The sequence below is a fragment of the Crossiella sp. SN42 genome, from assembly GCF_023897065.1.
Lineage (GTDB): Bacteria > Actinomycetota > Actinomycetes > Mycobacteriales > Pseudonocardiaceae > Crossiella.
In genome coordinates this window covers 1-55970 of record NZ_JAMHIV010000047.1, presented here as the reverse complement: position 1 = coordinate 55970, position 55970 = coordinate 1, and the positions used below count along the sequence as shown (strand labels likewise).

Annotated in this window: 45 protein-coding genes and 1 pseudogene; 28 read left to right on the top strand and 18 right to left on the bottom strand. The window is 71.0% G+C overall.

Annotated features, from left to right (window positions below; translation table 11 throughout):
* The 3 genes from M8C13_RS39875 to M8C13_RS39865 all read left to right on the top strand — a co-directional run.
* Window positions 1-2613 (top strand): type I polyketide synthase (locus M8C13_RS39875; RefSeq protein ID WP_252486013.1); only part of this gene is annotated, 2613 nt, incomplete at its 5' end.
* An 18-nt stretch (window positions 2614-2631) separates the two neighbouring features.
* Window positions 2632-3816: a cytochrome P450 gene (locus M8C13_RS39870; RefSeq protein ID WP_252486012.1), complete on the top strand. Its 1185-nt coding sequence runs from the start codon at window positions 2632-2634 to the stop codon at window positions 3814-3816.
* 47 nt (window positions 3817-3863) lie between these two features.
* The gene (locus M8C13_RS39865) at window positions 3864-4340 is read left to right on the top strand and encodes a hypothetical protein (RefSeq protein ID WP_252486011.1); all 477 of its coding nucleotides are present in this window, start codon (window positions 3864-3866) and stop codon (window positions 4338-4340) included.
* 74 nt (window positions 4341-4414) lie between these two features.
* On the opposite strand, the gene M8C13_RS39860 is transcribed toward M8C13_RS39865, so the two are convergent.
* From M8C13_RS39860 to M8C13_RS39845, 4 genes are all read right to left on the bottom strand, one after another.
* On the bottom strand, window positions 4415-5185 hold the full coding sequence (locus M8C13_RS39860) for an AfsR/SARP family transcriptional regulator (protein ID WP_252486010.1): 771 nt from the start codon (window positions 5183-5185) through the stop codon (window positions 4415-4417).
* Between the two features lie 815 nt (window positions 5186-6000).
* The gene (locus M8C13_RS39855) at window positions 6001-6150 is read right to left on the bottom strand and encodes a hypothetical protein (RefSeq protein ID WP_252486009.1); all 150 of its coding nucleotides are present in this window, start codon (window positions 6148-6150) and stop codon (window positions 6001-6003) included.
* Window positions 6151-6359: 209 nt separating this feature from the next.
* The gene (locus M8C13_RS39850) at window positions 6360-9020 is read right to left on the bottom strand and encodes a glycoside hydrolase family 78 protein (RefSeq protein ID WP_252486008.1); all 2661 of its coding nucleotides are present in this window, start codon (window positions 9018-9020) and stop codon (window positions 6360-6362) included.
* Window positions 9021-9176: 156 nt separating this feature from the next.
* Window positions 9177-11711, bottom strand: a complete 2535-nt coding sequence (locus M8C13_RS39845) for a sugar-binding domain-containing protein (RefSeq protein WP_252486007.1) — start codon at window positions 11709-11711, stop codon at window positions 9177-9179.
* Between the two features lie 608 nt (window positions 11712-12319).
* Here M8C13_RS39845 and M8C13_RS39840 point away from each other — a divergent pair.
* The 5 genes from M8C13_RS39840 to M8C13_RS39820 all read left to right on the top strand — a co-directional run bounded on the left by M8C13_RS39840 (window position 12320) and on the right by M8C13_RS39820 (window position 20036).
* The gene (locus tag M8C13_RS39840; protein ID WP_252486006.1) at window positions 12320-13564 is read left to right on the top strand and encodes a ricin-type beta-trefoil lectin domain protein; all 1245 of its coding nucleotides are present in this window, start codon (window positions 12320-12322) and stop codon (window positions 13562-13564) included.
* Between the two features lie 47 nt (window positions 13565-13611).
* Window positions 13612-14988 carry an alpha-L-fucosidase gene (locus M8C13_RS39835; protein WP_252486005.1) on the top strand — a complete coding sequence of 459 codons (1377 nt, stop codon included), beginning with the start codon at window positions 13612-13614 and terminating at the stop codon, window positions 14986-14988.
* Window positions 14989-15087: 99 nt separating this feature from the next.
* Window positions 15088-17763 (top strand): family 78 glycoside hydrolase catalytic domain, encoded by a 2676-nt coding sequence (locus M8C13_RS39830; RefSeq protein ID WP_252486004.1) that lies wholly within the window; start codon window positions 15088-15090, stop codon window positions 17761-17763.
* 71 nt (window positions 17764-17834) lie between these two features.
* A complete protein-coding gene (locus M8C13_RS45680; protein WP_252486003.1) occupies window positions 17835-19205 on the top strand; it encodes an SGNH/GDSL hydrolase family protein in 1371 nt (456 codons plus the stop codon).
* A gap of 177 nt (window positions 19206-19382) precedes the next feature.
* Entirely contained in the window at window positions 19383-20036 is a 654-nt protein-coding gene (locus tag M8C13_RS39820; protein WP_252486002.1) for an RICIN domain-containing protein, read from the top strand.
* A 148-nt stretch (window positions 20037-20184) separates the two neighbouring features.
* On the opposite strand, the gene M8C13_RS39815 is transcribed toward M8C13_RS39820, so the two are convergent.
* Window positions 20185-21012: a hypothetical protein gene (locus tag M8C13_RS39815; RefSeq protein WP_252486001.1), complete on the bottom strand. Its 828-nt coding sequence runs from the start codon at window positions 21010-21012 to the stop codon at window positions 20185-20187.
* Between the two features lie 734 nt (window positions 21013-21746).
* On the opposite strand from M8C13_RS39815, the pseudogene M8C13_RS39810 reads away from it, so the two are divergent.
* Window positions 21747-21980 (top strand): annotated as a pseudogene (locus M8C13_RS39810) (VOC family protein); the annotation flags it as partial.
* A gap of 44 nt (window positions 21981-22024) precedes the next feature.
* Window positions 22025-22681: an NAD(P)H-binding protein gene (locus tag M8C13_RS39805; protein ID WP_252485999.1), complete on the top strand. Its 657-nt coding sequence runs from the start codon at window positions 22025-22027 to the stop codon at window positions 22679-22681.
* Window positions 22682-22953: 272 nt separating this feature from the next.
* On the opposite strand, the gene M8C13_RS39800 is transcribed toward M8C13_RS39805, so the two are convergent.
* Entirely contained in the window at window positions 22954-24357 is a 1404-nt protein-coding gene (locus tag M8C13_RS39800; protein WP_252485998.1) for a KamA family radical SAM protein, read from the bottom strand.
* Between the two features lie 79 nt (window positions 24358-24436).
* Here M8C13_RS39800 and M8C13_RS39795 point away from each other — a divergent pair, with 79 nt between their 5' ends.
* The 6 genes from M8C13_RS39795 (at window position 24437) to M8C13_RS39770 (ending at window position 30419) form a co-directional block, all read left to right on the top strand.
* Entirely contained in the window at window positions 24437-25492 is a 1056-nt protein-coding gene (locus tag M8C13_RS39795; RefSeq protein WP_252485997.1) for an L-erythro-3,5-diaminohexanoate dehydrogenase, read from the top strand.
* A gap of 5 nt (window positions 25493-25497) precedes the next feature.
* Complete coding sequence (locus M8C13_RS39790) at window positions 25498-27126, top strand: amidohydrolase (RefSeq protein WP_252486015.1); 1629 nt, start codon at window positions 25498-25500, stop codon at window positions 27124-27126.
* A complete protein-coding gene (locus tag M8C13_RS39785) occupies window positions 27123-28739 on the top strand; it encodes a lysine 5,6-aminomutase subunit alpha (protein ID WP_252485996.1) in 1617 nt (538 codons plus the stop codon). Before M8C13_RS39790 ends, M8C13_RS39785 begins: the two co-directional genes overlap by 4 nt.
* Window positions 28736-29485, top strand: a complete 750-nt coding sequence (locus M8C13_RS39780; protein WP_252485995.1) for an OAM dimerization domain-containing protein — start codon at window positions 28736-28738, stop codon at window positions 29483-29485. The genes M8C13_RS39785 and M8C13_RS39780 overlap by 4 nt, the downstream gene beginning before the upstream one ends.
* On the top strand, window positions 29482-29880 hold the full coding sequence (locus tag M8C13_RS39775; protein WP_252485994.1) for a hotdog domain-containing protein: 399 nt from the start codon (window positions 29482-29484) through the stop codon (window positions 29878-29880). Before M8C13_RS39780 ends, M8C13_RS39775 begins: the two co-directional genes overlap by 4 nt.
* Window positions 29881-30077: 197 nt before the next feature.
* On the top strand, window positions 30078-30419 hold the full coding sequence (locus tag M8C13_RS39770) for a hypothetical protein (protein WP_252485993.1): 342 nt from the start codon (window positions 30078-30080) through the stop codon (window positions 30417-30419).
* A gap of 102 nt (window positions 30420-30521) precedes the next feature.
* Here M8C13_RS39770 and M8C13_RS39765 read toward each other — a convergent pair whose 3' ends face one another.
* The gene (locus M8C13_RS39765) at window positions 30522-31304 is read right to left on the bottom strand and encodes an arylamine N-acetyltransferase (RefSeq protein WP_252485992.1); all 783 of its coding nucleotides are present in this window, start codon (window positions 31302-31304) and stop codon (window positions 30522-30524) included.
* Between the two features lie 250 nt (window positions 31305-31554).
* Between M8C13_RS39765 and M8C13_RS39760 the strand changes: the two genes are divergently transcribed.
* Window positions 31555-32349, top strand: a complete 795-nt coding sequence (locus M8C13_RS39760; protein ID WP_252485991.1) for a polyprenol monophosphomannose synthase — start codon at window positions 31555-31557, stop codon at window positions 32347-32349.
* Between the two features lie 89 nt (window positions 32350-32438).
* Here M8C13_RS39760 and M8C13_RS39755 read toward each other — a convergent pair whose 3' ends face one another.
* The 4 genes from M8C13_RS39755 to M8C13_RS39740 form a co-directional block, all read right to left on the bottom strand.
* A complete protein-coding gene (locus M8C13_RS39755) occupies window positions 32439-32786 on the bottom strand; it encodes an RNA polymerase-binding protein RbpA (RefSeq protein WP_185004641.1) in 348 nt (115 codons plus the stop codon).
* Between the two features lie 249 nt (window positions 32787-33035).
* The gene (locus M8C13_RS39750; protein ID WP_252485990.1) at window positions 33036-33809 is read right to left on the bottom strand and encodes a thymidine kinase; all 774 of its coding nucleotides are present in this window, start codon (window positions 33807-33809) and stop codon (window positions 33036-33038) included.
* Between the two features lie 32 nt (window positions 33810-33841).
* On the bottom strand, window positions 33842-35254 hold the full coding sequence (locus tag M8C13_RS39745; protein WP_252485989.1) for an MFS transporter: 1413 nt from the start codon (window positions 35252-35254) through the stop codon (window positions 33842-33844).
* Between the two features lie 136 nt (window positions 35255-35390).
* Window positions 35391-36152 carry an MBL fold metallo-hydrolase gene (locus M8C13_RS39740; protein ID WP_252485988.1) on the bottom strand — a complete coding sequence of 254 codons (762 nt, stop codon included), beginning with the start codon at window positions 36150-36152 and terminating at the stop codon, window positions 35391-35393.
* 153 nt (window positions 36153-36305) lie between these two features.
* Here M8C13_RS39740 and M8C13_RS39735 point away from each other — a divergent pair, with 153 nt between their 5' ends.
* Window positions 36306-36875, top strand: coding sequence for a transglycosylase family protein (locus M8C13_RS39735; protein ID WP_252486014.1), 570 nt, complete (start codon window positions 36306-36308; stop codon window positions 36873-36875).
* 1 nt (window position 36876) lies between these two features.
* Here M8C13_RS39735 and M8C13_RS39730 read toward each other — a convergent pair whose 3' ends face one another.
* Window positions 36877-37662 carry a glycerophosphodiester phosphodiesterase family protein gene (locus M8C13_RS39730; RefSeq protein ID WP_252485987.1) on the bottom strand — a complete coding sequence of 262 codons (786 nt, stop codon included), beginning with the start codon at window positions 37660-37662 and terminating at the stop codon, window positions 36877-36879.
* A gap of 69 nt (window positions 37663-37731) precedes the next feature.
* Here M8C13_RS39730 and M8C13_RS39725 point away from each other — a divergent pair, with 69 nt between their 5' ends.
* On the top strand, window positions 37732-38088 hold the full coding sequence (locus M8C13_RS39725; RefSeq protein WP_252485986.1) for a hypothetical protein: 357 nt from the start codon (window positions 37732-37734) through the stop codon (window positions 38086-38088).
* 56 nt (window positions 38089-38144) lie between these two features.
* Complete coding sequence (locus M8C13_RS39720; RefSeq protein ID WP_252485985.1) at window positions 38145-40223, top strand: bifunctional diguanylate cyclase/phosphodiesterase; 2079 nt, start codon at window positions 38145-38147, stop codon at window positions 40221-40223.
* Here M8C13_RS39720 and M8C13_RS39715 read toward each other — a convergent pair.
* Window positions 40220-40579 carry a GntR family transcriptional regulator gene (locus tag M8C13_RS39715; protein WP_252485984.1) on the bottom strand — a complete coding sequence of 120 codons (360 nt, stop codon included), beginning with the start codon at window positions 40577-40579 and terminating at the stop codon, window positions 40220-40222. The genes M8C13_RS39720 and M8C13_RS39715 overlap by 4 nt on opposite strands.
* A complete protein-coding gene (locus M8C13_RS39710) occupies window positions 40573-41013 on the bottom strand; it encodes a hypothetical protein (RefSeq protein WP_252485983.1) in 441 nt (146 codons plus the stop codon). Before M8C13_RS39710 ends, M8C13_RS39715 begins: the two co-directional genes overlap by 7 nt.
* Before the next feature lie 44 nt (window positions 41014-41057).
* Between M8C13_RS39710 and M8C13_RS39705 the strand changes: the two genes are divergently transcribed.
* Window positions 41058-41297, top strand: a complete 240-nt coding sequence (locus M8C13_RS39705) for a hypothetical protein (protein WP_252485982.1) — start codon at window positions 41058-41060, stop codon at window positions 41295-41297.
* Window positions 41298-41599: 302 nt separating this feature from the next.
* Here M8C13_RS39705 and M8C13_RS39700 read toward each other — a convergent pair whose 3' ends face one another.
* From M8C13_RS39700 to M8C13_RS39690, 3 genes are all read right to left on the bottom strand, one after another.
* Window positions 41600-42478 carry a trypsin-like serine protease gene (locus M8C13_RS39700; protein ID WP_252485981.1) on the bottom strand — a complete coding sequence of 293 codons (879 nt, stop codon included), beginning with the start codon at window positions 42476-42478 and terminating at the stop codon, window positions 41600-41602.
* A gap of 65 nt (window positions 42479-42543) precedes the next feature.
* Window positions 42544-43407 (bottom strand): NAD(P)H-binding protein, encoded by an 864-nt coding sequence (locus M8C13_RS39695; protein ID WP_252485980.1) that lies wholly within the window; start codon window positions 43405-43407, stop codon window positions 42544-42546.
* A 92-nt stretch (window positions 43408-43499) separates the two neighbouring features.
* Window positions 43500-46175, bottom strand: coding sequence for a hypothetical protein (locus M8C13_RS39690; RefSeq protein WP_252485979.1), 2676 nt, complete (start codon window positions 46173-46175; stop codon window positions 43500-43502).
* Window positions 46176-46333: 158 nt separating this feature from the next.
* On the opposite strand from M8C13_RS39690, the gene M8C13_RS39685 reads away from it, so the two are divergent.
* The 7 genes from M8C13_RS39685 to M8C13_RS39655 all read left to right on the top strand — a co-directional run bounded on the left by M8C13_RS39685 (window position 46334) and on the right by M8C13_RS39655 (window position 54397).
* Window positions 46334-46816: a PaaI family thioesterase gene (locus M8C13_RS39685; protein ID WP_252485978.1), complete on the top strand. Its 483-nt coding sequence runs from the start codon at window positions 46334-46336 to the stop codon at window positions 46814-46816.
* A 103-nt stretch (window positions 46817-46919) separates the two neighbouring features.
* Window positions 46920-47627, top strand: a complete 708-nt coding sequence (locus M8C13_RS39680) for an SDR family oxidoreductase (RefSeq protein ID WP_252485977.1) — start codon at window positions 46920-46922, stop codon at window positions 47625-47627.
* Window positions 47628-47713: 86 nt separating this feature from the next.
* Window positions 47714-48214: a YbaB/EbfC family nucleoid-associated protein gene (locus tag M8C13_RS39675; RefSeq protein WP_252485976.1), complete on the top strand. Its 501-nt coding sequence runs from the start codon at window positions 47714-47716 to the stop codon at window positions 48212-48214.
* 11 nt (window positions 48215-48225) lie between these two features.
* Window positions 48226-48573, top strand: a complete 348-nt coding sequence (locus M8C13_RS39670; RefSeq protein WP_252485975.1) for a hypothetical protein — start codon at window positions 48226-48228, stop codon at window positions 48571-48573.
* Window positions 48570-49706: a hypothetical protein gene (locus M8C13_RS39665; protein WP_252485974.1), complete on the top strand. Its 1137-nt coding sequence runs from the start codon at window positions 48570-48572 to the stop codon at window positions 49704-49706. Before M8C13_RS39670 ends, M8C13_RS39665 begins: the two co-directional genes overlap by 4 nt.
* 10 nt (window positions 49707-49716) lie before the next feature.
* Window positions 49717-50265: a hypothetical protein gene (locus tag M8C13_RS39660; protein WP_252485973.1), complete on the top strand. Its 549-nt coding sequence runs from the start codon at window positions 49717-49719 to the stop codon at window positions 50263-50265.
* Window positions 50266-50413: 148 nt separating this feature from the next.
* The gene (locus M8C13_RS39655; protein ID WP_252485972.1) at window positions 50414-54397 is read left to right on the top strand and encodes a hypothetical protein; all 3984 of its coding nucleotides are present in this window, start codon (window positions 50414-50416) and stop codon (window positions 54395-54397) included.
* On the opposite strand, the gene M8C13_RS39650 is transcribed toward M8C13_RS39655, so the two are convergent.
* Window positions 54398-55870: an MFS transporter gene (locus M8C13_RS39650; protein ID WP_252485971.1), complete on the bottom strand. Its 1473-nt coding sequence runs from the start codon at window positions 55868-55870 to the stop codon at window positions 54398-54400. It lies immediately after the preceding gene.
* Between the last annotated feature and the right edge of the window lie 100 nt (window positions 55871-55970).

Genomic DNA, 55970 nt, shown 5'->3' with positions numbered 1-55970 from the left:
GCACCGATCCACCTGCCCACCTACCCCTTCCAGCGTGAACGCTTCTGGCTGGAGGCCGCCCCGGCGACCGTGCACCCGCTCGCCGGTGACCCGGTGCTGCTGGCCGATGGTTCCGGGCTGGTGCTCTCCGCCCGGCTGCACCGGGGCAGCGCGGACTGGCTGGCACAGCACGTCATCGACGGCGAGGCCATCCTGCCCGGCGCGGCGATCCTGGAGCTGGCGCTGCACGCGGGCCGGCAGCTGGACTGCGCCCAGGTCGAGGAGCTGGTGCTGCGCAGCCCGCTGGTCATCCCGGGCACCGGCGCGGTGGAGACGCAGTTCGTGGTGCACGAGCCGGACGAGTCCGGGCGGCGGCGCTGCACGCTGTACGCCCGCTCCGCCCCCGAGCAGCCCTGGACTGCGCACGCCACCGGTGTGCTGCGCCCGGCAGGCGCCGTGGCGCCGTCCCCGGACTGGCCGGCCGACGCGGAACCGGTGGACGTGTCCGGACTGTACGACCGGCTGGCCGGACTGGGTTACGGCTACGGTGAGACCTTCCGCGGCCTGCGCGCGATGTGGCGCTCTGGCGGCGATCTGCTCGCCGAGGTGGAACTGCCGCCGGGCGCTGAGATCGGGCCGCACGCGCTGCACCCGGCCCTGCTGGACGCGGCCCTGCACCCGCTGACCGTGGACCTGGTGGCAGGGGACCTGTTGCTGCCCTTCGCCTGGCACGGCGTCACTCTCGGCGCGGCCGGGGCCCGCGCGGTGCGGGTGCGGCTGTCCCGGACCGGGGCGGACTCGGTCGCGATCACCGCCACCGATCCGGCCGGGAACCTGGTGCTGCGGGTGGGCACCCTGACCACCCGCCGGATGCGGCGGCGTGGCGACGGGGAGCGACGGGTGCCGGGGCTGCTGCACGCGGTCGACTGGGCGCCGGTCCCTGCGGTGGCACCGACCCTGGTGTCGGTGCTCGGCGCTGCGGAGGATGTCGTGGCCAGGCTGCGCGCGGACGGGATCCCGGTGGCCGAACACCTGGACCTGGACGCCCTGAACTGGACCGGCGAACCCGTGCTGCTGCCGTGGACCCCCGGCGACAGCCTGGAAACCGCGGTGAACGAGCTGCTGGCGGTGCTGCGCCGCTGGACCGCTGAACCGCGCTGGGACGGGGCCACGCTCACCGTGCTGGCCACCGGCGGCGCGGAGGTGGCCCGCGCGGTGGTCCGCTCGGCGCTGCTGGAGCACCCCGGGCGGTTCGCGGTGCTGGAGTGGGACGGCTCCCCGGGCCTGGCCGCCGCGCTCGGGTCCGAAGTGGACACTCGCGTGCGCGGCGGGGTCGTGCAGGCCCCGCGGCTGGTGCGGTTGCCCGAGGAACTGCCCGAGGTGGTCTGGCCGGGCGGTGCGCTGGTGATCACCGGCGGCACCGGCGGGATGGGCCGGGTGGCCGCGCGGCACGCCGTGCACGCCTGGGGCGTGCGGGAGCTGGTGCTGCTCGGGCGGCGGGGGCCGGCCGCGCCCGGAGCCGCCGAGCTGGTCGCCGAGCTGACCGAGGCCGGGGCCTCGGTGCTGGTCAAGGCCTGTGACGTGGCGGTGCGCGCCGAGCTGGCCGCGGCCCTGGACGGGGTGGCGGTGCGGGGCGTGATCCACACCGCCGGGGTGCTGGCGGACGCCCTGCTGGCCGATCAGACCCCGGAGCGGGTGGCCGCGGTGTTCGCGCCCAAGGTCGCCGCCGCCTGGCACCTGCACGAGCTGGCCCCCGAGGCGGAGCTGTTCGTGCTGTTCTCCTCCCTGGCCGCGGTCCTCGGTGGCGCGGGCCAGGTCAACTACGCCGCCGCCAACGGCGCGCTGACCGAACTGGTGCGGTTGCGCCGGTCCCAGGGACGCCAGGGGGTCGCGCTGGCCTGGGGGCTGTGGGGCGAGGGCGGCATGGGCGCGGGACTGGCCGAGGCCGACCGGACCCGGCTCGCCGCCCGCGGCATCGAACTGTTGTCCACTGTGGACATCCAGCAGGCACTGGACCGGGCGGTGGGCACGGACCGGGCCGAGCTGGTCCCGGCCAGGTTCGCGCTGCGGCAGCTCGACGTGGTGCCGCCGATCCTCCGGTCGCTGGCACCCCGGCCGACGCAACCGGCGGCCGTGGCGAGTGCGCAGAACCGGCTGGACCGGCTGGCCGGGCTGCCCGCGGCGGAGCAGCGGGCCGAGGTGCTCGCGCTGGTGTGCCGCCGGATCGCCGCGGCGCTGGCCTACCCGGCAGGCCGGGAGGTCGAGGTGGAGCAGGAACTGGGCAAGCTCGGTTTCGACTCGCTCACCGCGGTGGAACTGCGCAACGCGCTGGCCGCGGAGACCGGGCTGGCCCTGCCGGTCACCCTGGTCTTCGACCACCCGACCCCGGCCGCGCTGGCCGCGCACCTGCACGCCCGGCTGGTGCCTGCGGCCGATCCCGGCGCGGCGCTGGAGCAGGCGCTGGCCGCGCTGGAAACGGCGCTGGCCGCCGAGGGCCTCACCGCCGCGCAGCGGGAACAGGCGCGCAGGCGGCTGCTCGGGCCGCACCCCCAGGACGAGACGTCACCGGCGGTCGTGGACACCGCCTCCGACGACGAACTCTTCGATTTCATCGACAACCAGCTCGGCGCCTGAGCCCGGAAGGACCGCACCATGACCACCCAGAACTTCCAGTTCACCCCGTTCGAGGGGCTGACCGTCGACCCGCGCTACGCCGAGCTGCGCGAGCGCTGCCCGGTGGCCAGGATGACCCCGCCCTACGGCGAGGACGCCTGGCTGCTGACCCGGCACGAGGACATCCGCGCGGCGCTGAGCGATCCGCGGTTCAGCCGGGTCGTGCCGGAAGGTCACGACGAGGCCAGGGTCGCGCCGATCCCGCTGGGCTCCAGCTTCGTCAACCTGGACGGCGCCGAGCACGCCCGGCTGCGCAAGCTGGTGGCCGCGCCGTTCAGCAGCCGCAACATCGCCCGGATGCGGCCGATCGCCCGCGGCTTCGCCGAGGAGCTGCTGGATGAGATGGCCGCGGGCGGCGGGCCCGCCGACCTGATCGGCGAGTTCACCGTGCCGTACGCGGGCAAGGTGATCTGCGAGCTGCTCGGCGTGCCGTATGAGGACCGGATCAGCTTCCACCGGTGGATCCAGGCCTTCTTCCACCGCGCCGACTCGCCGGAGGAGGTGCCGGTGCTGCTGGGTCAGCTCAACGACTACCTCGCCGGGCTGGTGCGCTCCCGTCGCGGCCAGGAGGCGGGCAACGACCTGGTCACCGCGATGCTGCAGGCCGCCGACCGGGCGGGCAGCTACACCGAGGAGGAACTGGTCGGCCTGATCTACCTGCTGCTCATCGGCGGCTACGAGACCCCGGGCTCGCAGCTGGGCTCGGCCACCTTCCTGCTGCTGCAGTCACCGGAGCAGCTGCGGCTGCTGCGCGAGCGTCCCGAGTTGATGCCCGCCGCGGTGGAGGAGCTGCTGCGGTTCGTGCCGCTGATCGCGCACGCCGGCTTCGCCCGCTACGCCACCGAGGACGTGAGCCTGCACGACACCACCATCCGCGCCGGGGACGCCATCCTGCCCGGCTTCGCCGCCGCCAACCGCGACCCCGCGGTCTTCGACAACCCGGAGGTCCTGGACATCACCCGCACACACAACCCGCACCTGTCCTTCGGGCACGGCACCCACTTCTGCACCGGCGCCGCGCTGGCCCGGATGGAGATGCAGGAAGCGCTTTCGGCGCTGCTGACCCGATTCCCGGACCTGCGGATCGCGGGCGACCCCTCGGCGCTGCCCTGGGTGCCCGGCACGCAGATCCGCAGCCTGGAAGCGCTGCCCGTCCAGTGGTGACCCGCCGGGACGAGCGCACAACGTTGACAACAGAGGAGAGGAACACGATGTCGATCGCCGACCCCGTGCCCGGCTTCGCCGGCGCAGTGTCCACCGTGATCACCCCGGCCGAGACCGAGTCCCTGGTGCTGCTGGACCTCACCGAGGACGTCGACCTGCGCTACCACGCGGTCAACCCGCCCGGCCCCGGCCTCGGCGACCACAACACCTACGACAGCGTGGTCACCGACGCCGAGGGCACCGCGGTGTGCACCATCGCCGGCGCGGGCTGGAAGGTGCTGGAGCGCAGCAGCGACGGGCACCTGATGGCCTACTACCAGGAGACGATCACCTTCCCCGATGGCGGCGAGGTGCGCACCAGCGGCTGGATCGACGTGCAGGCCATCCTGGAGGGGCGCTGGCAGTCGCTGTACGCGGTGGGCACCCGCGGCTCGCTGATGGGCCTGGTCGGCACCCGCGAGCTGCGCGGTGAGATCCCGCGCAAGCGGTTCCGGGCCAACCTGCGGCTGAGCCGCCAGGGCTGAGCGCCGCGCGGCTCCGGCCGACCGGGTCCTGCCCCGGCCGGCCGGAGCCGCGCACCACGGTTCCGCTCAGCGGATCAGCCCGTGCAGAAGCTGGACACCCGTTCGTCGGCGGTGAGGATCGCGCGGTGCAGGTCGCTCAGCGCCCGGCACGGCTCCAGCCCCAGCTCGCGGCGCAGCACCGCGCGCGCGTTCTGGTAGACCTGCAACGCCTCGGCCCGCCGGTCGCACCGGTACAGGGTCAGCATCAGCAGCCGGCAGAAACCCTCGTGCAGCGGGTCCTCCCGCACCAGGCTGTGCAGGTGGCTGACCAGTTCCCGGTGCCAGCCCAGCGCCAGCTTGGACTCGACGAGCAGCTCCAGGCACTCCAGCCGCACCTCCTCCAGCCAGGACAGGAAGGAGGTGATGATGCTGCCGCCGTTGATCTCGTTCAGCGCGGGTTCGCGGAGCATCGCGAGCGCGGTGTGGAACACCGCCACCGCCTCCTCGTGCCTGCCGCCGCGCACCAGCTCCCGGCCGCGCGCCACCTCGGCCTGGAAGACGTCCAGGTCGAGCTCGCCCGGACCGACCCGGATGAGGTAGCCGGGGGAGCAGGTGAGGATGCGGTTGTCCAGCCCGCAGGACTCGGCCAGGTACTTCCGCAGCTGGGAGACGTGCACGTGCAGCGCGGCGGTGGCCGTGCGCGGCGGCACCTGCCCCCACACCTCGGTGACCAACTTCTCCACCGAGACCACCTGGTTCGCGCGGAGGAGCAAGGTGGCGAGTACCACCTCCCGTTTGGGTGCGGTCAGGAACTGAGGCCCGGCCTGACTTGCCACCCGCAGTCGGCCGAGAATTTCGAACCTCATCGAGTCCCTTTCAAGAATTCGATCAAGGCCAGTCCGCCCGGAGGCCTCGGAAAGTCCGATGATCTGGTGAAATCCCCAGTCAGGTCCTACTAAGTGCGGTTCAGAGTCATTTCTGTTGTTGCCCCAACAATACACCCGACTGGGTCTAATGAAAACCTTTGCCGTGTGGCAGGGGGGGCTCGTACGCCGTTTCTTGCGATCCCTTGCTCTGCGTTATTGGCAACGGACGCACGGTGGTGGGCCAGTGCGTCAAAGTGGCGGATATCCGACAATCCGCCGGAGGCTGACGCGCAGCCGGGTATCGACTGCTTGTGGTCGCTGTCGCGGTTCTTGTTCGGGGCGTCTCAAACGCCCTGAGCAGCGGAAAACGTGCTCTGCCCGGGTGGCCGGGGTTAGCCGGAATTGGGCGGTTTTGTGGGATTTTCCGGGCCGGCAGTGCAGTGGAATGGCTGGTTCACTATATTTGACGGCCGGTCGCGGCCCGGCGGCACGCGAAGATTCCACGCCGGGATGGGCACGGCGTGGTAGCAGGCAGTGGAATGCGGCCGGGTTCACCGGCCCTGCGGCCGGATCGAGCCAGGCGGATTCCCGGTCTTCGGTTGTGCGCTCCTTCGCGTTCGGCACGGATCGGGCTACAAGCATCAACCTCCCACGACGGAAGCATTGTTAACACTGCGAAACGACTACGAGAACAGACCGATCGGTCTGCTCCGTGCTGACAGCTTCCTGGTGGCAGGCTGTTCGGTCAAGAGGTCACGAAGGATCGTCAACTGTGGATAGCCACGTTGACGTGCGCGCGGTGAGTTCGCCCGCGCTCACACGATGGGTGCGGCCAGCGCGGGTTCGTCCACGGTGAGGTTCTCCGGCAGCCGTTGCGCCGCGTGCAGGGGCACGAGCTCGGACTTGCCGCACCATGGCGGCGGCGCCGGGTTGCTCTCGCCCGGTGACGCCGTCTTTCCCTGCACGCTCCGGCCTGGGACGTACCCACCGAGGATCTGGTCGACCAGCGCCTAATCGTCCATTCCGGACACTTCCTGGGGACATTGCTGGACTGCCTGCGTGGACGAGCTGTTCGTGGCGGTGTTCTACCGCGACCGTTGCCTTGACCACGCAGCCGGCCATCGGCAGATGCGGGCGCGTGCCGTGGGCGCGGCCCACGGCACGCTCGCCGGCCTCAGGTCGCTGGTACGGCAGTCACCGCCGCCGCGCTATCGCCTCCGGTGAAGCTCCACTTCCCGTGTGGCACGGACACGACCTTGAAGCCGGCCTTGGCCGGCACGTGCACCTCCGCCGTCGAACCGACCGGCACCTCGACGGTCAGCCTCAGCACGCCGTCGACCTTCTCCCACGCCACGGAGATGGGTCCCCGCACGCTCATGAACTCCAGCCGCGCCCACGACACCCTGGTGGCGTCCGGTCGCACGGTGAACGTCCGGTAGCCCGCGTCCCCCGGCCGCAACCCGGCGACATGCTCGTACAGCCATTGCACGACGGTGCCTTTGAAGTAGTGGTTACGCGAACGGGTGCCGGTGTCCCACTTCTCCCACATGGTGTCGGCGCCGTTGTTGAACCAGTGCCCCCAGCTGGGGTAGGTCCGCTCGGTCGCCACCGCGTGCGCGACGTCGGCGTGCCCGTTGTCGGTCAACGCTTTCAGCAACACACTGGCGCCGAGACAGCCGACGTTGACGTGGTTGCCGTTCGACCTGACCTCGGCGGCGAGCCGGTCTGCCACTGCCCGCACCGAGCCGGAAGGCACCATTCCGAACGCGAGCGGGACCGCGTTGGACGTCTGCCGGTAGCCGGGATCCTTTGCCGTGCGGTAGTAGCCGCCGCGGTCGAGGAACGTCCGGTTGAAGGCCGAGAGCAGGCTCGCGGCGACCTGGCGGTAGCGCGGAACCGGTTTGCCGATCACCTCTCCGAGCTCGGCGGCGTGCACGAGCGCGCGGTACAGGTACGCGGTCGCGGTGAGGCGGGTGTCCTCCGGCGGTAGACCATCCGAGCCGGGTGGCACCCAGTCGCCGAGCTCGGTGACCGCGAGCCCGTCGCGCAGCCTGCCGATCTCCCAGTCCAGGTAGCGGGTGAGCACCGGCCAGTGCTGTGCCGCCAGCCGGTCGTCGCCGTAGACCCGGTACATCTCGCGCAGCAGGAACGGATAGACCGTCGTCCACTCCGGGGCTGGTGCGAGCTCACGGTAGCCCCAGCCACCGCTCGGCACGATCACCGGCAGCTGTCCCACCGAGTTCTGGCTGTCCGCCAGGTCGTCCACCCACTTGGTGAAGAACTTCGCCATGCCGAACTCGGCGAGCATCGACGGCGCGCCGACCTGCACGTCGCCGGTCCAGCCGTTCTTCTCATAGGTCGGCGTGTCGGTGGGGATGCCGTGCAGGTTGTTCAGCACCGTGCGGCGCATCGCGGCGTCGTAGCGCTCGAACAGCGGCTCCGAGCACCGGAACGTGCTCACCGACGGAACGTCCGAGTGCACCACCCGGCCCTGCAACCGCGGCGCCGCGGCGAGACCCGTCACCTCGACGTAACGGAAACCCTTGTACGAGAACCTCGGTTCCCACGTCTCCTCGCCGCCGCCCGCGCAGACGTACTCGTCGACCTGGTCGCGGTTGCCCGCCACGTGGCCGTTGACCATGCGTACGGTGCCGTCGGAGTTCAGCGTCTCGCCGTGCTTGAGCCGCACGACGGTGCCCGCGGACGCCCGGACGGACAGCCGCGTCCAACCGGACATCGTGCGCCCCATGTCGGCCACGAACACGCCCGGCCTCGGCCGGGTGATCGTGACCGGGATGACCGACTCGATCACGCGGATCGGTTCGTGCTCCTGGGCTTTCAGCGTGCCCCTGGGAGCGGGCCGGATGGGCGTGCGCTGCCATGCGCTGTCGTCGAAGCCCGGTTTCGTCCAGTCCCTCGGCGCGCGCCGGGCGTCGTAGGTCTCGCCGAGGTAGAGGCAGTTCACCAGCGTCGGTCCGGAGGTCATGCGCCACGACTCGTCGGAGGCGATGGTGGTGCGGGTGCCATCCGGGTGGTCGATCTCGAGCTGTGCCAGCAGCTTCGGCTCGTCGTGCCACGACGGGCGCTCCCACTGCCACGTGTTCGGCGTCTTCATCCCGTAGAAGCCGCGGCCCAGGGTCACCCCGATGGCGTTGCGGCCGGTGCGAACCTGCCCGGTCACGTCGTGCACCGCGTACAGGACGGTGATGTCGTAGTCGGTGAAGCCGGGATCGAGCACCCGATCGCCGACACGGCTGCCGTTGATCTCGGTCTCGTGGTAGGCGAGGCCGCTCACGTACAGCCGGGCGCGCGAGACGGGCTTGCTGAGCGTGAACTCCTTGCGCAGCAACGGCGCGGGCTGCTCTCTGGTGGCGGCTTGCGCGCCGATCCAGCGCGCCTGCCATCGGGTGCCGAGCAGCGCCGTCTCCCACCAGCTGTTCGTGCTCCACTCGGACGGCCGGTTGTCGCCGTCCCACACCCTGACTCGCCAGTGGTAACGCGTGCGCGGCCGCAACTCCCCACCGCCGTAGGGAATTCCTGTTGTGCGGTCTGACTCCACCCGGCCGGACTGCCACACGTCCGAGCCCCCGGAGACCGTGCCGACCTGGATCTCGTAGGCGCTCTGCCGAGCTCCGGTGCCGTCCGCGGCAAGCACCCAGGCGAGCCGCGGTGCCGTGACATCGGTGCCCAGCAACGTTTCCGCGTACTCCACGGTGGTGCGCACGACGCGCAACCCGCTCGCCTGCGAGGCTGGCTCGGCCCGCGCCAAGCCGATGGGCAACACCGTCGCCGACAGCCCGGCCGCTGATGTTTTCAGGAACTGCCGTCTGCGCACGCGCTCCACCTTCTTCGCTGGATGAAACGTTTGAATTTTGAGAGGCGAAACCAGCGCGGAACGGCGGACGACGCGCGATTCCGGCCGCACCACCGTCACCATTCGCGGCAACGGGAACCGCGACGTCACGAGCAGGAAGGACAGACCCCGCCGTTCCTACCGCGCTCCTCTGGCCGGCGGCAGGGTGGTCAGGCCGCCGGTGGTGGTGAACGGAATCGAGTCGATGCCGGCGGTGGCGGCGGTCAGGCCGCTCGCGGTGGCGCGCAGGATGAGCGTGCCCGCGGTCCGCGAAGCGCGGACGAAGACCCGGTTGACGCCCGCCTCGGTGTCCACAGAGGACTTGTGGACGCTTCCAGGCTTGCCGGGGTTGAAGCCACCGAGGAAACGGCCGGGTCCGGCCAGCGTGAAGTCGACGCGGGCCTGATGGGTCGGCATCCGGCGGCCCTGCGCGTCGACCGCCTCGACCTCGAAGAACGCGATGTCGCTGCCATCCGCGCGCAGTCCGCCGGGGGCCGTGTACGGGGTCAGCCGGAGCGCGGTGGCGGCTCCGGTGGTCGTCTTCTCGGTGCGGACGACCTCTCGGCCGCCCGCGTCGTACCCGATCGCGGTGATCGTGCCGGGCTGCCAGCGGACGGCGGAGAACGAGTACAGGAAGTCGTTCGTGGCCGAGGTGTCGTTGCCCACCTCGGCGCCGTTCACCAGCAACCGCACCCGCCGGACGTGGGCGGAGGCCATGACGTACATGGTCTTGGTCGTGTTCGCCGGATAGGTCCAGTGCCCGATGATGTGGATGTCCGGGGTGTCGCTCTGCATGACCCGGTAGGTGTGCGCCGACTCCTTGGGAATGCGCACCGCGTCCACCCGGCCGGACAGGCGGCAGCACTCCCAGTTGTACTGGCGGCCGTGCTGGTTGGAGTCCGCCCAGATCAGGGCGGCGGCGCCGGCGTAGCGGCGCGGTCCAGGGCCCTGGATGCGCTGTCCCCAGAACTCGTGGCGGGTGGCGGCGGCGTGCGGGCCGGCGAAGTCTTCGGAGGTGTGGTGGTACGTGACGTCCGGCCCGGTCTGGTAGCCGAAGTCCGGCGGTGAGTACTTGTCCCAGACCCGCCTCGGCGCCTCGTCCCGGGTGTACTCGCACTCGATGATCGGTTTGCGGTCACGGGAGTAGTCCGAGTAGTGCCGGTTGAGCATCGTGCCGACGTACTCGGCGGCATCCACCGCGGCCCTGCCTCCGTACGCGGGGTTGTCGGAGATCGCCCGGCAGCCCATCACCCGTCCGCCGTGCGGGTCCCAGGTCTTGCGCAGGTTGGTCATCTGGGTCATGTGGGCAGCGGTGATCCAGTTGTTGCCGGCCTCCCAGAACAGGATGCTCGGGTTGTTGCGGAAGTAGATGATCACGTCCCGCATGAGCTCGACCCGCTGGTCCCACTGCCGGCCGGTCTTGTCGGCCTCCTTGTCCCCGGCCGGCTGAATCGAGACGATGCCGCAGCTGTCGGTCATCCGGATGTTGGCCGGGGTGGCGGCGATGTGCATCCAGCGGATCAGGTTTGCCTTGCTGTCCCGGATCAGCTTCCCGTCCAGATCGGTCATCCAGTCGGGCACCGCGCCGCCGATGACGGCCCACTCGTTGGTGGCGCGGATCGCGTACCCGGTGAGGAAGACGTGCTTGTCGTTGAGGTAGACGCCGCCACTGGTCGCGCCGCCGCGGAACTCCGTCTTGCGGAACCCGGTGATGACCGGGAACGAGTCCTGTGCCACACCGCCTTCGGAGAGCACCAGCTCCACGGTGTAGAGGTGGGGCCGACCCGGTTCCCAGAAGACGAGCCCACTGATCTGCTGGGAGAGCTTGACCACCTGGGTCGCGCCGGCGGCCAGGCTCACCGGCGAACCGGTGATGGTCGCGTGCACCGTGCCGTCCGGCCTGATGACGTTCGCGGCGACGGTGATGGTGCGCGCGGCCGGCTGTTCGTTGCGGACCTGGGCCTCGACGGTGACGGTCGCGGTTCCCGCCGAGACGTTGATCGCGCTCGCGTAGACGTAGGAGCCGGTCGTGCGCAGGTTTGTGTAGAGCGGCAGCGTGAAGTACGTCTTCGGCACCACGTACATCCGCACGTTGCGGGTGAGCCCGCCGTAGGTGGGGTTGAAGTCGCGGCTGTCCCACTGGAACGGCGTGCCGGTGGCTTCCTCCGGCCGCCACTTGGTGTTGTCGGCCTTCACCGCGATCAGGTTCTCCGCGCCGAAGCGCACCTGATCGGTGATGTCGAAGCCGAACGGCGCCACGCCGTTCTCGTAGAGCCCGGCCTTGGTGCCGTTGACGTAGACCGTGGCCGCCTGCCGGACCCCCTCGAACTCCAGCAGCACCTTCTGCCCGGCGTGTTCGGCGGGCAGCGTGAACCGCTTGCGGTACCACACCGGCTGCATCGCGACAGCCGACTCACCGGAGCTGCCGATGTGGTTGTCGAAGGAGTCCACGTCGTTGAACGTGTGCGGGACACTCACGGTGGCCCACGCCGAGTCGTTGAACGACGGCACGTGCGCGTCTGCGATGTCCTGCTTGATGAACCGCCAGTCCGGGTTCATGTTGTAGACCACCCGCCTGCTGGCTGTCGCCGCGTGCGCCGCCGTCAGCCTGGCGGGAACCGCCATACCGAGCACGAGCGCGCCCGCTCCGGTCAGCACGGTCCTTCTGGACAAGCCCGGAGTCTCGGGATCGGTCGCCTGGCTCATTGCGCGCGCCACCTCTCGGTCGGGTCCAATCAGTTTTCGGCACAACTGAGAACGCTGTCAAGAAAGCGCTTTCCGAGCGTTGATCGTTTGTCGGAATACCGGCGGTGACCCGGTTTCGTCGATTCGACTGCGCATTCGACGAAAGTTTCGGCAGTCGACGCGTAAACCGGTCGGTGGCCGGCGTGCCGGGTTGTGCACGTTCACGGAGTTGGGCCTACCTGCCTCTTGAAACCGGCGTAAGAATACGCTTTCATCGGAGGTGTTCGCCGCGCGGAGCGGCTGTGTACGTTCACGGCGGCGGGATCGTCCCTACTTCGGTCACAGGAGATCGGATGACCACGGATGGCGTGCCGGGCCCGCCACCGCGGTGAACTCGCGCACCGCCAGGTGGGTGACTCCGACACCCGGTGACAATCCAGGACTCAAGCCTGGAAAACGTTCTCCAGCGTCCAGCTGACCTTTCTCGGTAAACGTTGCCTACGAAGAGGTAGTGCTTCATGACCCAAATCCCGGCGTCCCCTGCGAATACGCCCATCCGGCAAGCCACCGGCTCCTCTCGCGGCATGGTGCGAAGAGTGGCTGTCGCGTGCACGGCCGCGCTCGGCTTCCTGGCCTCCATCGTGGTCCCAGGATCGGCGGCCGCCGCCGACAACCCCTACCAGCGCGGGCCGAATCCCACCCAGGCAAGCGTCGCGGCGAACCGCGGCACCTTCGCCACCGCGGAGACGAGTGTGGGCGGTGGGAACGGCTTCGGTGGCGCGAAGATCTACTACCCGACGGACACCAGCCAGGGCACGTTCGGCGCGATCGCGGTCGTGCCCGGCTACACCGCCACCTGGGCGGCCGAAGGCGCCTGGATGGGCCACTGGCTGTCCTCGTTCGGGTTCGTCGTCATCGGGATCGACACCAACAGCCGCAACGACAACGACACCGCGCGCGGCACCCAGCTGCTGGCCGCGCTGGACTACCTGACCCAGCGCAGCTCGGTGCGCGCCAGGGTCGACCCGAACCGCCTGGCGGTGATGGGTCACTCGATGGGTGGCGGCGGCGCCATCTCGGCGGCCCTGCGCCGGCCGACGCTGAAGGCCGCGATCGGAAACGCGCCGTTCAGCCCCTCGCAGAACCTGAGCACCATGCGGGTCCCCACCGCGCTGCTGGCCGGCCAGCGGGACGGGACGGTCACCCCGTCGTTGGTCTCGGGCTACTACAACCAGATCCCGGCCTCGACGGAGAAGATGTACCTGGAGCTCACCGGCGCCGGGCACGGCTTCCCGACCTCGAACAACTCGGTGGCGACCCGCAAGTGGGTCCCGTGGATGAAGATCTTCCTCGACCAGGACACCCGGTACCAGCAGTTCCTGTGCCCGTTGCTGGACAACACCGGCATCTCGGCGTACCGCAGCACCTGCCCGCTCATCCCTGGTGACCCGGCGCCCGGTACCACCTTCAGCCTGGCGGGCTCCGCCTCCGGCAAGTGCGTGGACGTGCCGGGCGGGACCCAGACCAACGGCGCCGGGCTCATCATCTGGCCCTGCCGCGGCGTGACCAACCAGCGGTGGGCCCAGACGGCCGCGGGTGAGCTGCGGATCTATGACAACGCGAAGTGCATGGACGCCAACGCTTCCGGGCAGGGTGCCAGGGTGACGATCAACTCGTGCCATGGCGGCGCGAGTCAGAAGTGGACGGTCAACACCAACGGCACGGTCACCAACTCGGCGTCCGGACGCTGCCTCGAAGCCGTTGGCACCGCTGACGATGCGCCGGTCGTGGTGAACACCTGCAACGGCGGCTCCGGCCAGACCTGGGCCAAGCGAGCATGAAGCAGGCACTGCCCCGGCCACGCAGCTGACCCACGAGGGAGCGAAGCATGCCAATGCGTCTGAACCGCCGCCAGTTGATCAAAGCGGGCGCCGTGGGCGCGGCCGCCGTCGCCCTGCCGTTCGCCTTGCCCGCCTTGCCCGCGGCCGCCAAGTACCCCGTCCCGCCCAAGATGGACTGGTGGTACGCGGCCCGGTTCGGCATGTTCATCCACTTCGGGTCGTACTCCTACCGCGGCCTTGGCGAGTGGAACATGTACAACGAGAAGTGGTCGAAGGCCAACTGGCAGACCCAGGTCTCGGCCAGGTTCAACCCGGTCGGCTTCAACGCGGCCAGCATCGTCGGGTTGGCGAAGAGAGCCGGGATGAAGTACCTAGTGATCACCGCGAAGCACCACGAGGGGTTCGCGATGTGGGACTCCAAGGTGGCCGGCTGCACCGACACCACGGGCAGGCGGCTGTACACCCTGCCCGCCTACACCGGCTTCCAGCGTGACCTGCTCGCGGAGTTGAAAGCCGAATGCGACCGGCAGGGCATCGTCTTCTCGCTGTACTACTCGATCGTCGACTGGAGCCACCCGTCCCAGACCGCCCGCAGCACCGGCTTGACCACGATGGCGTCGATGACCGCGCGCGCCGGCTACATCCGGGACATGAAAGAACATTTGCGGGAGCTGGTGACCCGCTACGACCCGGCGCTGCTGTGGTTCGACGGAGACTGGTTCCCCGAGCGGAAACCCCAGACCCTGACCGACTGGTGGAACGCCGACGACGGCCGCGACCTGTACGACTACTGCGTCAGCCTCAAGCCCAGCCTTGTCATCAACGAGCGGGTCAAGCGCGACTCGGGGCTGGGGGACTACCTCTGCCCGGAGCAGACCGTTCCGGCAAGACCGCTGCCCCGGCCATGGGAGACCTGCCAGACGCTGAACGGCGCGTGGGGCTACGACTCCCGTAAGGAGAACCAGTACAAGTCGGTCCGGACCCTGGTGCGGGAACTGGTGCGGGTGGTCTCCCGGGACGGCAACTACCTGCTCAACATCGGCCCGCGCGGCGACGGTGTGGTGACCACCGGGTCGGTCAACGCGCTGACCGGCATGGGCGCCTGGATGAGCACTTACCGCGACAGCGTCTACGGCACCACCGGCAGTCCTTACCCGTCCGAGCCGTCCTGGGGTTACTACACCAAGAAGCCCGGCAAGCTGTTCGCCCACGTCTTCTCCTGGCCCACCAGTCGCCAGCTGGTGATCGGCTCGCTGACGAACGCCATCCGCCGGGTCTACCTGCTCGACAACCCCGGAAACTCGTTGCGCTACACCAGAACCAGCAGTGGCATCACCGTCTCCCTGCCCGCCTCGGCGCCCAATGCGGACGTGTCCGTGGTCGTGGTCGAGGTCGTCGGCGACCCCACTGCTCAGCGGCAGTGAAACGATGCCACGATTGGAGTGGGTCCAGTGAGATTTCCGCGTCTCACCAGCACGTCCGCGGCAACCGCACTACTCGTCGCCCTGGTCACCCTGACGGCGATGCCGTCGGCGGCGGCTCCACCTGCCGACCCCATATCGTCGCTCGTGTCACCGCTCGTGGCCGCCCGGGGCACCACCCAGGGGCTGAACGCCCCGCTGGCGATCGACAACCCCAGGCCTGAGTTCGCGTGGAGCGTGACCTCCAGCCGGTCTGGCGCTGCCGTCACGGCGGCCGAGGTCGAGGTGCGTGACGCGGAACGGACCGCCGAGCCGATCTGGACCCACCGTGCCGAGGCCAGTGGTGTCGCCGCCGTGACCTATGGCGGACCGTCGCTGGCGGCGAAGCACCGCTACACCTGGCGCGTGCGGGTCAGGGACGCCGCCGGTGAGTGGAGCAGTTGGAGCACGGACTTCCGGTTCGGCACCGGGATGCTGCGCGAGCAGGACTGGAACGGGGCGACCTGGATCTCCCAGCGAGACTGGGTGGCGGGTCGAGGAGAACCCGCACCTGGCGGCGTGCTGCTCGGCCTTCCCCTGCTGCGCACGAACTTCTCGGTCACCAAGCCGGTCGCCAACGCGACCCTCTACGTCTCGGGTCTGGGCGCGTACGCGGCGTCGGTCAATGGCAGACCGGCCGGCAACATCGTGCTCGGCTCCGGCATGAGCAAGTACGACAAGGTCAGCTTCTACGACGGCATCGACGTCACCTCCGCGGTCCAGGGAGGCCAGAACGCCGTCGGCATCGCGCTCGGCCAAGGAACACTCAACGGCCTGCACACCTGGGCCAAGCCCGAGAACCGCGGCGCCTGGGACGGCATCCTCCGGACAAAGGCACTGCTCCAGGTGAGCTACGCCGACGGCACAACGCAGTCCGTCCCCACCAGCACCAGCTGGGCCGCCACCCAGGGGCCATCCCTGCCCTTTCTCACCAGCACCACCAGACTGCCGGAAATGGAGGGCTACGACGCCCGGAAGGAGCAGCCCGGCTGGAACACTCCGTCATTCGACGCCGGCCGATGGGCGCCGGCCGTGGCCGTCAGCAACGGCACAGCCCGCCTGCAGGCGAGCCCGATGGAGCCCTCACGCGTCGTCAGCGAAATCAACCTCGGGAGCCCGGCCACGCCGGCCGCGGGGGTGTTCGTCTACAACGTCCGCCAGAACATCTCCGGCAACGCACGCATCACGCTCGACGTGCCGGCCGGCACCACGGTCAGAATCCGGTACGCGGAGTCGCTCAGCAACGGACGAGCAGTGGTCGCGGGCAAACGCCCGCAGGACGACACCTTCATCAGCAAGGGCTCAGGGCCGGCCACCTGGGCGGCGTCGTTCACCCACAAGGGCTTCCAGTACATCGAAGTCAGCGGCTTGCCCAGCGGCGCACCGGCACCCCGGGTCACGGCCCTGCGCATCCACAACGACATCCAGAGCGCAGGGACCTTCGACTCGTCCAACGACGTGCTGAACTTCGTCCACAAAGCCGGCCGGGAAACCGTCCTGAACAACTTCGTGCTCGCAGCGCCCACCGATGGGTCCTACCTCGAGAAGCTGCCCTGGCTCGGCGACGGCGCGCTCATGGCCGAGGCGGTGATGCGCAACTTCGACGCCAAGAACCTCTACATCAAGTGGTACCACGACATCGCCGACAGCGTACGCAGCAACGGCGACCTGCCAGCCGAGGCTCCCGTCCCGACCACGGGGGCCGATCTGTCCAGCGCCGCATGGGGCAACGCCTTCTCCGAACTGGCGACACTTCTCCTGCGCGAGCACGACGCCAAGCAGGTCGTCACCGCCCGTTACGGGCAACTCAAGACCTACGCCGAGTTCGTGTCGTCCCAAACCACCAACCCGGTCGAGCTCTGGGGCGACTGGGTGTGCCCCGGTGGAGACAGCGTGTGCAACACCGCAGCCGACAAGAAGCTGGCGGCGCGTGCCTACGTGATCCGCACACTCGACCAGTTCGCCGGCGTTGCCCAGCAGCTCGGCCGTACCGACGACGCCGCGACGTTCGCACGCCGCGCCGCCACCGCACGGACGGCTTTCAACAACGACTACTTCAGGTCAGGCACCTACCGGACCGCGAGCGGGGCCAGGTTCCTGCAGACCAACAACGTGCTCCCGGTGGCGTTCGGGATCACGCCCGCGGCGAACCGCCAGGCCGTGGTCAACGCCGTGGCCGCCGACGTCGCGGCCCGCGGCAACCACCTCGGCACTGGCGTGCTGGGCACCAAGTGGCTGTTCCGCGTGCTCACCCAGTACGGACACCTCGACACCGCCTACAAAGCCGCCACGCAACGCACCGCTCCCGGCTACGGCGCGTGGATGGCCGCCGGTGCCAACACCCTGTGGGAGCACTGGACGAACACTCGATCGAAGGGACACCCCTTCCTCGGCACAGCCGAGGACTGGATGCTCGCCGACGTCGCCGGACTCGCGCAAACCGGAAGCGCGTCAACCAAGGTTGTGGTGAAGCCGCACCTGCCGGCGAGTCTGCAACGAGCCGCCACCTCGTTGCAGACCAACGGCGGCACCGCCTCATCCAGCTGGAAGCTCGAGAACGGCCGGCTCACGCTCACCGTCGAGGTGCCGGTCAACCGGACCGGCACAATCCACGTGCCCGTCACAGGTAGCCAGAAGGTGATCGCGCCGCCCGAAGCCGTCCCGGCAGGCTCGGAAGGCAACTACCGGCTCTACACAGTCCCAAGTGGACGCTACGTCTTCACCACGGCAAACGCCTGACCGGAAACGTAGCCAGGCAGCACACCGTCACCCCGGCACCGCGCGCCGGGGTGACGGGCTGACAAGCCCCAGTGACGAACGAGACGGGCAGGGCAACCTCCATGCACGCCACCCAACGGCGAACCCGCCGATTCCTCCGGCCCACGGCCGTCGCCGCCATAGTGGCGGCAGCGGTCCTCGCCGCACCCACGGCACAGGCCGCGGCTGGCGTTCTCATCAACGAGACGTTCAGCGCCCAGACGACTCCGGCGAACTTCGGTTTTCCCACCGGTGCCGCGGTGAGCGACGGCGTTCTGAACGTCACCAAGGGGATGAGCGACTACACCACCTCGGTCAAGGCGTTTGATGGCGCCGTCGTGGGGGAGCGCACCCTCGACCTGACGTTCGACTGGAAGACGGCGGTCGCCGGCAGCGGGCAGAAGACGGGCATCGAACTGCGTGACAGCCAGGGAAATCTCGTGTTCGCGCTCGCCGGCACCACCGCCGAGCTCCGGTACGGCCTGACCGGCCCCGTGTCCGACTCGGCGTCCGCACCGGACTCGCTCAACCCGGCGTGGACCAGGATCGCCTACGACCGCGCCAAGTGGTACACGGTGAACCTGCACCTCGACTTCACGCTGCGGCGAGTGCAGTACCTGATCGCCACCAAGGAGACCGCGGCAACGGTCATGGCCTCCGGCACGGCGAGTGTCACCGGGACGAACCTCGCGAAGCTCGTCGCCGCCAACTACTACGGAACCGGCGTGCAGTCCATCGACAACTTCCGCCTCACCGTGCCGGCCACCGCCGCGAGCGGACGGCTGAAGGGCAAGACGATGTACGCCTTCGGCGACAGCATCGTCCACGGCCACACCTACGCACGCAGCTTCGTGAACCTCGCGGCCGAACGCGAACTCATGAACCTGACCAAGTACGCCGTGAACGGCGCGGCGATCGGCCCCGGCGGCAAGCAGATCCTCACACAGGTGCGGAACGCCACCGCGCAGGCACCCGACTACGTGGTGTTCAACGGCGGCACCAACGACGCCGAGCTCATCTACAACAACCGGTACCGGGTCGGCACGATGGCGGCGGGCTTTGACCCCGCCACGTTCGACAGGTCTACCTACGCGGGCTCGCTGGAGACCACGATCCAGGCCATGCGGACCAGGTGGCCGGCCGCGCGGATCGTCCACGTCGCCGTCCACAAGCTCGGCTCCCGCGACTGGAACACCCAGCTCGCGATCCGCTCGGTCACGCTGCGGATCTGCGCCAAGTGGGGAGTCGCGGTCGCAGACGTCTTCGGTAGCTCCACTTTGGACACACGCAATGACGGCCATCGGGTGGCGTACACGTTCAACGGCCTGGCCAACGGCTATCCCGGAACCGGTGGCACCGGCACACATCCGAACCTCGCCGGAATGGGCTTCTACGTCCCGGTGCTCACCGCCGCGCTGACCTGAGCCCACAAGGGGAACCGCCATCTGGAGCGACTTCCGCGGCCGAGGTGAGCGGTGCTCACGGCGAACAGGCCGGGAACGTGTCCAGGATGCCGTCTGATGTCGCCCTGACGCGAAGGGAACGCTGTGTCCGGTCAACTTCTGCAGTAGATTGTCAACGCTGGCAACCGGTCGTCGGTCTTGCGTGTCCGGATCACCGGCGTGCTGGCGGTCGCCTGCATGCTCCTGGCGGGAATGACCGCGGTGATCGCGCCGCGGCCGGCGCAGGCGCTGGAGGACGGGGTGGCCCGCACGCCACCGATGGGATGGAACACCTGGAACACGTTCGGCTGCGACATCTCCGAGACGTTGATCCGGCAGACCGTCGACGCGCTGGCCGGACTGCCCGATCTCTGGACTGGAGCGACGTCCAGCACCACAGGCTCCATCTCCGCCGTCGTGCCCGCGCACGGCACCGCGGTCTTCCGGGTCAGTGGCGGCGGCTTGGCGCTGGCGCCGGCCACCTTCCCGCTGCGCAGCGAGTCGGCGGACCGCTGCCTGGACTCTCCGAAGGGCGGTGGGGCCCAGCAACAGATCACCCGCAACAGCAACACGTTGCAACTACTCGGCATGTGCCTGGAGACAGCTCCCAACGCCGCGGCCGGCGCGAAGGTTCAGCTGCGGTACTGCAACGGCGGCACGAACCAGCAGTGGAACCTGAACGGCAACGGCACGATCAGCAACGTGCGGACCGGGCTGTGCCTGGACGTGGACAACAACGGCACGCTGAACGGGACCCCGGTGATCGGGTGGCACTGCCATGACGCGGCCAACCAGCGCTGGACTCGCCGCTGACTGACCGCCCACATCGCCTGGCGCAGCTCGCTGACGGCGGTTCCCGCGGTGGAATCGGTGGTACAGCTCGCGTTCGCCGGCGCTCCGCCGAAACCCACCTGCCGCCCAGGAGGCCCCGGTGTGCCCGGCCAGGACGGGCTGGCCCGCGTCATCGCCGGCACGGGCTCGGCGGTAAGGCGCGGAGGGCGAGGCGCGCGGTGATCGTGGGACGTGGGAGCCACGGTTGCCGGTCCTCGGCGGGCCACGCGTAGCAGGGCACGTCGCCGTCGAGCAGCTTGGCCAGACGTGGCTCGCCAAGCTCGCACGCTGACCAGTCGAACAGCTGCCGGAGCCGGGGCTGGATGATCCCGATGTCGATCAGGCGGCCGAGGCCGTGTTCGCGGGAGACGTACCGTTCGACGTCGTCACCGAGCGGATAGGTCGCGGGCAGGATCCGCGAGATCGACAGGAAGATCCCGGTCATGCCCACCCGCGGGTCGCCCAGGGCGGGCGCGAGTGGTGACAGCCAGCGCAGCGCGAGACGCGGTGCGGCCACCAGTGCGTGTGCGTACAGGACGCGACTCAGCACCAGGTTGAGGAAGAACCGTTCGGTCCGGCTCTCGAGCTGGGCGAGCTCGATGTTGTCCAGGTACCCGGCCACGACGCTGCTGTTGTGCGCTCGATACCAGTTCCGGGAGGTCGGACGGCGAATGAAGTCCAACGACGGCACGGCACTCGGCGCTGAACCAGCGGTGTCCATCCCGATGGCAAGGCCGAGGGCTTCCCAGCCATCGCGAAGCAGCCGCTCATTGACAGCCCGCCACCACCGGCTGCCGGGCACCGCGGCGTCCTCGGCCGCCAACAGCCCGCGGCGCAGTTGCCAGGTCATGAACGCCGTCGCCGCGCGCCGATACGGCAGGTGGGTGGTGCCATCCCCGTCGGGCATTTCGTACAGACGACGAAGCAGCGCCAGACGACCCTGTGGGTCATCGCGCACCGCACAGACCTTCCCACGGGCAAACTCAGCAGCACTCGGCACGGCGCAAGTCTCATTGCGAGGCAACGCGAAGACAAGGCGGCGGCGCTGGGGACCGGGTCACTGCCCAGTCGGCACCAGAGTGCTGCGATTGTCCGATCTGGACACACAGGTGTTGCCCGACGGGGTCACCGACACGCAGGGATCGACCACCACATCCACATCCGACGGTGCTCCTGTCGCCGCACTCGAAGTGCGCATTCCACAGTGGACACTCCGCCGCGAGGGCGCCGGCGCGGCGGCGAACAGTTCGAGGGCCGCCTCGGTGTCGCGGGCGCACAGCGCGGCGACAAGTTCATGGTGCTCACGTGGGATGCGGTCAAGACAACCCTCAGTGGTGAGGCCGATCCGGTCAACAGGAACAGGTGGACCTGGCACCGTATGCCGACCTACGCTGCGGCGAGGCGCTGATGGCCCGCGGCGGCGAACACCGCGTCGTGGAAGGCGATGTCGCAGCGCGCCATTTCGTGCGTGTCCACGGCCCGCTCCATCAGCGGTCCGCGACCTCATTGGCCAAGCCCCGACGCCGTGCCGGGGACATCTTGTGCTGATCGCTCGCATCCGGATTGCACCTCCTCTCACAATGTCCTAATGTTAACATTCAGACAATGGGTCGGGTCCAGTCCGGCCTGCTCCTCTCCCTCTGACCGGAAGGCAGTGCCATGACCGTCCTCGACTCCCCGATCCCGCGGTTCCCGGTCGACGGTCACGACGTCCCGGTGCCGCACTTCGGGCTGGTCCTGACGGTCCCGGAGTTCCACAAGCTCACCGAGCGACTACGCGCCGCGGGCAGCGAGTTCGTCATCGAGCCCTACGTGCGATTCGAAGGCCAGCAGGGCGAGCAGTGGACCATGTTCCTGCTCGACCCGGCCGGTAACGCCCTCGAGTTCAAGGCCTTCGCCGACGACTCCCAGGTGTTCGCCGCCTGACCGGCGGAGATCTCCCTTTCCACGCACACGAAAGACGGGACGAGATGATGAAGGTGTTCCAGATCGGCGCCGCCGGAGGGGTCGGTCGCCGCCTCACCCAGCTGCTCACCGCCCGCGGGGACTCGGTGACCGGCATGCACCGGGCGCCCACTCAGCGCGAGACGGTGCGGGAGGCCGGCGGGCTGCCGGTGATCGGTGATCTCATCGCCGACTCGGTCGACGAGCTGGCCCAGAAGATGCGCGGCCATGACGCGGTGGTCTTCTCGGCCGGCGCGCATGGCACCGGCATGGACAAGACGACCCTCATCGATGGCAAGGGTCTGCAGAAGGCCGCCGGCGCGGCCGCACTCGCCGGGGTGCCGCGGTTCGTGCTCGTCTCGGTGTTCCCCGACGCACTGCGCGGCGGCCAGGGCGGCGAGGGCTTCGAGCACTACGCCAAGGTCAAGAAGAGCGCCGATGTGTACCTGGCGCGGACGGACCTCGACTGGCTGATCGTCCGCCCCGGCACACTCCTGGACACCCCCGGCGCCGGTCGCGTTACCGCGGGCCCGGCCGTCGAGTACGGCGATGTGCCCCGCGACGACGTCGCCGCGTTCATCGACGCCGCCCTCCACGAGCCGCGCCTCAGCCGCGTGATCGTCGAGCTCACCTCCGGCGACACACCGATCGCGGACGCCGTCGGCCGCCTCGTAGCCGCCTGACCTGTCACCCCGTTCAGCAACCGCGGCAGCGGCAAGGAGCAACACCATGACTGCCATCGATTCCTACCGCCACAACGTCTCCGGCGAGAAGGAGTTCGGGTTCGCCCAGGCCATCAAGGTCGGCGACGCTGCCGAGGTGACGAGCCCGGCACCGACCGGGTAGCACTCGCCGAGCAGACCGGCTCGGGACCCACTCCCCGGGCCGACGTCGCCGCAGATGCTGGACCGATCGGTTCGGAACCCGGTTTCCGGGCTCCGAACCGTCGTGTCGATCAGTCGTTCTGGTGCTCGCTCCACCACTGCCGCCCGGTCTCCGGCAGCGAGGTGATCGGGTCGTAGTACGGGTACCGGCGGTCCAATGCCTCAGGGTCTTCCAGCTCGATCCCGGTCCGGTAGTTCTTAGTCCAGTAGGAAATCCCGCGCTCCCGGTCGTACTCCGACACCTGGTGCACCCACCGCTTCCCGACATACGGCACATCGCACACGATCCGCGGCGTGGCATACCCCGGCAGATACCCCATGATCGCGTGCTGGAGCTCCTGCGCCTCCCACACCGCCACCCGCCAGTGCTCGGCGTTCGGGATCATGTCGCACATATAAAAGTAGTACGGCAGGATGTTCGCCTCGCCCTGCAACGCGAAACACAGGTCCAGCAAGGCGTCCGGGGTCGCGTTCACGCCGCGCATGAGGACGCCCTGGTTGCGGACGTCGCGGACGCCGACCTCCATGGCGGTGCGGGCGGCTTCGGCGACCAGGGGGGTGACTGACTGGGCGTGGTTGACGTGGGTGTGGATGGCCAGGTTGACGCCGCGGCGGCGGGCGGTGCGGGCCACGCGTTCCAGGCCTTCGACGACCTTGGGCTGGAGCCAGTGCTGGGGGAGACCGGCCAGGGCTTTGGTGGCCAGGCGGATGTCGCGCACGGTGGCGATCTCCAGCAGGCGCATCAGGAACGACTCCAGCTGCGGCCAGGGCACGTTGGCCACGTCGCCGCCGCTGACCACCACGTCGCGCACGCCGGGGGTGCGCTTGAGGTAGTCGATCATCTGGTCCTGGCGGTCGACCGGTTTGAGGGACAGCTTGTGCTTGTCCACCAACGGGGTTGAGTTGCCGACCAGGTCCATCCGGGTGCAGTGGCCGCAGTACTGCGGACAGGTGGACAGCATCTCCGCGAGCACCTTGGTGGGGTAGCGGTGGGTCAGTCCCTCGACGACCCACATCTCCGCCTCGTGCAGGGAGTCCCTGGACGAGTGCGGGTGGCTGGTCCACTCCAGCAGGCGGTCGCTGGCCACCGGCATCATGTAGTTGCGCACCGGGTCGGCCAGGAAGGCCTTGGTGAACTCCTCACCCGCGGCCGCGCCCTCGGGGACCATGGTGTTGATCATCTGCGGCGGGATGAGCATCGACATGGTCGCCATCCGCTGCTGGTCGGCGTCCAGGTCCTCATAGAAGGACTCGGTGAGCAGCTCGCCCATCACCTTGCGCAGCTGCTTGGCGTTCTTCACGCAGTTCACCCGCTGCCACTGCGCGTCCCGCCACTGCGCCTCGGTCACCTCGCGCCATCCTGGGAAGCGTCGCCAGTCGGGCTCGACCAGCTCCTTCCGGACATAGGTGTACGGCTGCCGAGCAGCGTGTTCCAGCGCCTCGGAGACGGACGCCAGGTCGTGAACCGCAGTCATAAACTACTCCTCGCCCTCAAGAAGACGTAAAGATATGCTGCCAGAGCGCAAGCCTGACGTAAATCTTTCGGAGGTGGGTGTGACGGAGCGTGTTGGTTCGTCGCCGTACGGTCTGCACCGCGTGATCGAGCCCGCCGGGGTGCTGCCGCAGCAGGCCTGGCGGCTGGACGCCTCGGCCACGCCGGGGGCGGACGAGGTGGTCATCGACGTCGAGCGGCTGAACCTGGACGCCGCCTCCTACCGCCAGCTGCGCGAGACCCACCCCACCGCCGCTGAGCTGCGTGCCGCGGTGCTGGCCATCGTGGCCGAGCGCGGCAAGATGCAGAACCCGGTCACCGGCTCCGGCGGCATGCTGATGGGCACCGTCCGCGAGGCCGGCCCGGAGTCCACGCTGGGCCTGCGGGCCGGCGACCGGGTGGCCACGCTGGTCTCGCTCAGCCTGACCCCGCTGACCATCACCGACGGCCTGGCCGACTGGGACGGGGCGGGGGAGCAGGTGCCGTGCCGGGGCACCGCGATCCTGTTCGGCCGCTCGATCGCCGCGGTGCTGCCACCGGACCTGCCGGAGAACCTGGCCCTGTCCGTGCTGGACGTCTGCGGCGCGCCCGCGCTGACCGACCGGATCGTGCGGCGCAAGAACCTCGAACGCGGCCGCCCGGCCACCGTGTGCGTGCTCGGCGGGGGCGGCAAGTCCGGCTCGCTGTCCCTGGTCGCCGCCCGCCGCGCCGGAGCGGGCAGGCTGGTCGCGCTGGTGCCGACCCAGGCTGAGGCCGAGGCGGTGCGCGCGGCCGGGATCGCCGACGAGGTGGTCATCGCCGACGCCCGCAACCCGGTCGCGGTGGGCGAGGCGGTCGGCGCGCAGGTCGACGTGACCGTGGTCTGCGTGGACGTGCCCGGCTGCGAGCACGGCGCGGTCCTGGCCACCGCCGACGGCGGCACGGTGATCTTCTTCTCCATGGCCACCTCCTTCAGCGCGGCCGCGCTGGGCGCGGAAGGCCTGGCCGCGGACGTGGAGATGCTGGTCGGCAACGGGTACGTGCCGGGGCACGCGGAGTTCGCACTGGACCTGCTGCGCGCCGAGCCGGGGGTCCGGGCGATGTTCGAGGCCCGCGAACGGCAGACTTCGCCGGTGTGACGACCATGAACCTCCCGAACCCCGCCACCACCACGACGCTGCTGCTGGGCGGCCGCGTGCACTCACCGGCCGCGCCGGATGCCACCGCCATGGCCGTCGCCGACGGCACCGTGGTCTGGGTCGGGCAGGACTCGGTCGGCCGCGCCCTGCACCCGGACGCCCAGGTCATCGACCTGGACGGGGCCTTCGTCGCGCCCGCCTTCGTGGACGCGCACGTGCACGCCACCTCCGCCGGGCTCCAGTACAGCGGCCTTGACCTCACCGGCTGCCGCACCCTCGGCCAGTGCCTCGACCTGGTCCGCGACTACGCCGCCGCGCACCCCGGCGTGGTCATCTGGGGCCACGGCTGGGAGGAGGTCAACTGGGCCGAGGGCCGCCCGCCGACCCGCGCCGAGCTGGACCGGGCCGCCGGTGGCGCGCCGGTCTACCTCTCCCGGATCGACGTGCACTCCGCGCTGGTCTCCACCGCGCTGCTCAACCTGGCCCCGGCCGCCCGCGACGCCGACGGCTGGTCTGAGCAGGGACCCCTCGCGCGGGCGGCGCACCACCACGTGCGCCGGGCGGCCAGGGAGTCGCTGGGCACCCAACAGCGGCGGGAAGCCCAGCTGCTGTTCCTGCGGCACGCGGCCAAGCTCGGCGTGGCCTCGGTGCACGAGTGCGCCGGGCCGGACATCTCCAGCCCCGAGGACCTGGCCGACCTGCTCGCACTCTCCGCCACCGGCACCGTGCCGGAGGTCTTCGGCTACTGGGGCGAGGCCGGCGGACTGGCCACCGCCAAGGAGCTCGGCGCGGCCGGGGTGGCCGGGGACCTGTTCGTCGACGGCGCGCTCGGCTCCCGCACCGCCGCGCTGTGCGAGCCCTACACCGACGACCCCAGCACCTCCGGCGCGCTCTACCTGGACGCCGACGCCATCGCCGAGCACCTCATCGCCTGCACCAGGGCGGGTGTGCAGGGCGGCTTCCACGTCATCGGCGACCGCGCGGTGGCCCAGGTCGTGGCCGGCTTCGCCAAGGCGGAGACCGTGGTCGGCGCGCCCGCGCTGGCCGCCCGGCACCACCGGCTGGAACACCTGGAGATGGTCACCGCGGAACAGGCCGCGCGGCTGGCCGGCTGGGGCGTGATCGCCTCCATGCAGCCGCTGTTCGACCACGCCTGGGGCGGCACCGAGCGGGCCTACGCCCAGCGCCTGGGCCTGCCGCGCGGCGAGCGGCTCAACCCGTTCGCCACCGTGGCCGCGGCCGGCATGGTGCTGGCCTTCGGCTCCGACGTGCCGGTCACCCCGGTGGACCCGTGGGCGAGCGTGCGGGCCGCCGTCTACCACCGCACCGAGGGCCTGGGCATCTCGCCGAGGGCCGCCTTCACCGCGCACACCCGCGGCGGCTGGCGGGCCGCCGGGGTCCTGGACGGGCTCAGCGGCACCCTGCAGCCCGGCGCGCCCGCCACCTACGCGGTGTGGGAGGCCGACGAGCTGGTGGTGGCCGCGCCGGATGAGAAGGTGCAGCGCTGGTCCACCGACCCGCGGTCCAGGGTGCCCGCGCTGCCCCGCCTCGACGAGGGCGCGCGAGCGCCGCGCTGCCTGCGCACCGTGTTGCGCGGGCGCACCATCTACGACATGGAGGAGGATCGCGGGTGAGCCGGGAGAGCATGCTCGACCTCGACGCGGAGGTCGTCGCACGGGCGCGGCGGCTGGCCGCCGAGGCCGCGAAACCGGTGGTGCGCCTGGCCAAGGCGCACACCACGGTCGCGGTGGAACGGGCCACCCTGCGCCTGGCCGGCATCACCGGCGCGGACACCACGCACCGCGCGGGCGACGTGCCCTGGGTGAACCGGGTGGTGGACACCATCCGCGAGCAGTGCGGCCTGGCCCACGGCGCGGTGCTGCCCGCCTTCCACGCGCTCAAGCAACACGGTTTCGCCGACCTGACCGAGCTGGCCGAGGCCACCGCGGCCGGTCAGGTCGAGTTCACCGTGCCCGAGGGCAAGGCCGCCGAGCGGGCCGCGAAGACCGCGCGGGTGGCCGTGGCCAAGGGCATGCGGCGGATCGACCGCAACCGCGCCCAGCGCGCCAAGCTGGTGGACAAGATCGGCGACCCCGCGCAGCGGCCCTGGATCTACCTGATCGTGGCCACCGGCGACATCGACGAGGACGTGGTGCAGGCCTGCAACGCCGCCCGCGCCGGGGCCGACGTGATCGCGGTGATCCGCTCCACCGGACAGTCCCTTTTGGACTACGTCCCGGAGGGCGCGACTCACCACGGTTTCGCCGGAACCTATGCCACGCAGGAGAACTTCCGCATCATGCGGGCCGCGCTGGACGAGGTGAGCAAGGAGGTCGGCCGGTACGTGCGGCTGACCAACTACGCCTCCGGCCTGTGCATGCCCGAGATCGCGGTGCTGGGCGGGCTGGAACGCCTGGACATGATGCTCAACGACTGCATGTACGGCATCCTGTTCCGCGACATCAACCCGATCAGAACCTTTGTGGACCAACGGTTCTCCCGCCAGGTGCACGCGCGGGCCGGGATCATCATCAACACCGGCGAGGACAACTACCTGACCACCGCCGACGCGGTGGAGGCCGCGCACACGGTCACGGTGTCCCAGCTGCTCAACGAGCACTTCGCGCACGAGGCCGGACTGCCCGACGAGCTGCTCGGCCTCGGCCACGCCTTCGAGATCAACCCGGAGCTGCCGGACTCCTTCCGGATGGAGCTCTCGCACGCGCTGCTGGCCCGCGAGCTGTTCCCGGACGCGCCGCTGAAGTGGATGCCGCCGACCAAGCACATGACCGGCGACGTCTTCCGCGGCCACCTGCTGGACGGCTTCTTCAACCTGGCCGGGGTGCTGACCGGGCAGAGCATCCTGTTGGTGGGCATGATGACCGAGGCCGTGGTCACCCCGTGGCTGTCCGACCGGGACCTGGCGCTGGCCAACGTGCGCTACGTGCTGGGCGCGGCAGGCAAGCTGGCCGAGGACTTCCGGCCCGCGCCGGACGGCTTCATCGTCAAGCGCGCGCACCAGGTGCTCGGCGAGGCGGTGGACCTGTTGGAGCGCATCGTGGACGACGGCCTGCTCACCGCGATCGCCCAGGGCACCTTCGGGTTGATGAAGCGGCCGCCGGACGGGGGCAAGGGCGCCGACGGCGTGATCGAGAAGGCGGAGGGTTACGTGAACCCGGCGAGCGACCTCCTGGACGAAGACCTGCTCGCAGGGTCGAGCGTGGGCACCGAGGGGAGCGACCGATGAGCGAGAAGCGGTACGTGCGCCCCTACGGCGACACCACCGGCGACGGCATGGTGCAGATGTCGTTCACCCTGCCCGTCCCGCACGGCCCGCGCGCCGAGGGCGCCGCGCAGCAGCTGGCGAACAAGATGGGCATGGACCCGGCGATGGTGGTGCACTCCCACGCCATCGGCGCCGACTTCACCTTCGTGGTGGTCTACGGCTCGGTCCAGCACATCGTGGACCTGGACGCGGTGCAGGTGGTGGAGCGCGAGTACCCGCTGCTGAGCCCGGCCGATGTGAACGCGGCGGTGAAGAAGCGGTTGCGCCGCAAGCTGACCGTGGTCGGCGCCTGCATCGGCACCGACGCGCACACCGTGGGCATCGACGCCATCCTCAACATCAAGGGCTTCGCCGGGGAGAAGGGCCTGGAGTACTACCGGGAGCTGCGGGTGATCAACCTGGGCGCCCAGGTCACCGTGCCGGACCTGGTCAAGCGGGCCCGCGCGGAGAAGGCGGACGCGGTGCTGGTCTCCCAGGTGGTCACCCAGCGGGACGCGCACATCCTCAACACCCAGGAGATGTCCGCGGCCTTCCGCGAGGCCATGGGCGAACGCCGCCCGCTGCTGGTCGCAGGCGGCCCTCGCTTCGACCCGCTGATGGCCGAGGAGCTCGGCGTCGACCGCGTCTTCGGCCGCGGCACCACCCCCGGCGAGGTGGCCAGCTTCCTGGTCCACGCCATGGCCGATCGAAAGGTGACAGCAGCGTGAGCGACTCCCTGGTCGAGGGCTTCTCGGTCACCCACTCCCGCTACGTGCCCTACGCGCACGCCCACTACGGCGGCAACCTGGTCGACGGCGCCTACAGCCTGGGCCTGTTCGGCGACGTGGCCACCGAGCTGTGCATCCGCACCGACGGCGACGAGGGCCTGTTCGCCGGGTACGGCAACGTGGAGTTCCTGGCCCCGGTGCACGCCGGTGACGTGGTGGAGGTGACCGCGACGCTGACCCGCATCGGCAACCGCTCCCGCACGGTGGCCTTCGAGGCCAGGGTGACCTGCCGGGCCAACCCGGACCGGGGACCGTCCTCGGCCGACGTGCTCGCCGAGCCGCTGGTGGTCACCAGGGCCACCGGCACCGTCGTGGTGCCGATCCCCACCACCTGACCGCGGGCCGCGAACCCGCCCTGCCGCCCGTTCGGGTGGCACGGCCTCCGCGCCTGGGCGGGTTCGCGCTGGTCAGCGAGCTGGTACCCGCCCCGCCGACCGGTCGGGTGGGTGAGCGCGGCCGGGGGATCGTGCCGGGGAACCGGGGTGCGGTGGGTAGGCGAGAAGCCCAGTCCGCACCTCGAAGGAGGGTTCCCATGCGTTACCGAGCACTGTTCCTGGCCGCGGCGAGCGCCTGTGCCGTCGGCCTGGCCGCGCCGCCCGCCGCCTCCGCCGCGGAGGGCGAGTTCAGCTTCCAGTACCGCGACGCCGACGGTGTGCTGCTGGAGACCAAGGTGGCCAACCCGGCCAGCTACGAGTGCCACGAGGTCACCGACATCGCCACCACCATCGCCGGGTACGCCTTCACACCGGTCAACCGCACCGGCTCCGCGGTGGTGCTGTTCAAGGACCCGAACTGCGCCGGCGCCGCCTACCGCCTCAACGCGGGCAGCCAGGCCACCGAGAGCCTGAAGTTCCGCTCCGCGCGGTTCAGCTGACCACCCCGCTACCGGCCGGTCGGTAGGGCCTGGGGTCGGGCGGGGGTTCCTCGCCGACCTGACCGCCGCCCTGCTGACCGGCGGGCGCGTCGAACGGTCCGGTCAGTCCGCCTGAGGCTGGGTGGGCAGCTGGTCCAGCTCGATGCCGAACCACTCCCGATAGGCCGCGAGCAGCGCCGAGGGCTCGATCCGCTGCTCGGTCCGCCTGCCGCCCACGGACCGGATCAGGGTGTGGCCGGAGAGCGTGATCCGGTCCGCGCCGTCGCCGAGGGGCAGGGAGCAGGTCACGTTGCGGGTGAAGTGGGACTTGGGGGAGCTCTGGTGCCACCAGCACATCGGCTCGAAGTCGCTCAGCGCCAGCGGCCTCGGGTCGACCCGGTAGGCGCCCGTCTCGCCGTGCCAGACCTCGACCTCGCCGTCCGGGGTGTCCACCAGGCGGAAGGTGCCGGTGGCGTCCTGTTGCGGCTCGCGGGCGGTCCAGCGCAGCGGGGAGAGCGCGAAGCGGCCGAAGCCGACGTCGGAGAGCCACACCACCCCTTCCTCGTCGGTCACCAGCAGCGCCAGGTGGTCCTGCGGCGGGCCGACGCCCGCGTTGTGGAAGACCCGCGCGCCGGCCAGCGTCACCTGGAAGCCCACCCCGCGCAGCAGCTCGGCGAACAGGCCGTTGAGCTCGAAGCAGAAGCCGCCGCGCCGCCGGGTGATGATCTTCTCCGCCAGTGCGGCCGGGTCCAGGGTCAGGGTGCCGGGCAGGTGGACCCCCAGGTTCTCGAACGGGACCGTGTGCAGGTGGCGTCGTTGCAGGTCAGCGAGGGCGGCGGCGGTGGGGGCGGCGGGGTGTGGTGCGCCGATGCGGGCCAGGTAGGCGTGCCGGGTCGTGGTGTCCACCAGGGCAGTCTGCAACCTCGGGCGCGGTGGAGGTCCAGGCGTTCTTCGTCACCCGGAAGACTCAGTTGTGCCGGTCGCGGGGCCCGCTGGTCCAGGCTCCGCTACGGTCTGCGACTACGCTGGTTAGCGTATCCCGGTCGATGGCCCGAATGGATCATGGCCGCGACCACACCGGCGCCCTGACGACGTAGGACGAACACCGACCGGTGGTGGCACTTTGCGCCGCCCACCGCCGGCGAGGAGGACACGGATGGCGGACCAGCGCGACAGCCACGCGGAGACCCCGAGCCCCAGCGGGCCGCCCAGCCCGGTGCTGGTGGTGATCCCGACCTACAACGAGCGGGAGAACGTCCAGCTCATCGTGGGCAGGCTGCACGCGACGTTGCCCGAGGCCCACGTCCTGGTCGTCGACGACGGCAGCCCGGACGGCACCGGCGAGGTCGCCGACCAGATGGCAGCCGACGACGAGCGCGGCCGCATCCACGTCATGCACCGCACCGAGAAGGCCGGCCTCGGCGCCGCCTACATCGCCGGGTTCAAGTGGGCCCTGGAGCGGGACTACGCGGCCGTGGTGGAGATGGACGCCGACGGCTCGCACGCCCCGGAGGACCTGCCCCGCCTGCTCAACGCGTTGATCGACTCCGACCTGGTGCTGGGCTCCCGTTACGTCACCGGCGGCAAGGTGGTCAACTGGCCCTGGCACCGCCAGTTCCTCTCCCGTGGCGGCAACATCTACTCCAAGCTCGCCCTCGGGGTGCGGCTCAACGACATCACCGGCGGCTACCGGGCCTTCCGCCGCGAGGTGCTGGACAAGATCATCCAGGACGGCGTGCAGTCCCAGGGTTACTGCTTCCAGGTCGACCTGGCCTGGCGCACCATCCTCGGCGGCTACCGCGTGGTCGAGGTGCCGATCACCTTCACCGAGCGCGCCATCGGCGTGTCCAAGATGAGCGGCAACATCGTCACCGAGGCGCTGTGGCGGGTGACCCAGTGGGGCGCCAAGCACCGGGTGAACCAGGTCAAGAAGGTCTTCCGCAAGCGCTGAGCCTGCCGTAGACGCACGAAGGCCGCCTGGGCGGGAGAACCAGGCGGCCTTCGTGTTTTTCCTGTGCGCGGGAGGTGCGGTGGTGCGGGTCAGGCGGAGGTGGCGCTCCGGCGACCCCGAAGCTCCTCGAGCCGCTCGGTGAGCAGCTCCTCCAGTTCGGGAATGGAGCGACGCTCGAGCAGCATGTCCCAGTGGGTGCGCGGCGGCTTGACCTTCTTCGCCTCCGGCTGGCTGCCGTCGATCATCTCCGACTCGGTCCCGTGCAGACGACACTCCCAGGTCGAGGGGAGTTCCGCGTCGTCGGCGAACGGGACGTCGAACTCGTGCCCCTTCGGGCAGGCGTACCGCACCGACCGGCGCGGTGCGAGGTCGTGGTTACGGTCGGTCTCGTAGCTGACAGCTCCGAGCCGGCTGCCACGCAAAACGCGGTCGGCCATGACGGTGTCCTTTCGCTCGGCTCAAGACCGCCCGCCTTGAGCTCACGGCGTACTGCTTACAGAGTGCAACAACGAGGGCGTCGTTGTCGTTCCCGGTTTGGCCTAGTTGGTCGCCCTCGGTGACCTATTTCACCTATCAACGAGGACGTCCTCCATAGGGATGCCATCGCCGCAGCGTCATGACGCGTTATCAGCGCATGCTACGGCTAGTTCACCCAGTTGGGGGTAGGTTTTGGGTGTTGGAGCAGATCAAGCCAGGCTGAGCTGGCCTACCGGCGTCGAGGTGGGACCAAGCTCACCTAGACGAAAGTGCCGCCGGCAGAGCACCTGATAACGGACCGTAGCGCTTGGGTCGCTCTCGTGCTGTGCACGGTCCGTATCCGGCGCTGGCGGGTCCGTATCGGCCACCGTGTCCGCCACGAAGACCGTGTCACCCGCACGGACTATCTGGTTACCCAGAATCCGGGCGTTGAACCGCCCCTGCAGCCCGCACCAGCACAGCACCTCCACCTGCACCGCCTGCAGCTCGTCGGCGAGCTCGAACAGCCGCCGCGAGCCCGGGAACAGCTCGCTGCGGAAGTCGGTGGCGATACCGAAGCAGTACACGTCGACCTGCACCTCGTCGGCCAGCTCGGCGAGCTGTTCGACCTGCGCGGCGCTGAGGAACTGCGCCTCGTCGACGATCACGTAGTCGACCCGGCGGCCCTCGGCCCAGCACTGCCGGACCAGGAGCACCAGGTCGGTGTCCTCGTGGACCTCCACCGCGTGCCGGGACACCCCGATCCGGCTGGAGATCTGCGGCTGCCCCGACCGGTCGTGCCGGACCAGCAGCAGGCCGCCCCGGCCCTGCCGGGCCAGGTTGTGGTCGATCTGCAAGGCAAGGGTGGACTTGCCGCAGTCCATGGGTCCGTAGAAGAACCGCAGCCGGCCCGAGACGGGCAGGGCCCGCCGCGCTCCGGCCGCGGGAACCGCGGACAGGGCGTCGGTGGGGTCCGGTTGGTTGGCTACCGCTAGTACGTCCACGGGCCGTGACCCTAACGGGAAGCCGTTGTTGATCACAGCACCGCCGGTTCCGAGTTGCCCACAGCGCGGATCGCGCGCCGCACGGGAACCAGCCAGACCAGGACAAAGCCGACGATGAAAAAGATCATCATGCTCAGGATGGCCAGCCGGAACGAGCCGGTGGCCTGGCCGATCCCGGCGTAGACCAGCGGGCCGAGCCAGGAGGTGGAGCGCTCGCCGATCTCGTAGACGGCGAAGTACTGGCCCTCCTTGCCCGCCGGGACCATCTGGCTGAACAGCGAGCGGGCCAGCGCGTTGGTGCCGCCGAGCACCAGGCCGATGCCCGCGGCGATGCCGAAGAACTGCAGCTGCTCCCCGGCCTGCACGAAGTAGGCCAGCACGAGCATCACCAGCCACACCACCAGGCTGCCCAGGATGGTCTTCTTCGCCCCGACCCGCCGGGCCACCTGCCCGTGCAGCACACCGCCGATGAAGGCCACGAACTGGGTCATCAGGATCGCGGTGATCAGCGTGGACTGCGGCAGCTTCAGCTCCAGGCTGCCGTACTGGCCCGCCACGTTGGCCACCGTGGAGATGCCGTCGGTGAAGATCAGGTAGGAGCCGAGGAAGGCCAGCGTGAGCGGGAACTTCCGCGCGTAGCGCATGGTGTCACCCAGCTCGCGGAAGCCGCCGGTGATCTTGCCGCCGCCCAGGTCGGTCCGGTCCTGCCGGGGCCGGTCCCGCAGCACCCGCAGCGGCACCAGGGTGAACACGGCCCACCAGATCCCGGTGAGGATGAAGCAGGCCCGCACCGCCTCGCTCTGCGCCAGCCCCAGCGACTCGTGCCCGAGGAACAGCGCCAGCTGCAAGGCCAGGCACACCCCGCCGCCGAGGTAGCCGAAGGCCCAGCCCCGCGAGGACAGCGCGTCCCGCTCGTCGGCGGTGGAGATCTCCGGGATGAACGCGTAGTAGATCACCACCGAGGTGCCCCAGCAGATGTTGCCGATGGTGAACAGCAACACCCCGATCTGCCAGTTCTGCCCCTCCACCAGCGCGAGCAGGCAGGTGGCCACCGCGCCGGTGAAGGCGAACCCGGCCAGCATCCGCCGCTTGTTCGCGCTGCGGTCGGCGATCGCCCCCGCCACCGGCAGCACCAGCACCTGGATCACGGTGGCGAAGGAGAGCAGGTAGCCCCACAGCGATCCGGCCGGGAACTGCAGGCCGAGGAAGGTCACATCGCACCGCACCAGCGTGTTGTCGCCTGCACACGGCGCGGGCCCGTTGAGCGCGGTGTCCGCCTCGGCCGCGGCGCGCGCGATCGAGGTCAGGTACAGCGAGAGGAAGACGGTGACCACGGAGGTCGGGAAGACCGAGTTCGCCCAGTCGTACCAACACCATCCGCGCTGTATCCGCCGCCGGTCCTCCGGCGTGCCGACCGCGGTGTGCACAGTGCCTGCTCCACTCATCCCCGACCTCCCGGCGCGGGGTGCTGGGCCCGCGCAGTGGGGGGACTGTACTGGCCGTGGACGACGTTGCGGCGCGCCCGCGAGCGAGTCGTGACGAAGTCAGGTATTTCCACCCAGGTCGTCACTGTGGATCACCTCAGACCGTGATCCGCGACCCCGGCTCGGCGTAGGCCACCGGCCCGTCGTACCGGGTCGCGGCGCGGGCCACCGCGTCGGCGGGGGAGAGGGATCGGCCGAGGTGGGTCAGCGCCAGCCCGCGCGCGCCCGCGGCCCGCGCGGTGTCCCCGGCGTCCTCCGGGGTGTGGTGCACCGGGGTCTCGCCCTCGGGGTGGCGGTCGCTCTCGGCCTCGCACAGCAGGAGGTCGCAGTCGCGGGCCAGCTCGGTCAGCGCGGGACAGGCCGCGGTGTCGCCGGAGAAGACCAGCGACCGGGTGGCAGAGTCGATGCGGACCGCGAAGGCCGGGATGCCGTGCTCGACCGCGCGGGTGGTCAGGGTCAGCTCGCCGAGGCGGAGCCGCTGGCCGTCGCGCAGTTCGTGGCAGGCGAAGGCCTCCTCCACCGGGCTGCGCGCCGGTCCGTTGGTGAGGAAGGCGGCCAGGCGGTCGGCCAGGCCGGGCGGGCCGTGCAGGGGCAGCGGGGCCGGGCGGGCGAAGTCGGCGTAGCGCAGGGCGTAGAACGCGGTGAGCAGGTCGGCGGAGTGGTCGGCGTGGGCGTGCGAGATCCAGACCGCGGTGAGCTCGTCCAGGCGGGTGTGCCGTTGCAGCGGGCCGAGGGTGCCGGTGCCGGCGTCCAGCCAGATCCGGGTGTCGCCGCTGGTGACCAGGTAGCCGGAGCAGGGGTTCCCGGCGGTGGGGTAGGGCGTGGCGTTGCCCAGGACGGTCAGCTGGAGCGGGCTCATCGGCGGAGCGTAGGACAGGGCTGGTGCGTCGCGCGCGGCATGTTGTGACGTGTGGTGCGGTTGTGACGGGTGGGACCTGGTCCTACGGTGTCCACTATGGACAGACCACGTCTCGTTCGGGCGGTGGCCGTGCTGTTCGCCGCGGGCGCTGCCATGGTTGCCTTGGGCGGGGTCGCGGCGGCTGATCCGTCCACAGTGGACTGGCAGCGGTTACGGATGTGCGAGTCCACTGACCGCTACCACGCCAACACCGGCAACGGCTACTACGGCGCCTACCAGTTCGACCTGCCCACCTGGCGCAGTGTCGGCGGCGCCGGGCTGCCGCACCAGGCCAGTCCGGCCGAGCAGGACTTCCGGGCGCTCTACCTGTACCGGATGCGGGGCTGGCAGCCGTGGGAGTGCGCGGGCAAGCTCGGGCTGCGCGCTGACCGGGACGCGCGCAGCAAGCGGGTGCCCGACTACGGCGAGGCCGCCTACATCAGCGGGGCCAAGATCCCGGGCTGGCCGGGGCAGGTGTTCGGGCCGGGGGACTGCCACCCGGCGTTGCGGACCTGGCAGCTGCGGATGAACGCCTACGGCTACGGGTTCACCGGCACCGGCTGCTACCAGGACAAGACCCGCACGGCCGTGCTCGAGCTGCAACGGGCCAACGGCATCAGGGACTCCGGCCTGCTCGGGCCGAAGACCTGGACCGCGGCCTGGACCGGCAAGCCGCCGAGGTAGCTCAGCCGGCCGGCCACAGGGCGCGGGCGCGCAGCACCTCGCGGAGCAGGTCCGGGCGGTCGGTGACGATGCCGTCCACGCCCGCGTCCAGCAGCGCGATCATCTCTTCGGTGGTGTCGATGGTCCAGACGTGCACCTCGATGCCCATCCGATGCGCCGCGGCGACGAACCGGCGGTCCACCACGGTCAGCCGCCCGGCCCTGGACGGGACCTGCGCCAGGTGGCCGCGGACCGTCCCGCGCAGGGCCAGCGGGCGGAACCGGCCGCCTGCCCACAGCGCGCCCACCGAGCGTGGGCCCAGCGCGGTCATCAGGCGTGGCCCGGCCAGCCTGCGCAGCCGGGCCAGCCGCCGTTCGGAGAAGGAGGCCAGGCAGACCCGGTCCCAGGCGCCGGTGCGCTGCAGCAGGCGCAGCACGGGGCCGACCGCGGAGTCGGACTTGACGTCGATGTTGAGGAATGCCTCCGGCAGCTCCTCCAGCAGGTCCTCCAGCCGGGCGATCGGCTCGATCCCGGCGACCTTGGCCAGCTTCACCTGCGCCCAGAGCTGGTCGGCCACCGCGCCCGCGCCGTCGGTGGTGCGGTCCAGCAGGTCGTCGTGGTGCACCACGACCACGCCGTCGCTGGTCGCGTGCACGTCGGTCTCCAGGTAACTGAACCCTTCTTTCACCGCCCGCCGGAAGCCGCTCAGCGAGTTCTCCATGTCCGCCAGCTCGTCCAGGTGCCAGCCCCGGTGGGCGAACGCGCGCGGGAACGGGCCGTCGAGGTAGGGGTGAGGATGTGCCTGCACAGTGTGTGAGTGTGCACCGGCGGCGTGGCGGGTGGGAGAGCAGCCCGGCTCCGGCTAGCGTCAGCACCCATGGAGGTGGTCTCCGGGGTGCCGCTGACGCGCAGGCACGAGGTGCGGCATTGCGCGTGGTGCGGGCGCCCGTTACCCGACTCCGGCCGGATCGGCAGACCTCGCCGCTACTGCGCCCAGCCCTGCCGGCAGCGCGCCTACGAGCGGCGGGCCCAGGTGCAGCGGGGTGGGCTGCCGGAGGACGCCGTGGTGCTCTCCGCGGCCGAGCTCGCCGATCTCCAGGACCGGCTTTTCCAGCTACGCTGCGCGGCCGAGGACGTCATGACCGCGGCCGAGGACGGCGCGGAGCTCGGCGAGTTGCGACGAATGGCGGCGGGTCTGGTTGACTCTGCCCGAGGTTTGGAACGACTGCGATAGTCGTCAACCAGAGCTCGGAGCCGAAAGAGGGCTCTTGCCCGCACGTGCACAGGGAGATGACGATGGCGCCCGGCGGCAAGGAGGCGCAGGTGACGGACGAGGTCGGCGCGGAGGCGGTGTTGCGCACCGTTGACTTCGGCGTGGCCGTCACCGACCTCGCAGGCAGGCTGCGGTGGCTGAACCCGGCCTTCGCGACCCTGCTTCGGGTGCCGGAGGCGCAGGCGCTGGGCCGGTCGCTGCCCGCGCTGCTGCCCGGCGTGCCCGACGGCCCCTCCGGCGGCGAGCCCGTGCTGGCCCCCAACTCCACCGGTGAGCCGCCGACCTGGCTGGAGATCACCTGCACCATGCTGGAGTCCGGCCGCGAGCTGCTCTACCGGGCCGCCGACATCACCCAGTGGCGCGACCGCGAGCTGCAGGCCGTGCACCAGGCCCAGGCGCTGCACCGGGCCCAGGTGCTCGGGCAGATGGGCAACTGGGAGTGGTTCGTCAACGACGACCGGGTGCTGTGGTCGGAGGCGCTGCTGGAGATGCTCGGCTACCAGCCGGGCGCCGCGCTGACCTACGCCGGGTACCTGGCCCTGGTGCCGCCGGAGGACCGGCCGCTGGTCGACCGGGCCATCCAGCAGTCGCTGACCACCGGCGAGAAGTTCTCCTACACGCACCGGATCTGCCGCGCCGACAACGGTGACGAGCGGATCTTCGAGTGCTTCGGCGAGGTCATCTGCGACGCCGCGGGCGCGCCGGAGCGGATGCTGGGCACCGCGCGGGATGTCACCCAGTCCCGGCAGCTGCACAGCGAGCTGCTGCGGATGGCCGATGAGGACCCGTTGACCGGCCTGCCCAACCGGCGTGCGCTGACCCGCGAGCTGGAGCGCCAGCTGGCCTCCGGCGCGGACGGCACGCTGCTGTTGCTGGACCTGGACAACTTCAAGGATGTGAACGACCTGCGCGGGCACGCCGTCGGCGACCGCGTGATGCGCACCCTGGGCGCGGCGCTGCGGGAGAAGCTGCGGCCCGGTCAGCTGCTCGGGCGGCTCGGCGGCGACGAGTTCGCCGTGGTGCTGCCCGGAGTGGCCACCGAGGAGGCGGTGGAGATCGCCGAGCGGCTCGGCGCCGCGGTGGCCGCACTCTCCGTTGTGGCCGGTGGCGCGGCGACCAGGATGACCGCCAGCACCGGCGTGGCCAAGTTCGACCCGGCCGGTGGCTGGGAGGCGGTGCTGGCCAACGCCGACCTGGCGCTGTACGCCTCCAAGGGCAACGGCCGCAACCGGGTCACCGTCTACGACCCCGCGCACTACGCCGACACGGCCAAGCGGGTCTCGGTGCTGGACCGGCTGCGCCGGGCCCTTGAACGCGGCGGTTTCGCGCTGCACGCCATGCCGATGGTCAACCTGCGCACCTCCCGCACGGTCGGCTACGAGCTGCTGCTGCGCCTGGAGGACGGGCACCAGCCCACCCCGGGGCCGGCGGAGTTCCTGCCCGCGGCCGAGCGCAGCAACCTGGTGCACGACATCGACCGCTGGGTACTGGGCGAGGCCATCGACCAGCTGGTGCGCAACCCGGACCCGATGCTGCGGTTCAACGTCAACGTCTCCGGCCGCACCCTGGAGGACGAGGACTTCGCCGCCTTCGTGCTGGACCGCCTGGCCAGCGCGGGCGTGGCCCCCGGCAGGCTCGGGCTGGAGATCACCGAGACGGCCGCGGTGACCAACCTGGACGCCGCGCGGCACCTGGCCGAGCAGCTGCGCGCCATCGGCTGCCGGATCACCCTGGACGACTTCGGCTCCGGCTTCGGCTCGTTCGTGCACCTCAAGCACCTGCCGATCACCGGGTTGAAGATCGACGGCGAGTTCGTCCGCGGCATCGACACCGGCAGCAGGGACGGCGTGCTGGTCACCGGCATCATGGAGATCGCCCGCGGCCTCGGCCTGTCCGCGGTGGCCGAGTGGGTGGAGCGCCCGACCCAGGTCGAGGCGCTGACCCGGCTCGGCGTGCGGGTCGCGCAGGGCTTCCACCTGGGACGGCCACGACCGCTGCCGGTGGTGCTGGCCGAGCGCAAGGAACAGCAGAACGGCATCCGCCGCGCGCTGCCGATGCCGGCCGAGACGCCAGAGCAGCCCGCGGTGCAGCCCTAGCCCGAAGCCTGGACCGAGCGGATCAGCTCCAGGGTCTCCTGGTCGCTGAGCCCCTGCGCGCGGCTGGCCGCGACCAGGGCGCGGACCTGCTCGACCAGCTGGGCCCGGCCCGGTCCGGCCTTGGCGGTGACCACCGCGCCGCGTCCGCGCCGCAGCTCGACCAGGCCCTCCTCGCGGAGTTGCTGGTAGCCGCGCAGCACGGTGTGCAGGTTGATGCCCAGCGCGGCGGCCACCTCGCGCGCGGCGGGCAACCGGTCGCCCGCCCGGATGACGCCCTCGGCCAGGCCCCGCCGCACCGAGGCGGAGACCTGGTCGGCCAGTGACACGGCCGAGGACGGGTCCACCGAGATCAGCACGCGCGGGCCCGGTCCAGCTGGCTGTTGACCAGCGCCACCGCGACCGCCGGATCACGCGGCGAGGCCACGAAGTCCCGCCCGTCGGTCAGGTGCGCGACCAGGGCAGGGCCGCTGCCGGTGAGGAAACCCCAAGCGCGCGGGTTTTCCACCCGGCCGGACCAGCTCAACCGCTGCTCGGCGACCTCGGCGAAGCGGATCTCCCGGTAGCCGACGTGCTGGCTCATCCCGCCCAGCAGCGGGAACACCAAGATGATCCCGCTGCCGTCGATGCGCAGCCTTGCCTTGGCCTGCAAGGAGAACAGCAGGCCGAGCACCGGCAGCGGCAGGGCCAGGGTCGGGTCCGGCCAGTGCGCGAGCAGCGGTAGCACACCGGTCGCGATGAGCAGACCACCCCCGGCCAGCTGCCGCGCCGACCACAGGGTGGTGCTGAACATGGCCTGCTCGGTCCCGGTCAGCTCCCGGCGCTCGACGTGTGGTGGTGGCGCGGCGGCCTCCGGGGCCGGGCGCGGCAGCGGGGGAGGCCAGCAGCCAGCCGATCAGGCCGCCGACCGGCGTGAGCAGCAGGCTGACCAGGTTGACCCAGCCGGGTGTCGGCCTGATCTCGGGGGCGGCGGTCAGCACCGAGGTGAGCACCAGTGCCGCGCTGCTGATCACCTGCGCGGCCACGGCCCAGCTCGCCGCCGCGACCAGGCGCTGCGGCCCGGCCCAGCGCCAGTAACGCGCGATGCAGCCGAGCAGGATCCCGGCCAGCGCCAGACAGCCCAGGTAGCCCGCCGCCCACCGGCCCCAGCCGGGCGCCAGCTGCGCGTGCTCGGGCCAGATCCGGGCCCAGCCTTGCACCCAGGCCCGCTCCGGCAGCTGGTCCCGGTGGACCGCGACCAGCAGCGCGGGCAGTCCAGCTGCCACTACCTGCGGAAACACCACCAGTGCCAGTCGCCAGCCGCGTCTGACACGTCCCGTCTCGTCCACCATCGCGCCTCCCCTTGTTCGCATTAGACTATAACAAGGTGGAGTTTGCGGTCAGCGGATCGCGTCGATGAGGGTGCGCAGCTGCCCCTGGTAGTGGGTCACCCTGGTGTAGTAGTCCGGGGCCGCGGGGTCGGCGCTGCCGGACCAGGAGGCCACGCCCGCGAGCTTGCCGCCGACCACCACCGGGGAGCCGCTGTCGGTGGCGCGCAGGCGGATCGCGCGGTCCGCGCCGACGCACAGGTAGGCGGCCTGTTCGTAGCTGACGCCGTGCCAGCGGGGTGGGATGAAGCGGACGCTGTCGGCGGCCCGGCGCACGCACTCGGCGTCCGTGGCCACCGTGGTAGGCGCTTGCCAGAGCAGCGGTTGGTCCTCCGGGGACATGCGCCAGCCGTAGACGGTGGCGGCCGACCCGGCTGCCGGGCCGTCGGCCAGCGGCAGGGCCGGGGTGTCCACGGGGTCGGCCAGGGTGATCAGGCCGATGTCGGCCGAGGCGAGCCGGACCTGGCCGACCATGCCGCCGAGGAAGGACTCCTCGGCGATGCCCTTGGCGTAGGCGGGGTCGCGCCAGGTCGCGGCCACCCGCACCACCCGGCCGGTGTTGCCGCGCAGGTCGTCCCGGCCGATGGTGACGGTCAGGTCGGCCGGTTCGGAGCCGAGGCAGTGGGCGGCGGTGACCACGGCCTTGGGGGCGACCAGGGTGCCGACGCACAGCTTGTTGCTGGGGGAGTCGGCGTAGCTCTTCGGGTTGCCGATGACCACCACCCAGGGCGCGGCGGCGGTGGACACCTGGCCGCTGCCGGGCACCGGATCGGGCTGCGGGCGGGTGTACTCCCAGACCAGGAACGGGGCGTAGAGCACGATCGGGGCCAGCAGGACGAGCACCGGCCCCAAGATCCACCAACGACGTCGGCGAGGCTTCTTTTCGGACATCGGCGGAGGCTATCGACTCGTGCGCGTGGTCGCCCGGTCAATGGGCCAAGTGGCAGAACTCCGGGTCAGAGCACGCCCTTCAAGAACTCCGCGAGCGTGGTGCCGGGGCGGCCGGTGAGGCGGGGGACGTGGTGGGTGAGCACGTCCAGCCAGCCCGCTTCCGCGCTGTGCCAGAACATCTCCCCGGACCGCATCGCCTCCGGGTTCGCCCGTGCCGCCGCGGGCAGCCGGGCCAGGAAGGACTCCACCGGCTCCTCGGCCGACGGGTCGTGCCGGACCGGCCGGCCACTGGCCTCGGCGAGTGCGGCGGCGATGCCCGCGTGGTCCAGGGCCTGCGGGCCGGTGAGGTCCAGGATCTGGCCGTCGTGGCCGCCGGTGGCCAGCACGGCGGCGCCGGCTGCGGCCAGGTCGTCGCGGGTGACGTAGGCGACGTGGCCGGCGCCGAGCTTGCCGGGCAGCACGCCGGTGTCCACGGCTTCCCGCAGCGGCAACAACAACTGGAGCATGTCCATGTAGACCCCGTTGCGCAGCAAGGTGAACGGCAGGCCCGACTCGAGCAGCAGCTGCTCGGTCTCGCGGTGCTCGAACAGGATCGGGCTGGTGTTGCCGGGATCGCCCGCGCGGATCATCGAGGTGTAGAGGAAGCCGCCGACGCCTGCCTGCTGGGCGGCCTTGATCGCGTTGGCGTGCTGGGCGGTGCGGCGGCCGACCGCGGAGGTGGCCACCACCAGCACCCGATCGGCGCCGTCGAAGTGCGGCAGCAGCGACTCCGGCTGGTCCAGGTCGCCGTGTCGGGCGCGCACGCCGAGGCCGTCGAGCTGTTCCGGGGTGCGGGACAACGCGATGATCTTGGCCGCGTCCACGTGCTCGCGGAGGTGGGTGACGATGCGGCGGCCCAGCTGGCCGGACGCGCCGGTGACGACGTGCATGGCTGGTTCCCTCTCGGTGCGGTGAACGATCACCGAGAGCGAACCAGCCGCGCGCTCAACCGGTAAGTAGGCACATTGATGTGCCCGCCCGGTCAGGGATTCAGCCTGCGGTACACCAGCTGGCCGTCGCCGCGGCGGACCCCGGTCACCAGCACGCCGTCGGTGCCGGCGCTCGCCGCGAGCGGGCCGGTCAGCGCGCCGCCCAGGTCCTGCCAGGCCGACCAGCTGCCCTGGTCGAGGTGCGTGCCGAGCAGGCGGCCGTCCCGGCCCAGGCCGAGCAGCCAGGAACCGGCCCCGGTCAGGCCGGTGGCCGGGTCCAGGCGCGGGCCGGCGGGCAGCGCGCGCCAGGGCTGCCAGCGCACCGCCAGCTCACCGGTCAGCTCGATCGCCTCGAACACCCGGCCCGCCGGGTCGGCCACCACGATCCGCACCACGCCGTCCGGGCCGCGGAAGGCCAGTGGGTGGCTGCCGGGCTGGTTGCCCAGTTCCTGCCAGCGGGTCCAGCCGCTGGCCCCGCCGGGACCGGTCTGCGCGCTCCACCGCACATAGCCGGTGGACCCGGCGGCGACCACCACCAGCTGGTCGCTGCCGTTGAAGCTGCGCCCGCACACACTCGGCGGGCCGCCCAGCCTGCCGGAGTCCACCCCCATCAGCCCGGACCACGGACCGGCCGGCCAGTGCGCCCAGGCCTGCATCAGCTTGCGCTGGCGCGGGAAGTCGCCGCGGGCGAACAGCTCCAGCCTGCCGTCGGCGTGCGCCGCGCCTGCCGGATCGCCGTCGATGCCTTCCCCGGCAAGGCTTTCCCAGCGCGGGAAGCCGCCATCGTCCTGCTGGCGGCTGCGCAGCACCCGGCCGGTGGCGTCGGCGACCAGCAGCTCCAGCCGCCGCGCCGAGGGCAGCACCACCACCCTGGCCCCCGCGCCCACCGGTTCGGGCCGGACCGGCCGCCAGTCGCCGCCGATGGCGGTGGTGGTGTGCACGATCCGCGCCGAGTCGGCCACGAACACCTGGTTCCCGGCCAGGGCAGGCGGACCGCCCGCGCGGATGCCGCCGTCTGTCCACAGTGTCCAGTCGACCGGGCGGTCGGGCTCCAGGCCGCGCAGGCGGGTGAAGGCGGTGCTGAAGGTGGTGGACTCCCCTTCGGCGGCGGCGAGCTCCCGTCGCCAGTCGGTGAGCGCGGTGCCGAAGTGCTCGGTCGTTGCGGCGGAGTCGAGCTCGTTGAGCTGACCCCAGTGCAGGCGGCCGCCGTGCCGCACGGCCAGCTCGTGCAGCAGGGTCAGCGCCTTGCGGTTGCCGACCAGGCCGCGCAGCATGGCCACCTCGATCGCGCAGGAACGCGGGAACGGCGCGGGGGCCAGCAGCGCGCGGCTGCCGCGCAGGAACCGCAGCGAGACGTAGCCGCCGAGCGCGATCCCTTGCGCGCGCAGGGTTTCGAACACGCCGAGCACCCCGTCCACCCTGGCGGTCAGGTCGGCGTCGGCGGGGAAGAACAGCTCGGCGAAGTCCATCCGGTAGCAGTCGGCGTGGTAGTCGAAGAAGTCGCCGACCTCCCAGCGGGTGCCGTGCACCAGCCAGGGCTGGTTGTCCGAGGGCCGCCTGGCCGGTTTGACCGCGTCGGTCACCGCCGAGGTGGCCAGCTCCACCAGGTGCGGCAGGCCGATCGTGGTGGTCAGGTTCAGCAGGTCGGCGAGCACGTCCCCGAGCCTGCGATCGAGCGAGAGCCCCATCGCCTTGGCCACGTCGGCCAGCGGCTGGGGGAGTTCCTTGGCGCACAACGCCTGCCCCAGCTCCGGCGGCAGACTCGCCTTGCCCCGCTCCTCGGCGACCGGGGTGCTGGCCTGGTCACCGAGCCCAAAAGCCCGCCCGGCCACCGGGAGTTCGGTGCGCGGCAGGGTTTTTCTGGTGCTCAGCAAGCATTTCCGGTCGCCGTCGGCCCGGGTGACCGGGTTGATCAGCACCTCCAGGTACTCGTCCCCGGCCACCGCCCGGTCGATCTCGGCGGCCAGCGCGGGGGCCAAGGCCCGCCAGGTGCTCGCCCGCCGGTGCTCCACCAGCGCCACCTCGGTCTCGTCGTGCACCTCCAGCACCGCGCTGTGCACCACGCCGAACCGGCCCAGCGACAACACCGCCGCGTCCAGCGCCGCGTCCCCGCGCAGCTCCCGCACCGCGGTGCCCTCGGGCAGCTCACCTCCGGCGATCAGCTTGTCCCGCAACAGGTTCACCTCCACCACGGCGGCCCGCTGCACCAGCGTGACCTGCCCGCCGGAGCCGACCAGCAGCAGCGCGTGCAGGTAGTCGCCGATGGCCGGGCGGGCCGCGTCACCGCCGTGCGTGCCGGTGCCCACCGCCCCGGCCAGGCTCTGCCCGCCCGAACCGCCCAGCGTGGGCAGCGTCCAGCGCCGCCCGCGCAGCAGCTCAGCCGGTGGTCCCGGCCGGCCGTCCGCCCGGGGTTTGCCGTCCAGGGCCAGCGACAGGTTGCGGATGGTGATGCCGCCACCGACCGCCAGCAGCAGCCTGCCCCCGGTGCCGGCGTCGCTGATCGCGGTTTGCAGCGCCGCCGGGAACCCGGACAGCGCCTCGGTGCGCACCACCACCCCCTCGCAGTGCGCGGGCGCGGAGTAGGCCCAGGCCGAGCCGACCGCGTGCACCGGCAGCCCGGCCGCCTCCGCCTCCCGCACCACCTGGCACAGCTCGGCCAGGGTCTTGGGCGTGGCGAACTCGGCCACCGGCGCCTCGATGTTCTGGGTCCAGTTCTGGAACGTGTCCATGCAGACGATCCCCCTCGTCAGTCCTCCCCGCGTGCACCCTGTCGCGGTTGCCGGGAGTGGACAAGGACCAAGCGGGCAGACCAGGGGGCACCCGGTCATCGCTCTGCGTGACCCAGGGCTTACCGTGTCATGATCGTGTGAAGTGAAGGGGTGGCCCGATGGGGGACAACGAGTTCGGCACGCTGTGGGCGCAGCTGACCGGTGAGCAGATGCTGGTGGCGATGGCCGACGGGCGGGCCCGGATGCCCCGGCACGCGGAGCCGATCGGGCTGAGCCTGCGCGAGGTGGTGCGCGGCCGGGTCTCGCTGCGCTGGAAGCCGTCCGAACAGGCGTGCAACTCCGCTGGTCAGGTGCACGGCGGCTACCTGGCGATGGTGCTGGACGACGCGGGCGCGATGGCCTGCGTGACGCTGGCCGACCGGTACCGGCCGATGCTGACCATGAGCCTGCACATCGACTACCTGCGGCCGGTGCTGGCCGGGGCGGAGTACGTGGCCACCGGTGTGGTGGTGCACCCCGGCCAGCGCCGGATGCTGGCCGACGCCGAGATCACCGACGCCCAGGGCCGCCGGGTGGCCCGCGCCAGCGGCAGCTTCACCCCGAACCTGAGCTTTGACGGCAACGGCCAGCCGCCGGCCTAGTTCCCCTGGCCGCGGGGCGGCGAGCCTGGAGCTGTGCTTCCGCGCCGAGGTCCCGCACGGCCTCGTCGAGCAGCTGGCCTCGGGGTCCCGCTAGGTTGGCCCGATGACCGCCGTCATCACCGGAGCCGCGGGCGGCATCGGCCTCGCCCTGGCCGAAGCCCTGCACGCCCGCGGCGAGCAGCTGGTCCTCACCGACATCAAAGCCGCCGTGCTGACCGAGGTCGCCACCCGGCTGGGCGCCACCGCCGTCCCCGCCGACGTCGCCGACCCCGAAGCCATGGCCGCACTGGCCGAACGGGTGCCGCATGCGCGAACGGTCTGCCTCAACGCCGGGATCCTCGGCCAGTCCCTCGGCGCGCCGTGGGAGGTGCCGCCCGAGGACTGGGACCGGGTGTTCGCGGTCAACGTGGCCGGGGTGGTCAACGGCCTGCGCGCGTTCGTGCCCAGGCTGCTCGCCGCGGGCGAACCCGCCCGGGTGCTGATCACCGCCTCACTGGCCGGACTGGCCGTCTTCCCCGGTGGCGGCGCCTACGGCCCGGCCAAGCACGCGGTCACCGCACTGGCCACGCACGCGGCCATGGCGCTGGCCGACACCCCGGTGCGGGTGACCATGCTCTGCCCGGCGCTGGTGGCCACCGGCATCTCCGCCGAGGGCGTGCCGCCGTCGGCGGTGGCGGCGGAGGCGTTGCGCGCCATGGACGAGGGCCGGTTCACGGTGACCCCGCCGGAGTGGCACGGCGCGGTGGTGCGGCAGGCCGGACAGCGGGTGGCGGGCGAGGTGCCCGGAGTGCCCAGCCCGGTCCTGGACTAACTGGGAATCGCCCCGTGTGGGCGGTGCGGCCCTGGTTGGGCGGGTACGGTGAACGTCCCGTTGGACCGCACCCCCAGGAGAACGCAGTGTCTGCCGACTTGGAACGGCTTGCCGCCGAGTTCGAGAAGTTCCAGGCCAAGATCAAGCAGGCCGAGGTGAAGTTCAGCGGCGTCGGCGACATGCAGGAGCGGCTGGGGCAGTTGCAGGCCGCCGCGGTCTCCCCGGACCGCACCGTGCGCGTGGTCGCCGGCGCCGGTGGCACCGTGCTGGACCTCCAGCTCACCCCGGACGCGGTGCGCCAGCCCGCGCCGCAGCTGGCCGCCACCATCATGGCCACGCTGCGCCAGGCGGTGGCCGAGGCCGTGCGGATGCAGGCCGGCATCGTGGACGAGACGGTCGGCGAGGCCTTCGGGCTCAACACCACCGACCAGGTCAAGGCGGCCCAGGCCGAAGCGCTGGGAACCGCGACGCAGGAACTCACGTCCCACCACAGCCAGCAGGCGCCCGCGCCGAAGCGTCCCGTCAAGCGTGACGATGACGACTACTTCGACGGCTACAGCGTCTACGGCGACGAACCACGACACTGAGGGCGGGAGAAATGACCAGCTCCGACAAGGTCGCCGTCAACATTCCGGCGCTGAAGTCCTACGCGAAACAGCTGGACTACTACCAGTCCGAGGCGGACAAGTTCGGCAGGCTGGTGGACGCCGCCGACGTGACCAACGAGGCGTGGGGCGTGATGGGTGCCTTCGCCAAGAGCGCCTACACCGAGCGGCTCGGCGACCTGCGTGAGCTGATGGCCGCGATGAAGGAGGGCGTGGAGACGCTCTCCGGCAAGATCCTGGACACCGCGGCCATCTACGAGGGCGCCGAGAACGACGCGGTGATCGAGTTCGGCCGGCACAAGGCCAACATCGACGGACCGCGTGGGGGGAAGACCAAGTGACCGGGCCCAAGGAGAGCATCGCCGACGCGCTCAACGTCTCCCAGTACGACGAGAGCTTCGCCGCCAACGCCGACCGCGCCGCGACCAAGGTCCCGGTCCTCGGCGACGCCTACAAGGCGGGCAAGTCCATCGCCGCGCACGCCCAGGAGATGGGCCAGGCCGACAACGTCGGCGAGCTGGCCTCCGGCGCCAAGGACCTGGCCGCCGACGGGGCGAAGTTCGTCAGCGGCGCCGCGATGGACGTGACCACCTTCGTGATGGACCCGATCGGCTGGCTGGTCAGCAACGGGCTGAACATCCTGCTCGAACTGGTCCAGCCGCTGCAGGACGCGCTGCACCAGGTCAGCGGCGACGGCCCGGCCATCGGGCACGCCTCGGACAACTTCGTCACCATGGCCCAGGGCTTCGTCGCGCTGGCCGAGGACTTCGAGAAGACCGGCGACACCGCGCTGAAGGACTGGCTGGACGAGGCAGGCGACGAGGCCCGCAAGGCCCTCGGCGAGTTCTCCACCGGCATCCGCGGCGTCGGCTCGGCCGCGGGCTCGGTGGCCGAGGTGCTGCAGATGTGGTCGATGGTCATGGTGGTCATCGAGGAGGTGATCAAGGCGATCATCTCCGAGCTGATCTCCTGGCTGATCACCATCTGGCTGCCCGCGCTGGCCACCTCGATCATCTCCTTCGGCGGCTCGGTGGCCGCGGCCATGACCGCCTCCATCGCCAAGGCCGCCAGCGTGCTGCAGAAGGTGCTGAGCTACCTCGGCAAGTTCGGCAAGCTGCTGTCGAAGTTCATCGAGTTCCTGGCCAAGTTCGCCACCAAGGCGGTGCAGTTCGCCGACAAGCTCCGCGTGGGCAAGGTGGTGGAGAAGGGCAGCCGGGGCATCCCGCTGGTCGGCAAGGTGGCCGAGCGCAGCCACTTCGTGCCCAGCAACCGGGTGATCAGCACGACCTTCGGCACCCACGCCGGGGTCGGCCCGCTGGCCAAGGGCATCGGCGTCAAGTCCGGTATCGGCGCGGGCAAGGGCATCGGCAAGGAAGGCGCCGCCGAGTACAAGGAAGACGGCCCGATGTTCAACAAGAGCGGCATCGGCGGCGATCACAGCGTCGAGGACACCCGCGGCAACCTGGACATGTAACTTCGTCGACGTGGTCGCACCGAATCCTGAGTTCCGGCAGCTGGTTCGCGCCCTGGTCGAAGGCCAGTGGCGCGAACCGGTGGTCGCCATCCACCTGGGCGATGTCGGGCCGAACTTCGACGTGCCTGGCAGGCGCAAGGACGGCACGGTCAAGGGCAAGCGCCTGATCCGCCGGTTCTTCTGGAACCTCATCCGGGTCCCGATCGGCGGCGTGGTGAGCCTGTTCCTGTCCGTGCTCGGCGGCGGGGTGGCCAACATGTTCGAGCGGTCCGGCTCGGTGCGCGGCCCGGCGAACGCCCGCGCGCTCGGGCTGGTGGAGGCGGCGATGGCGGCGGAGAACGCGTGGCTGGTGTTCTCGCCCTCGCACGTCGGCGTGGTCGACACCGGCCCCAGCTTCGGCACCCCGGCCGACAACGGGCCGCCTGCCCTGCGCTGGCACGAGGCGGCCCCGCACGGACCCCGGGTCAAGCCGTACCAGCAGGAGCTGGTGTGGCCGGACGGGTCGGAGTTCCGCTTCCACGTCACCGCGGAGGAACGGGCCATCCTCAAGCAGGGATGACCGTTTTCGCTGGTCACCGGCCGTATCCCAGATCCGCGCGCAACGGGATACGGCGCACCCCTCGTCCTGGACCTGCCGCCTCGCCAACACTCTGCTCGCCGCGCTCGCCCACCCCGGGCGGCTTGCCCAGCGGCGAGGGGAGATCGGGATGTCCAGATTCCTGCGCACGGCCTGCGGCCTGGCGCTGGTGGTGGCGGCCACCGCGACCGGGTTGCCCGTGCCCGCCGCGGCCGCCGCGCCAGCCGCCGTCGCGCCGCCGAACCGGTGCACCGTCCCGGTCACCGGCAAGATCGCGCAACGCTGGGCCGCGCTGCGCGGCGAGCACGGCAGCCTGGGCTGCGCCACCGGACCCGAGCAGGCCGTCCCCGGCCGCAACGGGCGCAGGCAGGCCTTCGAGCGCGGCGAGATCGCCACCTCACCCGACCACGGCCCGGACATGGTGATCGCGGCCTACGCCCGCGGCGCCGAGGTGGTCGTGGACTGGGGCGTGATGGACGGCCCCGAGCACCGCACCTGGCGGATCCACTGGACGCACAACGGCGCCTACGCCGGCAACGACGGGTTCCTCTTCCGCGACCCGCGCGCCGGCACGTTCAGCACCGTGGTCGGCCAGGGCGCGGGGCGCTACGAGTTCGCGGTGGAGGGCATGGACGAGGAGACGCACTCCGACCGGGGGCGCACCGTGCCGGTCGGGGTGACCATCGCCGACCACACCGGGCAGACCGACTGCGGCGCGGTCTACGTGGTCAACGGCACGCACGCGCAGCGCTGGCAGGAGCTCGGCGGCAAGGACGGCATCCTGGCCTGCCCGAAGAACACCGCGGTGCCCACCGAGGTCTTCGGCAAGAACGAGGGCCTGCGCCAGCCGTTCGAGCATGGCTCGGTCACCACCTGGTTCCGGCAGGTGGACGGCAAGCCGTGGCTGGCCAGCGCCTCGGCCGCCAACCACCTGGACTGGGTGCACCTGCGCTGGCACTCGCCGGAGTACTACGACCGGTTCGTCATCGAGGTCAAGGGCAAGCGGCCGGGCACCTACTACAGCCGGGTGCCCGACTTCGACGGCGGCTTCATCAACGCGCGGCGAGCTGATGGCGCGGTGTCCTTCCGGGCCTTCGGCCCCTCCGAGGTCAGCATCCGGGGTTGCAAAACCAGCCCCCTCGGCGGCGGGGTGGACTGCTCCCACCAGGTGATGCAGGTCAACGTGGCGCCCGACCCGCCGCGCTCACTCGACCTGCCCGGCCTGACCACCGCGGACCCGGCCACGGCCTTCGCCAAGCTCGGGGCGAGACAGGCCGCGACCGTGCGCTACTACGCCTGCTACCGGGTCGCCGATGCCAACGGCCCCGACTTCTCGGTCTACTTCCCGGACCGGCCAGGGGACGACCAGGGCGTGCACCTGGCCGCCATGATGGAGAGCGTCCGGCTCTTCGGCCAGGACTTCGCCTGCCCCGGCCAGCGCCCGGCGGTCGACCTGGTCAACGAGTCGCTGCGCAACCTGCGGCCGCACGGCACCGGGACCTCGCACGAGGGCTTCTCGGCCGGGCCGGTGTCCTGCTCGGCGCGGGTCGGGGACTACGACACCTTCCTCAAGTCGCTGATGATCATGGTCTACCGGCACTGGGACCTGCTGCGCGCGGAGACCAGGGCGCACATCACCGGCCAGCTGATGACCGAGACCGGCGCGCACTCCGAGGACGACGAGAAGATCCGGCTGTGCGGGCGGGTGGACATCCCGGAGTCGGAGAACCACCGGCTGCTGATCGAGGCCTCGAAGTACCTGTCCAACCAGGTGCTGCTGCGCCAGACCGGCAAGGCCGAGTTCAACAACGCCACCAACGGGATGCGCGAGCACCTGCTGAAGATGTTGCACAACTTCGCCAGGTTCGACCTGCTGGAGTTCAACTCCCGCCCCTACACCCGCTACACCATGCAGGGGCTGTTCATCCTGCACGACTTCGCCGAGGACGCCGAGACGCGCACCGGGGCGCGGATCGTGCTGGACTACCTGACCACCAAGTTCTCCTTGAGCAGCAACGGGATGCGCCGGGCCGGGCCGTTCCGCCGGACCACCCCGAACATGGACGCCAACCACAAGGTCTACTTCCACCGCGGCTCGGACCCGCAGACCCCGTTCTTCATGCTGTGGACCGGTTTCCGGCCGACGGACCCCTCCTCCGGGCAGGACATGTGGTTCATCGCGCCGGAGGGCGAGGACGCGGGCTGGCGCGGCCGGGACGTGATCCCGGAATGGCTGGCGCACGAGGCGGCGATCGCCTCGATGACCTGGTACCTGCCGCCGAACGCGGCGCTGCGCACCGCGGCTGCCCGGCCGGAGCAGCCGTACCAGGTGGCCTACTACCACGGGGAGCGGCCGCGGCTGAGCTTCGCCAACGAGAACGCCGCTGGCGGCACCGAGATCTACTCCCAGTCCAAGTCCTTCACCATCTCCGCCGGCGGCATGTGGCTGCCCAGCGGCTACGGGCTCGACGAGTGGTACCAGCGGTTCCAGGGCAACGAGAACTACGCCTTCGCCCAGGCCACCACGCTGATGCCGGTGCGCAACCACCCGAGTGCGCCGTTGGTGTGGGAGAACCTGATCCGCTTCAACGGCAGGGGCGAGCTGCAGCCGAACGGCGGCGGCGGCTGGTACGTCTCCGCGGAGCGGGGCATCGTCAACACCTGCGTGCAGGGCGGGTTCGCCTGCGGGCTGAACCTACAGGTGCCCAAGGTCTGGGAACAGTGCGGGACTCCGGACACCAGCAAGGCCAACTGGCAGTTCCTCAACCTCGACACCGAGGCCTGCGGCAAGCTGGGCATCATGGTCGCCATCCGGTCCACAGTGGACAGTGAGATGGCGGGGAAGCTGTTGTCGGGCAACGGCGGGTTCTTCTACGTGGCCGAGTCCTCGGCCACGTCGTTCACCGACTTCGTGAGCAAGACCCACGCGGCGAACGCGGGCCTGCCGACGGTGCTGGAAACGGGCAAGGAGCACACCTTCGTCCAGCCCGACGGCAAGCGGCTGACCTTCTTCCTGCGCACGCCGGACAACAGCTACCACGCCCCTCAGGTGTCCTCTGTGGACGGAAAGCCGGTGCCGAACTGGTCGACCACCCCGCTGGCGCAGGGCCAGCTGCTCACCTCACCCGGCCATGACGGCCTGATCGTGTTGTCCGACAAGGCATGTGGCAGCCGGACCGAGCTGGACTTCCGCGCTGAGCTCAAGCCGGTGGTCCGGGTGAACCACGGCACCTGCGGACCGGAGCGGGCCGAGGCGGCGCTGCGGGCGGCGGAGGGCCTGTGGCAGCAGGGCAAGAAGCCCGAGGCCGCGGCCAAGGGCCAGGAGGCGCTGGCCCTGCTGCGCCAGATCAGCCGGGACGACCCGCGCGCGGCGGTCAGCTTCGCGCAGTGGGCGCGCGCGCCGATCGCGAGCTACCTGGGTGACACCGAGGCGGTCTCGGTGCTGCGGGAGGCCGTCGCCGGGCACCGGATGCTGCGGCTGCGGGAGCCGGACTCCCGGGAGCACCGGGCCTACGAGGCGACCTTGGCGCTGGACCTGGGCATCCGGCTGTACAACACGGGGGAGAAGGGCCAGGGGACCGCGCACACCAGGGTCGCGCTGGACCAGATCCGCCAGCTCGCCGCCGAGGACAAGAAGTACGCCCCCGCGCAGGGCCAGTGGGCGAACTGGCCGGTGAGCGCCTACCTGGCGGCCACCGGGCAGGGGCAGGAAGCCGTGGCCGTGCTGCGCGAGGCCAGGGAGGTCTACCGGCGACTGGTCGCGGAGCAGCCCACGGACAAGGACCTGCGGCACCGGGAGACCTCGGTGCTGGTCAACCTCGGCATCCGGCTGTGGGAGACCGGAGACCGGCCCGGCGGCTTGGCCGCGGTGCTGGAAGGCGTTGACCTGGCCCGGAAACTGGCCACCGAGGACAAGGTCTACCGCCCGGTGCTGGCCGAGTGGCTGCTCAACCCGGCCAGCCACTACCTCGACGCCAGCGGCAGACGGCCGGAGGCACTGGCCGCGGCGAAGGAGTCGGTCAGTCACTTCACCGCGCTCAACGCCACCGATCCGGCCACCTACGGGCCGAAGCTGGCCGCGGCGAAACGGCGGGTGACCGAGCTGGGCGGCTGATCAGCCCTGCGAGCAGTGCGCCGCCGTCGGATCGGGGTTGACCACCTCCCGGCGGCGGCGCAGCTCGGCCACCCCGAGGATCAGCGCGATCAGGGTGAGCAGGGCCGCGCACAGCATGGAGATGGTCAGCGCCAACGGGTAGTCGCCGGTGCTGAGGCTGATCGCGGTGTGGAAGACCGCGGCCAGCAGGGCGGTGCCGACCGCGGTGCCCAGGCGCTGCCCGGTCTGCAGCGCGCCACCGGCGACCCCGGCCATCGAGGTGGGCACCCGCTCCAGGGTGAGCGTGGTGTTCGGCGAGATGACCATGCCGCCGCCGATCCCGCCGATGAGCAGCGGCAGCGCCACCGCCCAGCCGACGGACTCCGCGGGCACCAGCAGGGCGAGGGCGGCCACCGCGAGCATGCAGCCCAGCACCAGGCTCAGCCCGATCACGGTCAGCCGGCGGCCCCAACGGTCCACCAGCCGCCCGGCCACCACCGCCGAGGCCGCCGAGCCGACCGCGAACGGGGTGACCGCCAGCCCCGAGGCCAGCGGCGTGAAACCCAGGCCCTGCTGGAAGAACATGGCGAAGACCAGCCAGATGCCGGTGAACGCGCAGAAGTACACCGCGCCCAGGGTCGCGCCGCTGGCGAAGCCGGGAGTGCTGGTGAACAGCCGCAGGTCCAGCAGCGGCGCCCGGTCCAGGCGCACCAGGCGGCGCTCCCACCAGACGAACGCCGCGCCGAGGGCGATCGCGAGCAGGAACAGCCACCACACCGCGCCCAGCCCGCCCTGCTCGGCCTCCAGGATCGGGAACAGCACGCACACCACGGCCAGCCCGAGCAGCAGCGCGCCGGTGAAGTCCAGCTCCCGGCCGATCCCGCGCAGGCTGGCCCGCGACTTGGGCAGCAGGTGCGCGGCCAGGCCCAGTGCCAGCGCGCCGATCGGGACGTTGACGTAGAACACCCAGCGCCAGCCCTCCGGATCGCCGAACACGGCCAGGATCACCCCGCCCAGGATCGGCCCGACCGCGGTGGAGATGCCGACCACCGCGCCGAACATGCCGAAGGCCTTGCCGCGTTCCGGGCCGCTGAACAGCTCCTGGATCAGGCCGGTGTTCTGCGGGGTGAGCAGCCCGCCGGTCATGCCCTGCAACAACCTGGCCACGATCAGCAACTCCGGCCCGGGCGCGGCCCCGGCCAGCGCGCTGGTCAGCACGAAGCCGGTGAGCGCGATCAGGAACATCCGCCGCCGCCCCAGCGCGTCACCCAGCCTGCCGCCGAAGACCAGCACCAGGCCGAAGGTGAGCGCGTAGCCGGAGATCACCCACTGCACGCCGCCCGCGGAGGCGCCCAGGTCGCGCTGGATCGAGGGCAGAGCCACGTTCACGATGCTCACGTCCAGCAGCACCATGAACCCGGCGGTCAGCGTGACCGCGAGCGCCTTCCAGCGGCGCGGGTCCGGGGTGCTGGTCTGCTGCGCGGATGAGGTCACCCGGACATCCTCGCGCGAAGGCGGTCGGTCGGCATGTCCGGAAAGCGCGTTCCGAAGTGCCCTTCGGCCTTGTCGGCGGCTTCCAGGATCCGGCCGCGGG

Bases quoted from the DNA above. Each gene is read 5' to 3' on its own strand.
- M8C13_RS39835 (WP_252486005.1), top strand. From the start codon at position 13,612: ATGCCAATGCGTCTGAACCGCCGCCAGTTGATCAAAGCGGGCGCCGTG.
- M8C13_RS39830 (WP_252486004.1), top strand. From the start codon at position 15,088: ATGCCGTCGGCGGCGGCTCCACCTGCCGACCCCATATCGTCGCTCGTG.
- M8C13_RS39870 (WP_252486012.1), top strand. From the start codon at position 2,632: ATGACCACCCAGAACTTCCAGTTCACCCCGTTCGAGGGGCTGACCGTC.
- M8C13_RS39700 (WP_252485981.1), bottom strand. From the start codon at position 42,478: ATGTCCGAAAAGAAGCCTCGCCGACGTCGTTGGTGGATCTTGGGGCCG.
- M8C13_RS39760 (WP_252485991.1), top strand. From the start codon at position 31,555: ATGGCGGACCAGCGCGACAGCCACGCGGAGACCCCGAGCCCCAGCGGG.
- M8C13_RS39755 (WP_185004641.1), bottom strand. From the start codon at position 32,786: ATGGCCGACCGCGTTTTGCGTGGCAGCCGGCTCGGAGCTGTCAGCTAC.
- M8C13_RS39695 (WP_252485980.1), bottom strand. From the start codon at position 43,407: ATGCACGTCGTCACCGGCGCGTCCGGCCAGCTGGGCCGCCGCATCGTC.
- M8C13_RS39780 (WP_252485995.1), top strand. From the start codon at position 28,736: ATGAGCGAGAAGCGGTACGTGCGCCCCTACGGCGACACCACCGGCGAC.
- M8C13_RS39710 (WP_252485983.1), bottom strand. From the start codon at position 41,013: ATGTTCAGCACCACCCTGTGGTCGGCGCGGCAGCTGGCCGGGGGTGGT.
- M8C13_RS39865 (WP_252486011.1), top strand. From the start codon at position 3,864: ATGTCGATCGCCGACCCCGTGCCCGGCTTCGCCGGCGCAGTGTCCACC.
- M8C13_RS39800 (WP_252485998.1), bottom strand. From the start codon at position 24,357: ATGACTGCGGTTCACGACCTGGCGTCCGTCTCCGAGGCGCTGGAACAC.
- M8C13_RS39860 (WP_252486010.1), bottom strand. From the start codon at position 5,185: ATGAGGTTCGAAATTCTCGGCCGACTGCGGGTGGCAAGTCAGGCCGGG.
- M8C13_RS39740 (WP_252485988.1), bottom strand. From the start codon at position 36,152: ATGAGCCCGCTCCAGCTGACCGTCCTGGGCAACGCCACGCCCTACCCC.
- M8C13_RS39790 (WP_252486015.1), top strand. From the start codon at position 25,498: ATGAACCTCCCGAACCCCGCCACCACCACGACGCTGCTGCTGGGCGGC.
- M8C13_RS39735 (WP_252486014.1), top strand. From the start codon at position 36,306: ATGGTTGCCTTGGGCGGGGTCGCGGCGGCTGATCCGTCCACAGTGGAC.
- M8C13_RS39690 (WP_252485979.1), bottom strand. From the start codon at position 46,175: ATGGACACGTTCCAGAACTGGACCCAGAACATCGAGGCGCCGGTGGCC.
- M8C13_RS39725 (WP_252485986.1), top strand. From the start codon at position 37,732: ATGGAGGTGGTCTCCGGGGTGCCGCTGACGCGCAGGCACGAGGTGCGG.
- M8C13_RS39670 (WP_252485975.1), top strand. From the start codon at position 48,226: ATGACCAGCTCCGACAAGGTCGCCGTCAACATTCCGGCGCTGAAGTCC.
- M8C13_RS39680 (WP_252485977.1), top strand. From the start codon at position 46,920: ATGACCGCCGTCATCACCGGAGCCGCGGGCGGCATCGGCCTCGCCCTG.
- M8C13_RS39770 (WP_252485993.1), top strand. From the start codon at position 30,078: ATGCGTTACCGAGCACTGTTCCTGGCCGCGGCGAGCGCCTGTGCCGTC.
- M8C13_RS39655 (WP_252485972.1), top strand. From the start codon at position 50,414: ATGTCCAGATTCCTGCGCACGGCCTGCGGCCTGGCGCTGGTGGTGGCG.
- M8C13_RS39805 (WP_252485999.1), top strand. From the start codon at position 22,025: ATGATGAAGGTGTTCCAGATCGGCGCCGCCGGAGGGGTCGGTCGCCGC.
- M8C13_RS39685 (WP_252485978.1), top strand. From the start codon at position 46,334: ATGGGGGACAACGAGTTCGGCACGCTGTGGGCGCAGCTGACCGGTGAG.
- M8C13_RS39745 (WP_252485989.1), bottom strand. From the start codon at position 35,254: ATGAGTGGAGCAGGCACTGTGCACACCGCGGTCGGCACGCCGGAGGAC.
- M8C13_RS39720 (WP_252485985.1), top strand. From the start codon at position 38,145: ATGACGATGGCGCCCGGCGGCAAGGAGGCGCAGGTGACGGACGAGGTC.